General features: G+C 44.8%; 47 protein-coding genes, 1 tRNA gene and 1 pseudogene (1 of these 49 only partly in view). 22 read left to right on the top strand and 27 right to left on the bottom strand.

Annotation, left to right across the window (positions count from 1 at the left end; translation table 11 throughout):
• From QUA25_RS07130 to QUA25_RS07155, 6 genes and pseudogenes are all read left to right on the top strand, one after another.
• Positions 1-331, top strand: a pseudogene (locus QUA25_RS07130) (chromosome partitioning protein ParA); the annotation flags it as partial.
• Between the two features lie 128 nt (positions 332-459).
• Positions 460-2,532, top strand: a complete 2,073-nt coding sequence (locus tag QUA25_RS07135) for a glycosyltransferase (protein WP_333036674.1) — start codon at positions 460-462, stop codon at positions 2,530-2,532.
• A gap of 24 nt (positions 2,533-2,556) precedes the next feature.
• Positions 2,557-3,417, top strand: coding sequence for a methyltransferase domain-containing protein (locus QUA25_RS07140; RefSeq protein ID WP_333036676.1), 861 nt, complete (start codon positions 2,557-2,559; stop codon positions 3,415-3,417).
• 56 nt (positions 3,418-3,473) lie between these two features.
• Entirely contained in the window at positions 3,474-4,730 is a 1,257-nt protein-coding gene (locus QUA25_RS07145) for a glycosyltransferase family 4 protein (protein ID WP_333036679.1), read from the top strand.
• Positions 4,731-4,796: 66 nt separating this feature from the next.
• Entirely contained in the window at positions 4,797-6,050 is a 1,254-nt protein-coding gene (locus QUA25_RS07150; protein ID WP_333036682.1) for a glycosyltransferase, read from the top strand.
• Positions 6,051-6,093: 43 nt separating this feature from the next.
• A complete protein-coding gene (locus QUA25_RS07155) occupies positions 6,094-7,293 on the top strand; it encodes a glycosyltransferase (RefSeq protein WP_333036684.1) in 1,200 nt (399 codons plus the stop codon).
• A 47-nt stretch (positions 7,294-7,340) separates the two neighbouring features.
• Here the strand turns inward: QUA25_RS07155 and QUA25_RS07160 are convergent, their stop codons facing one another.
• The 5 genes from QUA25_RS07160 to QUA25_RS07180 all read right to left on the bottom strand — a co-directional run bounded on the left by QUA25_RS07160 (position 7,341) and on the right by QUA25_RS07180 (position 13,654).
• Positions 7,341-8,261, bottom strand: coding sequence for a methyltransferase domain-containing protein (locus QUA25_RS07160; RefSeq protein ID WP_333036686.1), 921 nt, complete (start codon positions 8,259-8,261; stop codon positions 7,341-7,343).
• Positions 8,262-8,354: 93 nt separating this feature from the next.
• The gene (locus QUA25_RS07165; protein WP_333036688.1) at positions 8,355-11,060 is read right to left on the bottom strand and encodes a tetratricopeptide repeat protein; all 2,706 of its coding nucleotides are present in this window, start codon (positions 11,058-11,060) and stop codon (positions 8,355-8,357) included.
• Positions 11,061-11,156: 96 nt separating this feature from the next.
• The gene (locus tag QUA25_RS07170) at positions 11,157-11,375 is read right to left on the bottom strand and encodes a hypothetical protein (RefSeq protein ID WP_333036689.1); all 219 of its coding nucleotides are present in this window, start codon (positions 11,373-11,375) and stop codon (positions 11,157-11,159) included.
• A 152-nt stretch (positions 11,376-11,527) separates the two neighbouring features.
• Positions 11,528-12,133, bottom strand: a complete 606-nt coding sequence (locus tag QUA25_RS07175) for a 50S ribosomal protein L25/general stress protein Ctc (RefSeq protein WP_333036690.1) — start codon at positions 12,131-12,133, stop codon at positions 11,528-11,530.
• 183 nt (positions 12,134-12,316) lie between these two features.
• Entirely contained in the window at positions 12,317-13,654 is a 1,338-nt protein-coding gene (locus QUA25_RS07180) for an adenylosuccinate synthase (RefSeq protein ID WP_333036692.1), read from the bottom strand.
• 255 nt (positions 13,655-13,909) lie between these two features.
• Here QUA25_RS07180 and QUA25_RS07185 point away from each other — a divergent pair, with 255 nt between their 5' ends.
• The 7 genes from QUA25_RS07185 to QUA25_RS07215 all read left to right on the top strand — a co-directional run bounded on the left by QUA25_RS07185 (position 13,910) and on the right by QUA25_RS07215 (position 23,316).
• Positions 13,910-14,947, top strand: a complete 1,038-nt coding sequence (locus QUA25_RS07185; protein WP_333036693.1) for an adenosine deaminase — start codon at positions 13,910-13,912, stop codon at positions 14,945-14,947.
• Between the two features lie 327 nt (positions 14,948-15,274).
• On the top strand, positions 15,275-16,579 hold the full coding sequence (locus QUA25_RS07190) for an aspartate aminotransferase family protein (RefSeq protein ID WP_333036696.1): 1,305 nt from the start codon (positions 15,275-15,277) through the stop codon (positions 16,577-16,579).
• 268 nt (positions 16,580-16,847) lie between these two features.
• Positions 16,848-18,326 (top strand): TldD/PmbA family protein, encoded by a 1,479-nt coding sequence (locus QUA25_RS07195; RefSeq protein ID WP_333036698.1) that lies wholly within the window; start codon positions 16,848-16,850, stop codon positions 18,324-18,326.
• A gap of 146 nt (positions 18,327-18,472) precedes the next feature.
• The gene (locus QUA25_RS07200; RefSeq protein ID WP_333036699.1) at positions 18,473-19,819 is read left to right on the top strand and encodes a TldD/PmbA family protein; all 1,347 of its coding nucleotides are present in this window, start codon (positions 18,473-18,475) and stop codon (positions 19,817-19,819) included.
• A 303-nt stretch (positions 19,820-20,122) separates the two neighbouring features.
• Positions 20,123-21,247, top strand: a complete 1,125-nt coding sequence (locus QUA25_RS07205; protein WP_333036701.1) for a THUMP domain-containing protein — start codon at positions 20,123-20,125, stop codon at positions 21,245-21,247.
• Positions 21,248-21,313: 66 nt separating this feature from the next.
• Positions 21,314-22,165 carry an adenine-specific DNA-methyltransferase gene (yhdJ, locus tag QUA25_RS07210; RefSeq protein ID WP_333036703.1) on the top strand — a complete coding sequence of 284 codons (852 nt, stop codon included), beginning with the start codon at positions 21,314-21,316 and terminating at the stop codon, positions 22,163-22,165.
• Positions 22,166-22,170: 5 nt separating this feature from the next.
• Positions 22,171-23,316, top strand: coding sequence for a restriction endonuclease (locus tag QUA25_RS07215; RefSeq protein ID WP_333036705.1), 1,146 nt, complete (start codon positions 22,171-22,173; stop codon positions 23,314-23,316).
• Positions 23,317-23,371: 55 nt separating this feature from the next.
• Here the strand turns inward: QUA25_RS07215 and hpxZ are convergent, their stop codons facing one another.
• The 3 genes from hpxZ to QUA25_RS07230 form a co-directional block, all read right to left on the bottom strand.
• On the bottom strand, positions 23,372-23,758 hold the full coding sequence (gene hpxZ, locus QUA25_RS07220; RefSeq protein WP_333036707.1) for an oxalurate catabolism protein HpxZ: 387 nt from the start codon (positions 23,756-23,758) through the stop codon (positions 23,372-23,374).
• A gap of 91 nt (positions 23,759-23,849) precedes the next feature.
• Positions 23,850-24,269 (bottom strand): peptidylprolyl isomerase, encoded by a 420-nt coding sequence (locus tag QUA25_RS07225; protein ID WP_332982885.1) that lies wholly within the window; start codon positions 24,267-24,269, stop codon positions 23,850-23,852.
• Between the two features lie 236 nt (positions 24,270-24,505).
• Positions 24,506-25,375 carry a prohibitin family protein gene (locus QUA25_RS07230; RefSeq protein ID WP_333036709.1) on the bottom strand — a complete coding sequence of 290 codons (870 nt, stop codon included), beginning with the start codon at positions 25,373-25,375 and terminating at the stop codon, positions 24,506-24,508.
• Between the two features lie 135 nt (positions 25,376-25,510).
• Here QUA25_RS07230 and QUA25_RS07235 point away from each other — a divergent pair, with 135 nt between their 5' ends.
• Both QUA25_RS07235 and QUA25_RS07240 read left to right on the top strand, forming a co-directional pair.
• Positions 25,511-26,302, top strand: coding sequence for an RNA ligase family protein (locus QUA25_RS07235; RefSeq protein ID WP_333036710.1), 792 nt, complete (start codon positions 25,511-25,513; stop codon positions 26,300-26,302).
• Positions 26,303-26,317: 15 nt separating this feature from the next.
• The gene (locus QUA25_RS07240; protein WP_333036711.1) at positions 26,318-27,472 is read left to right on the top strand and encodes an AAA family ATPase; all 1,155 of its coding nucleotides are present in this window, start codon (positions 26,318-26,320) and stop codon (positions 27,470-27,472) included.
• 86 nt (positions 27,473-27,558) lie between these two features.
• Here QUA25_RS07240 and QUA25_RS07245 read toward each other — a convergent pair whose 3' ends face one another.
• Both QUA25_RS07245 and QUA25_RS07250 read right to left on the bottom strand, forming a co-directional pair.
• Positions 27,559-27,768 (bottom strand): acetyltransferase, encoded by a 210-nt coding sequence (locus QUA25_RS07245; protein WP_333036712.1) that lies wholly within the window; start codon positions 27,766-27,768, stop codon positions 27,559-27,561.
• Between the two features lie 27 nt (positions 27,769-27,795).
• On the bottom strand, positions 27,796-28,962 hold the full coding sequence (locus QUA25_RS07250; protein WP_333036713.1) for a zinc-dependent alcohol dehydrogenase: 1,167 nt from the start codon (positions 28,960-28,962) through the stop codon (positions 27,796-27,798).
• A gap of 660 nt (positions 28,963-29,622) precedes the next feature.
• Between QUA25_RS07250 and mutS the strand changes: the two genes are divergently transcribed.
• A complete protein-coding gene (gene mutS / locus QUA25_RS07255) occupies positions 29,623-32,250 on the top strand; it encodes a DNA mismatch repair protein MutS (RefSeq protein ID WP_333036714.1) in 2,628 nt (875 codons plus the stop codon).
• Between the two features lie 172 nt (positions 32,251-32,422).
• On the opposite strand, the gene QUA25_RS07260 is transcribed toward mutS, so the two are convergent.
• From QUA25_RS07260 to QUA25_RS07330, 15 genes are all read right to left on the bottom strand, one after another.
• Positions 32,423-33,133: a hypothetical protein gene (locus tag QUA25_RS07260; protein WP_333036715.1), complete on the bottom strand. Its 711-nt coding sequence runs from the start codon at positions 33,131-33,133 to the stop codon at positions 32,423-32,425.
• Between the two features lie 29 nt (positions 33,134-33,162).
• On the bottom strand, positions 33,163-33,840 hold the full coding sequence (locus QUA25_RS07265; protein ID WP_333036718.1) for an actin-binding WH2 domain-containing protein: 678 nt from the start codon (positions 33,838-33,840) through the stop codon (positions 33,163-33,165).
• Positions 33,841-34,211: 371 nt separating this feature from the next.
• Positions 34,212-34,282, bottom strand: a tRNA-Gly gene (locus QUA25_RS07270).
• A gap of 151 nt (positions 34,283-34,433) precedes the next feature.
• Positions 34,434-36,413 carry an excinuclease ABC subunit UvrC gene (gene uvrC, locus QUA25_RS07275; protein ID WP_333036720.1) on the bottom strand — a complete coding sequence of 660 codons (1,980 nt, stop codon included), beginning with the start codon at positions 36,411-36,413 and terminating at the stop codon, positions 34,434-34,436.
• A gap of 116 nt (positions 36,414-36,529) precedes the next feature.
• Positions 36,530-37,282, bottom strand: coding sequence for an amino acid ABC transporter ATP-binding protein (locus tag QUA25_RS07280; RefSeq protein ID WP_333036722.1), 753 nt, complete (start codon positions 37,280-37,282; stop codon positions 36,530-36,532).
• A 51-nt stretch (positions 37,283-37,333) separates the two neighbouring features.
• The gene (locus tag QUA25_RS07285) at positions 37,334-38,533 is read right to left on the bottom strand and encodes an amino acid ABC transporter permease (protein ID WP_333036723.1); all 1,200 of its coding nucleotides are present in this window, start codon (positions 38,531-38,533) and stop codon (positions 37,334-37,336) included.
• 16 nt (positions 38,534-38,549) lie between these two features.
• Positions 38,550-39,149, bottom strand: coding sequence for a hypothetical protein (locus QUA25_RS07290; protein ID WP_333036725.1), 600 nt, complete (start codon positions 39,147-39,149; stop codon positions 38,550-38,552).
• Positions 39,150-39,199: 50 nt separating this feature from the next.
• Positions 39,200-40,414: an ABC transporter permease subunit gene (locus QUA25_RS07295; protein ID WP_333036727.1), complete on the bottom strand. Its 1,215-nt coding sequence runs from the start codon at positions 40,412-40,414 to the stop codon at positions 39,200-39,202.
• A 143-nt stretch (positions 40,415-40,557) separates the two neighbouring features.
• Positions 40,558-41,643, bottom strand: coding sequence for an amino acid ABC transporter substrate-binding protein (locus QUA25_RS07300; protein ID WP_333036729.1), 1,086 nt, complete (start codon positions 41,641-41,643; stop codon positions 40,558-40,560).
• 318 nt (positions 41,644-41,961) lie between these two features.
• The gene (locus QUA25_RS07305) at positions 41,962-42,189 is read right to left on the bottom strand and encodes a hypothetical protein (RefSeq protein WP_190656515.1); all 228 of its coding nucleotides are present in this window, start codon (positions 42,187-42,189) and stop codon (positions 41,962-41,964) included.
• A 315-nt stretch (positions 42,190-42,504) separates the two neighbouring features.
• Positions 42,505-47,610: a PAS domain S-box protein gene (locus QUA25_RS07310; RefSeq protein WP_333036733.1), complete on the bottom strand. Its 5,106-nt coding sequence runs from the start codon at positions 47,608-47,610 to the stop codon at positions 42,505-42,507.
• 203 nt (positions 47,611-47,813) lie between these two features.
• Positions 47,814-48,215 carry a fasciclin domain-containing protein gene (locus QUA25_RS07315; protein ID WP_006634220.1) on the bottom strand — a complete coding sequence of 134 codons (402 nt, stop codon included), beginning with the start codon at positions 48,213-48,215 and terminating at the stop codon, positions 47,814-47,816.
• 347 nt (positions 48,216-48,562) lie between these two features.
• A complete protein-coding gene (locus tag QUA25_RS07320; protein ID WP_333036734.1) occupies positions 48,563-48,952 on the bottom strand; it encodes a hypothetical protein in 390 nt (129 codons plus the stop codon).
• A 1-nt stretch (position 48,953) separates the two neighbouring features.
• Positions 48,954-49,316 (bottom strand): hypothetical protein, encoded by a 363-nt coding sequence (locus QUA25_RS07325; protein WP_333036735.1) that lies wholly within the window; start codon positions 49,314-49,316, stop codon positions 48,954-48,956.
• Between the two features lie 283 nt (positions 49,317-49,599).
• Positions 49,600-50,043, bottom strand: a complete 444-nt coding sequence (locus tag QUA25_RS07330; RefSeq protein WP_333036736.1) for an Hsp20/alpha crystallin family protein — start codon at positions 50,041-50,043, stop codon at positions 49,600-49,602.
• A 240-nt stretch (positions 50,044-50,283) separates the two neighbouring features.
• On the opposite strand from QUA25_RS07330, the gene QUA25_RS07335 reads away from it, so the two are divergent.
• Positions 50,284-50,493 carry a hypothetical protein gene (locus tag QUA25_RS07335; RefSeq protein WP_333036738.1) on the top strand — a complete coding sequence of 70 codons (210 nt, stop codon included), beginning with the start codon at positions 50,284-50,286 and terminating at the stop codon, positions 50,491-50,493.
• 45 nt (positions 50,494-50,538) lie between these two features.
• On the opposite strand, the gene QUA25_RS07340 is transcribed toward QUA25_RS07335, so the two are convergent.
• Positions 50,539-50,826, bottom strand: a complete 288-nt coding sequence (locus QUA25_RS07340; protein ID WP_333036740.1) for a hypothetical protein — start codon at positions 50,824-50,826, stop codon at positions 50,539-50,541.
• A 186-nt stretch (positions 50,827-51,012) separates the two neighbouring features.
• Between QUA25_RS07340 and QUA25_RS07345 the strand changes: the two genes are divergently transcribed.
• From QUA25_RS07345 to plsY, 4 genes are all read left to right on the top strand, one after another.
• The gene (locus tag QUA25_RS07345; RefSeq protein ID WP_333036742.1) at positions 51,013-51,807 is read left to right on the top strand and encodes an MlaE family lipid ABC transporter permease subunit; all 795 of its coding nucleotides are present in this window, start codon (positions 51,013-51,015) and stop codon (positions 51,805-51,807) included.
• A gap of 63 nt (positions 51,808-51,870) precedes the next feature.
• A complete protein-coding gene (locus tag QUA25_RS07350; protein ID WP_333036744.1) occupies positions 51,871-52,263 on the top strand; it encodes a DUF3119 family protein in 393 nt (130 codons plus the stop codon).
• A 58-nt stretch (positions 52,264-52,321) separates the two neighbouring features.
• Entirely contained in the window at positions 52,322-53,653 is a 1,332-nt protein-coding gene (locus tag QUA25_RS07355; RefSeq protein ID WP_333036746.1) for a DUF3086 domain-containing protein, read from the top strand.
• Between the two features lie 112 nt (positions 53,654-53,765).
• Positions 53,766-54,446: a glycerol-3-phosphate 1-O-acyltransferase PlsY gene (gene plsY / locus QUA25_RS07360; RefSeq protein ID WP_333036748.1), complete on the top strand. Its 681-nt coding sequence runs from the start codon at positions 53,766-53,768 to the stop codon at positions 54,444-54,446.
• 96 nt (positions 54,447-54,542) lie between these two features.
• Here the strand turns inward: plsY and QUA25_RS07365 are convergent, their stop codons facing one another.
• Positions 54,543-55,364, bottom strand: a complete 822-nt coding sequence (locus QUA25_RS07365; RefSeq protein ID WP_333036750.1) for a calcium-binding protein — start codon at positions 55,362-55,364, stop codon at positions 54,543-54,545.
• 124 nt (positions 55,365-55,488) lie between these two features.
• Here QUA25_RS07365 and QUA25_RS07370 point away from each other — a divergent pair, with 124 nt between their 5' ends.
• On the top strand, positions 55,489-57,671 hold the 5' portion of the coding sequence (locus tag QUA25_RS07370) for a bifunctional serine/threonine-protein kinase/ABC transporter substrate-binding protein (protein WP_333036751.1). The gene runs 283 nt beyond the window's last position; only the first 2,183 of its 2,466 coding nucleotides appear in the window; the start codon lies at positions 55,489-55,491; its stop codon lies beyond the right edge, outside the window.

A 57,671-nucleotide genomic window follows, 5' to 3' on the forward strand; every position in this document is an offset into this window, starting at 1 on the left:
GCGAGAATTGGAAAGATTGAAACTTCCGCCAGTCATGCACAGGCAGGCTGATGTGCAACAAAGTCAGACTCAGTACAAACTCCTGTTGTGGGAGGGATGGTACGCTTATCACAAAGGCGATCTGAACGGAATGGCTAACTTTCTCAAAGAATCTTTGAAGTGTACGCCTTTATCACCAACAGAAACTATCTTGGACTGGTTAGAAAAATTTTCCCAATTCTCTTCGGAAAAGGGAGTCCACCTCGATACCAACTCGCTAATCAATTCAGCGGAATGGAAAGAATTGATGCGGCGCAGCCTTAATGGTAAGGTGTCAGTAGCAGTACGTTAAATAAAAATAGCCAGCAATATTAACTTACTGGCTTAAAAAATGCGATCAAAAATGTCAAGTTACTAGACAATTAATTTGTCTATAAATTGATTCTTCTAAAAGCCGTTGAGGGTAGGACAATAATTGGTATGTTGAAAAATACACTGACTTCTTCTTTAGGTATTAATTTCGTAGGTCACGTGAGCGGGGAATATGGTTTGGGAGAAGGAGCAAGAGGCACTCTAAGAGGACTGGAATCGGTAGGTATCCCCTTCACAATTAATGATATTAAAGTAGATTGGCACAGGAACTTAGATGATAGCTACACAAATATTTCTCAAAATATTCAATACCCCATCAACCTGATTCATATCAATCCAGGGGATGGAATGATTGAAGGTCTGGGTTCGGAATATTTTAAGGGGCGATATAATATTGGCTACTGGGCTTGGGAATTGCCAATTTTACCCCGCGTCTGGGACTATGCTTTTGATTTATTCGATGAGATTTGGACTTATAGTAATTATACGGCTGAAACAATAGCTAGGCAGTCACCAATTCCTGTTCTCAAACTACCACCTAGTATTGCTCTACCATCAACATCTGGGGACATAAAGGCATTAGGACTACCTCAAGGAAAATTTGTTTTTCTGTTTATGTTTGATTTTCACAGTACGCTAGCACGCAAAAATACATTGGGTACTATTGAAGCCTTTAAACAAGCTTTTTCTCAATCAAACAATGAGGATGTATTGCTCGTCATAAAGTCTTCTAACGGACATTTTCATCCTCAGCAGAGAGAACAACTGAAAGAGCAAGCGGAGGACTGGCCCTCCATTCGCCTAATAGATGGGCATTTGAAGAAAGAAGAGCTTTATGGCTTGGTTAAAAGCTGTGACTGCTATGTATCGTTGCACCGTGCTGAGGGCTTTGGTTTGACAATGGCAGAAGCGATGTATTACGGCAAGCCAGTAATAGCGACAGCCTACTCATCTAATATGGAATTTATGAATGTAGGCAATAGTTTTCCTGTTAAATACGATTTAGTGACACTTGCGGAAAATTATGGCCCTTACTCGCAAGGAAATGTTTGGGCAGAACCCGACATTGATCATGCTGCGTCTTTAATGCAATATGTTTTTCAAAATTATCAGGAAGCGCAGCAAGTAGGTGCTAAAGCTGCTCAAGATATCAAATCTTTGCTGAGTCCGCAAGCTGTTGGCAACAAAATTAGAAATCGCCTTGAACAGATAATGAAAATTAGGATTACGAGAGAATTAGCGCAAGCTAAGGTTCAACTCCCTGTATTCAAGGACGAAGCTTTTTTGCAAGAAACTGAGGGTCTGAATGATGGATTATTTTTGGAAGTTGCTTATGAGACTTATCTCAAACGTAAGCCTGATAAGGAAGGGAAAAATCACCACATTCACGATTTAGGTAACGGCAGTAGGACACGGCAAGACTTGCTCACCATACTGCGACAATCACCTGAATTTGAGTCGCTGTGGAAGCTCGTAGAGAAAGAATTATTAGCTTCATCTTTGGGTTTAGAAGTAATTTCAATTCATGTACCCAAAACAGCCGGGATAACATTTGGCAAAGTTCTCCAACAGGTTTACGGTGCAGAGCAAGTTTTTTGCGAAGATGGCAAATTGCCCTTAGCCACCATCTTGGAGCAGCGTTTAATTAGACTGCAAACTCAAGTGATTCACGGTCAATTTCCAGCTAGCAGGTACAAAGAATGCTTGTTATATTCTTCTCCTAAACTAATTGCATGGCTGAGGCATCCGATTACTCGTTTAATTTCTGGGTATTGTGATTTTATTGGTAAGCCTACTGAAGCGAGTGAAAATGCTTTTCAAGAAGATGTAAAGAAGACTAAACCTGATTTAGTTGAATTTGCCGAGATGCCGGAAAATCAAAATGTTATATCTGAATACCTGCGAGGAATAGAAATCACCGATTTTTTCTTTATAGGTATCCAAGAATTTTTTCAGGATGATCTAAACAACTTGAAAGAAAGTCTAGATTGGCCAGAGTTAGAAATTGGTTGGAATAATCAAAATAAATATCAAGGGTATCATACCTATGTAAACAAGGTGTTGGGTGATAAAAACATGGTGGCTAAGCTAGCAGCTCTCAATAGTGATGATATTGAAGTTTATCAAACGGCATTAAAATTGAGACAAAAGCGGAAAGACATAACTAGAATAATCTCATAATTATTGGAGAGGCGCGGTATTATTATGAGTGAACAAAAGGCTCCGACGACTACCCTTAAGCGACAGCTAGGTATTATCAATGACGAGCCAAGCTTAACCAATCCAGTCTCGCAGATGGCCACAGAGGCCCAGTGCCGATCGGATGCCTTCTACTATTGGTGTCAGGAAACTCGTCTTCCCCATGAGCCGATATTCCATCGAAAACTGTGGGAATACGCCTATATCCTTCAGTGTCTGTCAGAGACAGGGATGATGTCACCAGGCAGGCGCGGACTCGGTTTTGGTGTCGGCAAGGAACCACTCGTAGCTGTAATGGCTGCACGAGGCTGCGAAGTGGTGGCCACAGACCTAGATTCAGAGGAAGCCACGAAGCAGGGATGGGCTGATACCGGTCAATATGCAGCCACCCTGGAGGCGCTTAACGATCGCGGCATTTGCCCCCCCCATCGCTTTTCAGCACTGGTAAAGTACCGGATAGCGGACATGAATAAAATAGCTCCAGATTTGGTCGGCTTCGATTTTGTCTATTCGTCTTGCGCTTTCGAGCACGTCGGCTCGATCGAACTGGGGCTGCAATTCGTCAAAAACAGCCTTAAGTGCCTGCGTCCGGGGGGAATAGCAGTACACACCACCGAATTCAACGTTTTTTCTAATGACGCGACGATCGACCACCAGCAGACTGTACTTTTTCGACGGCAGGACATCGACAGACTCGCAGCAGAGTTGACAAGCCAAGGACACGAAATAGTCCTCAACTACAACACTGGAAGCGGGCCATTCGATCGTCACATAGACGTACCGCCCTGGTCGGGAATACACTTAAAGCTTCAGTTAGAACAATATGTCACAACATCCTTGGGGCTGCTCATTCAAAAGGCTTCATAGATTAAATCGTTTTTCAATCCTATTCAGACATTTCTACTCAGCAAAAAGCAAGACGAATGTTAAATCATCAACTAAATAATTCTTTGGGTGTTAATTTAGCCGGTCATATAACCGGTGATTTTGGGCTAGCAGAAGCTGCTAGAGGAAATCTCCGAGCCCTAGAAGCAGCCCGAATTCCCTTTGCAGTTAAGGATCTAAACATAGATTGGCTACCTAACTCCGATACCAGCTACAAAAAGTTTTCCGATGACAATCCATATCCAATCAATATAGTCCAAACCAACCCCAATTGGGTTGAGCAAATTTTAGGCGGATACTTTTCGGGCATTGGTTCTGAATATTTCAAAGGCAAATACAATATAGGTGTCTGGTTATGGGAACTGCCCGTATTTCCCTCTGAATGGCAGTGGGCATTTGATTTATTTGATGAAATTTGGACTACCAGTAATTTTTGTGCAGAAGCATTTGCGGCTGTGTCCCAAGTTCCTGTACTCAAAATTCCTGTTAGCCTCGCTTTCCCGCAACCATTATTAACAAGAGACAACCTCAACTTACCCAAAGATAAGTTTATTTTTCTATTCATGTTTGACTTTGGCAGTTCCTTTGAACGGAAAAATCCCTTTGCCACCGTTGACGCATTTAAACGAGCTTTTGGTAAATCTAATCCAGATGTTTTACTCGTTCTCAAGTTTGCCAATGCTCATCTTTTTCCGCAACGGCGACAGGAACTAATGGATTTAGCTGAGGGTTGGTCATCTCTTCAGTTTATAGACGGACATTTGCAAAAAGAAGAGATTCATGCTTTGGTTAATAGTTGTGACTGTTATGTGTCTTTGCATCGGGCTGAGGGCTTCGGTTTAACAATGTCTGAAGCCATGTACTACGGCAAACCAGTAATCGCCACAGCCTATTCATCTAATATGGAATTTATGAATGTTGGCAATAGTTTTCCGGTTAAATACGAACTGGTGACAACAAAAGAAGATTATGGGGCTTACCCCAAAGGCAGTGTGTGGGCGGAACCAGATATCGATCATGCTGCGTCTTTGATGAAGTATGTATTTGAGAATTATCAGGAAGCTCAGAAAACAGGAAAAATAGCAGCCAAGGAAATCAGGTCTTTATTAAATCCTCAAGCTGTAGGTATAAAAATAAAAAATCGCCTTGAATTTATCAGGGCACATCTAAATCCTACCCAGTTGTCAAATCGGTTCCATGAACTTCAGACAGAAAGAGATCTATTGGCTCGTCAAGCCCAAGCTTGGAGGCAGACAGCATTACAGGTACAGAAAGAGTTAGCAAAATACTCTTAATTTCCACGAAAATAGCGCTTAATTCTCAAGCATTTATTCGAGATATTTCTTAAGTAAAAGACGAAGATGTTAAATCAAACAAGAGATTCTAATTTCGGCATCAATTTTATCGGACACCTGAGCGGTGAATATGGTCTGGGAGAAGGTTCGAGGGCCACTCTCAGAGCGATCGAAGCTGCTGGTGTTCCCTATGCACTCAAGGATATTAAGGTAGATTGGCATCGAAATTTAGATAACAGCTACACAAGTTTTTCCGAGCAAAATCCCTATCCCATTAACCTGATTCACACTCTGCCAGAACCCGTTGTTTTCAACATGGTAGATCGCGAATGCTTTAAAGGTCGATACAATATTGGCTTCTGGGCTTGGGAACTGCCGATATTTCCTCCAGGGTGGCTGTACGCTTTTTCTTTATTTGACGAGATATGGACTTATAGCAATTACTGCGCTGAAGCGATCGCACCCGTATCCCCCGTCCCTGTGATTAAGATGATGTCCAGCCTTGAATTTCCCGAACCGTCATTTGAGAGAGAAGCATTAGGATTACCCCAAGACAAATTTATTTTTTTGTTCATGTTTGACTTCCACAGTACCATAGGTCGCAAAAATCCCTTTGCTACTTTGGAGGCATTTAAGCGAGCTTTTGCTCAATCGAATGAAGATGTCTTACTGGTACTCAAGTTTTCTAATGGCAACTTTTTCCCCAAAGAACGAGACCAACTCAAAGCGCAAGCAGCAGGCTGGCCAGTTCACTTTATAGATGGGCATTTAAAGAGAGAAGAACTTCATGCTTTAGTTGCTAATTGCGACTGCTATGTTTCCCTGCACCGGGCCGAAGGTTTTGGCTTGACAATGGCGGAAGCTATGTATTACGGCAAACCCGTAATCGCGACTGGTTACTCATCTAATATGGAATTTATGAATGTCGGCAATAGTTTTCCAGTAAAATATGACATAGTGACGCTGACCGAAGATTATGGGCCTTACTTTAAAGGAAATTACTGGGCAGATCCCCATATCGATCATGCAGCATCATTAATGCAGTATGTTGTTGAAAATCCCCAAGCAGCCCAGCAAGTAGGAGCAAGAGCAGCTCAAGAAATTAAGTCTTTACTGAGTCCTCAACTTCAAGGCACGAAAATCAAAAATCGCTTGGAAATCATTAGAAACCGGATGAACCAATCTACAAACTGGTCAACCCGCATTCATCAGATGCAGCAAGAGACGGGTTTTGCCCAGTCCCAAATCGAAGTTTGGCGGCAGACAACACAGCAAATTCAATCTGAGCTAGCGCAACACCAAAGGCTTCTTAAGACTTAAAAAATTTAATTTACTGTAGATATTTCTTATTAGGAGTTCAATCATGTTCAATCACACAAATTTTAAGTTTGGAGTTAATATTATCGGTCATGTGAGTGGGGAGTTTGGTTTGGGCGGGGGTGTGCGAGGTACTATCAGAGCGATAGAAGCAGCTAACATTCCTTTCACAATCAAGGATATGAAAGAAGATTCGCAACGCAACTTAGATTATACATACAAAAATTTTTCCAGCGAGCCTTCTTATCCCATTAATATCGTCCATACCAACCCTCACGAGTCACTGTTGAACTCTATAGATCCTGCATATTTTAATGATCGCTATAATATTGGTTTTTGGATTTGGGAACTTCCGGTATTTCCTGATATTTGGATGGGAGCTTTTAATCGATTTGATGAGGTTTGGACTTACAGTAATTATACTGCTGAAACCATTTCCGATGTCTCGCCTCTTCCAGTTGTGAAATTACCGCCTAGCATTTATTTACCGCCCAACGAGTTGGGGAGAGAATCTTTAGGATTACCTAAAGAAAAATTTATTTTTCTGTTCATGTTCGACATGGGTAGCGGTTTTGAGCGAAAAAATCCTTTTGCTACCATTGAGGCGTTTAAAAACGCTTTTGGGAAGTCTGATGAAGATGTTTTACTGATTATTAAGTTTCGACCTCATCATTATTATCAAAATCAGTACGATCAACTAAAAGCAATGACAGAAGACTGGCCATCGATTCAACTTATCGAAGGGCATTTGAGCAAGGAAGAGGTTCATGGCTTAGTAGATAATTGTAACTGCTATGTATCGCTACATCGGGCTGAGGGTTTTGGTTTGACTATGGCGGAAGCAATGTATTACGGCAAGCCAGTCATAGCTACCGCTTATTCATCCAATACCGATTTTATGAATGTCGGCAATAGTTTTTTGGTGAAATACGATTTAGTGGCAACGACTGAAGCTTATGGGCTTTACCCAAAAGGTAGTATCTGGGCTGAGCCGGATATAGATCATACAGCTTCGCTCATGAAGTATGTTTTTGAAAATTATCCGCAAGCACGGCAAGTAGGAGCGAGAGCAGCTAAGGAGATTAGGTCTTTATTCAATCCAGAGGTTATTGGTCAAAAAATTAGACATCGCCTGGAATATATTATGAGGACAATAGAAGAGAAAAAGTTGTTTGAATCGCAAGCTCAAGCTTGGAAGCAAGCGGCGCTGCAAGCTCAAAGAGAATTAGATCACTCAAGGTTTTAACTGCAAAACGTTCAGACAACAAAATAGGGCTACACTTATCAACAATCCTAACTATTCTCTGGTCGCACGCAGCAGATGTAGAAACAATAAGAATTATCGGGATTATCATTGATGAGTTCGCCCTGAATAAACTCCTGATAGAAATGCTCCATACTAGAGGTAGCGAGCGATGTTGAAAGATCGATAAGTCCCTTAGTCTGAAGGATTTTAAAGTTGTGCTTCTCTATAAGCTTGCACAAATCTTCATAATAATATTCTATCTTGTGTTCGGCATGGATGTAACTATCAGGACTATGTACTTTTGTAGCTCGCCTGTTTGGGGTATCTAGTGCCAATATTCCCCCGGGTTTTAATAACTTGTAGGCTTCTGAAAGAACTTTTTCAGCCTCCTCTACAGTGACGTGTTCTATTGACTCTCCCGACCAAATTAGGTCAAAGTAATTTTTCTGAAAGCAGGTTAAGTCTGCCATGCTTCCATAGACATATTCAATCTCACAGCCTTGGTAGTTAACCTGTTGCGACCATTCCGGACCAGGAAACATCATTTTGTCGGGATGAAAGTCTAAAATGTATAGCTTTTCCGGTAGATAAGGATAGCCCAACTGTAACAAAGCGCCTCTTTCATCGGAGCCAGAATAACCTCCGATGTCTAAAATAACTTTACCAGGTGGAAGCAGTGTTCTAACCATTTCCATTCTGGCCTTGTGAAGTTTACTAAGTGGGTTTTCGCCTCCTACACCTACAAGGCGTTCTTGAAATTCATTTGATTCAATCATCTTTTGGATGACAGCAGCTCGAGACACACCTGCACTAATTTCGTCCAACCAACCTTCTAACCCATCTGGATCTGCTTCACGTTCAAAGAGCACCCAATATGCCATCCACAGATAACTCTTGTCGTTTTTAGCATGAATAGATAAAGTCTTTTGAATATTTGATTCTAGACGCTGAGCTTCTTCCGGTTTCATTTCGGTTCCTCTAATTTCGATTGACTGGTGTAGGGTAATAGTATTATTTTTCCGACATTAAAGTGCGAAATGTATACCAGATCGCAGTCAAAATTAGAAAATCTTGGGTTTTAGCTCTAAGGCGCGACGGTAACAAGCACTTGCTTCATCTATTTGCCCTTTTTTAGTCAAGACTTCGCCTAAATTATAGTGGAACCAAGAGAAATCAGGGTTCAGTTCCAGGGCGCGGCGGTAACAAGCGATCGCTCCCTCCACATCTCCTTGATGTCGCAGCATATCTCCTAAATTGTTGTGGATATACGGATCGTCAGGTTTTAACTCGATCGCGCGGCGGTAACAGTTCATCGCTTCCTCCCGCTGACCTTTTGCACTCAAAGCATCGCCTAACAATTGGTAAGGTTTATACTCATTTGGTTGAACCTCAATAGCGCGGCGGTAACAAGCGATCGCCCGCTCACTATCATTCTTTTGCGCGAATATCAACCCCAAATGCAAGTGCGCCTCACCGCATTCGGGATTTACCTGCAACGCCATCTGATAAAAGACGATCGCCCCATCCGGCCAACTGTGCCGCACCAAAGCATCCGCCAACTCAACATAAAGGTCAGCATCATTCGGCGCAATCTCCAGCGCCTTGTGATACAACTGCACGTCATCACGATTCTCCTGAATCGCCCGCCGATACAAACGCATCGCCTCCTGCAAATCCCACTGCGATCGCATCCTCAAAGCATCAGCCAACTTTTGCGAAAGCCACGGCAAATCCGCCTGAATTTCCGCAGCGCGGCGGTAAGCGGCGATCGACTCATCCCACCGTTCCAGCTTCTCAAAAGCCGTTGCCATGTTGTAATAAGTCCACGGAAAATCAGGATTTAACTCGGCCGCGCGTCGGTAAACATCGATCGCTTCCTCCCATTTTTCCCTTTCTAGCAGCGCGTCACCCAATTTGCTCTGCGACCAGAAGAAATTCGGATTAACTTCGTTAGCACGCCGGTAGGCAACAACTGCCTCATCCCAACGTTCCAAATTCACCAGCGCTTCTGCTAAATTGTTGTGCGCCCAAAAATGGTCGGGATTGAGTTCGATCGACCTTTGGTAAGCCGAAATTGCCTCATCCCACCTTCCTAGTTTAATTAGCGCGTCTGCTAAATAGTTGTGCGACCAACTGAAATCTGGATTTAATTCTGTTGCTTTCCGGTAAGACTCTACAGCTTCTTCCCACCGTTCCAACTTCAGCAACACATCCGCTAAATTGTTGTGAGACCAGCTAAAATCAGGATTTAATTCGATCGCCTTGCGGTAAGCATTTACAGCTTCTTCCCACCGTTCCAACTTAACCAGCGACTCAGCTAAATTGTTGTGCGACCAAGAAAGATCAGGATTGTTTCTAATAGCATTAGTGTAAGCATCTACCGCCGCTTCCCACTCTTCTTGACCCTTAAGAATTTCGCCCAATTCGTGATAAGCTGCACCAGCATTTGGGTTCAACTCAACCGCGCGCCGGTAACACTCAATTCCCTTATTTACCTTACCTTGCTCGATCAAAGTTCTGGCTAAATTCTCGTGTTCCTCAGCCGTTCCGGATTTTGGGTCTATCGCAAATGCTCGATACCAAGCCTCAGCCGCCTCCTCCGACTTGCCTAACTGACTTAACAGTTTCGCAAAATTGCGGAAAGCACCTGCAAAATCCGGTTTCAGGGCTATCGCCTTTTCGTAAGCTGAAACCGCTTGCTGCCACTGTTCTTGCTGGGCACATATGCTGCCGTAATTAGCGTATGCTTCGGCAAAATTTGGGTTAATTTCTATTGCTTTGACATAGCAACTTTTAGCTTCATCAATTTTGCCACCAGCTTGCAGGGCGTTGCCCAGCATTTTGTAAAGCGGTGCTTCCGGCTTAATTTGCAGCGCCTTCTTGCAAGCTGTGATCGCCTGTTCCAATTTGCCTTGAGCAAAATAGCCTTCTGCCAATATTTTGTATGCTTCTGGATCTTCTATATTAATTTTAGAATTAACTGGCTGCTGCTGCACTGGCTGCTGCACTGGCTGCTGCACTGGCTGCTTGACTGCCGTTGCTGCCGGCTGCTGCTTAACTGCACCGTTTTTCGCAGTGGCACCCGCCAAAGTTTGCTGTCCCTCGCTGCCGTTTCTCGCATGAGCTGCGTTCAGTTCAATAGCTTTGCGATAATATGCTGTCGCTTCCTCTAACTTGCCTTGTTTTTTTAGCGCTTCGCCCAAATTTTGGTAAGCAGTCGCCACATTAGGATTTAATTTTATGGCGCGATCGTAACAAGCGATCGCTTCGGGGTATTTTTCCTGCCGAAAAAAAGCGTCGCCCATATTCAAGTGTTCCCCAGGCGCTACTTTTTCCGGTTCCAAACTAAATGCTTGATACCAGCACTGCTGGGCTTCTTCCGGTTTGCTAATTTGTCCGAATACTTTTGCTAAATTCCGGTACACTCCCGCGAAATTCGGCTTAATAGCGATCGCCTTTTGATAAAATCCGATCGCCTCCTGCCATTTTTGCTGCTGCGCGCCAAGACTACCTAAATTCGCGTATACTTCCGCAAAATTCGGTTCTATTTCAATCGCTTTTGCGTACCAGTGCCGCGCCTCTTCCATCCTGCCTTGAGCTTGCAGCGCGTTGCCCAAAGTCTTGTAAGCCGGTGCAAAATTGGGGTGAATCTTCAAAGCTTGCTCGCAGGATGCGATCGCTTCTTCTATTTTTCCTTGGGATAAGTATGTTTCTCCCTGTTGGTTAAATTGCACCGCTGTTGATTCTGTATTCACTGTTGATGGCATATGGGCGGCGGCTCCAGAGGCAGGAATTAAATAAGGTAGTCTAAACGTTTCACAATTATACTCGCGTTTGACACTAAGAGTAGCGGGCTTGTTCCCCTAATTCTTAATTTTTTTGATTCCCGCTGCTGGCGAGGAACCGGGATTCTCGGCTGATTTTTTGATTTTACGGCTAAATATGTAAGAATTCAGTACGGTTTCTGGCGGATTTGCGCGCCCGTCCAGACTTTTGTACCTTCCGGTCGATCGCCCGTTTTGTAAAGCAAAGTAAACAATGCCGCTTCTTGCTTGTGGGAGGCTTTGTTGTGGACGGCGCAAGGGAGTCCACCTAAAAAATATTACAAACGGCGCAAAATCGGCGATCGAACCCAAACGAGAATAGCCTTTTTAGCAAAAAACGATCGCCCTTTTGCGAGAAAGCGATCGCCCTTTTTTGCAACCATGAGTTAACAACTATTAGCAATTACTAATTAAGCTGCTGCGGCTGCGTCTTCTTCTGCGTCTTCGGCTTCAGAACCTGCTTGAATTCCCAGCACGGTAACAACCACCTGATCTGGTTCGCCGAGAGCTACCACTCCCGCAGGCAAAACTAATTCGTGAATGTGCAGCGCATCCCCAACCTTTAAATTAGAAATATCTACATCAATTCCTTCAGGAATGCTGTCAGGTTTGCACTTAACTGCTAGTTGCGTCAGCACGGTATCCAAGATGCCGCCTTCTAACTTGACGCCGACAGCTTCGCCGACAAAATTCAGCGACACTTCAACTTCCAGGCTGTCTTGAGTTGCTACGGAGAAAAAGCTCAGGTGGTAAGGATAGCCTTTCCAAGGATGAACTTGAACTTCACGCAGCAAGGTTTTTCCGCTCCAAGAGAGGTCGGGAATGCTGAGGTCAATTAGGGTATTGTTGACTACGTGCTTTTTCAGCAGGTGTTCAACTGTTTTGGCTTTGATGGTAAGGGAAATAGATTCAGAGCCTTTGTGGCCGTAGAGGACGGCGGGAATCAATCCAGAGCGGCGGAGGGCGTTAGGTTTGCTGCCTTCTGCCCGCTTTTGACATTCTACTGCGAGTTCCATTTTATGACTTTCTGTTGATTGTTTTTACATTTTATCAAATTTATGCTACAGCGATCGAAGTTAATTAAATTCGCTGAATATTTGATAATAATTGGGAATTGGGAATTTGGCTATTCTCCGAATCTCGGTCTCTTCAACTCACCCAATCTCCCCATCAATATTTCCCAATCTAAAATCTCAAACCTAAAATGGTTTGGCGGGATGGCCGTCTGCAGAAAGCAAAGCGCGTTTCGGGCCGTGAATCGGGTCTTCTACAATAATAGTTTGGTCGCGGCTGGCACCGAGAGAAACAATTGCGATCGGCACTTCCATCAAGTCTGCCAAAAACTTTAGATAATCCAATGCTTGCGGCGGTAAATCTTCCAAATTCCGGCACTCTTCCGTAGACTGCTTCCAACCGGGAAGGGTTTCGTAAATAGGTTTGCACCGAGCAAATATCCGGGAACTTTTGGGGAAATCAACACATTTTTCGCCGTCAATTTCGTAAGCAACGCAAACTTTTATTTCTTCTAATTCATCCAAAACATCTAGTTTGGTAATTGCCAGACAGTCAAGGCCGTTGATGCGGACTGCGTAGCGGCCGATTACCGCGTCGAACCAACCGCAGCGGCGTTTTCTGCCCGTTGTAGTGCCGAATTCTGCACCTCTCTCGCCCAAAATTGCGCCTATTCCATCTACCATTTCGGTAGGGAAGGGGCCTTCTCCGACGCGGGTTGTATAAGCTTTTGCTACGCCAATTACGCGATCGATCGCTGTCGGGCCGACTCCGGTTCCCACACAAGCGCCACCAGCGATGGGATTGCTCGAAGTAACGTAAGGATAAGTGCCGTGGTCTAAGTCTAATAAAGTGCCTTGCGCGCCTTCAAACAGAATATTTTTCCGCTTGTGAATTCCCTCATAAATTTTCAGGGAACTATCTACTACGTGCGGTCGCAAACGTTCCGCATAAACTCGATATTCATCAATTACATCTTGCGGATTTAAAGGCGGCAAATTGTAGAGTTTTTCGAGAAGGACATTTTTACAATTAATCGTCCATTCCAGTTGTTCTTGCAACCCTTCCAAGTCCATTAAATCGAGCATCCGAATGCCAGTGCGTTCGGACTTGTCGGCGTAAGTAGGGCCAATTCCGCGTCCCGTCGTCCCGATTTTATAATTTCCCCGCTGCGTTTCCGATGCTACATCAATTAATCGATGATAGGGCATCGTTACGTGAGCAGTTTCCGAAATCATCAGCGAGGCCGTTGAAATATTCAGTGCCTCTAGCTGATCTAACTCTGCAATTAAAACTTTGGGGTCGATGACCGTACCGCAGCCGATAATACACTCTTTATCAGGGTAGAGAATCCCAGACGGAATTAAGTGCAGCTTGAAAGTCTGACCGTTAACTACCACGGTATGACCCGCGTTGACGCCCCCTTGGTAGCGGACAACGATATCTGCGGATTTGCTGAGCAAATCGGTAATTTTGCCTTTTCCTTCATCGCCCCACTGGGCGCCGATCACAACTACGTTAGCCAAGGGTTTCTCGCGTTCAGTTCAGGTTGACACAATCTCCGATTATCTATGAATGCGTCCCAAATGTCAATCAATTTTAAATTTTAGATTTTGGATTTGAGATTTGAGAGGCTACGCCACGGATACATCGGTTCGCAGGTCGATCGGATACGCAAATTAGTGAGAGCCGATCCACTGACGAGTCCGGGGGCAACACACCCAATTGCTTTCGGTCAAATTAATTTTTGTTACAATCGAGAAAATTGAGGCTTTTTTGCCATGACTTTACACGCTGAGTTGCACCGCCATCTGGGCGGTTCTGTCGTTCCTAGGGTGCTGTGGCGGTATTTCGATCGCCACAATGCTGAGATGGTTAATCGATTTCAAAAATACTCGGATTTTGAGGAATTTTACACTCGTCCGCGCAATACTCTCAATGAGTATTTGGAACTGCACACGCTGGTAGAAAGCGTTCAAACTGTTGAGACTTTGCCTTATTTTATCTATCGGTTGATGCGGGGCGCTTACGTGTTTGAAAATATGGCTTATTTGGAGTTGCGCTATACGCCTTATTTGCGGACTCCAGAACATTTGGAACAGTCAGAACGCATTGATTTGATGGCAGAAATTGTAAAGGTTGTGGGCAAGGCCAGTCAAATTAGCGATTGTCCGATTGTTACCAGCCAAATTTTGTGTATGCACTCGCGTTTGCCTTATGAAGTGAATCGGGCGATCGTAGATTTGGCGGCCGGGATGCGAGAATATGTTTGCGCGATCGATATAGCTGGGGGCGATGATTGTATTGGCGAGCGTTTGGAGGAGTTTGTCGGATTGTACCAGTATGCGAGGTCGATCGGCATCAAAACTACCGGCCACCTCTACGAAACTACCTCTGGCTGTTATCCCGAACTTTTGCCCTATTTGATGCGGATCGGCCACGGGATTCAAATTCCATTAAAATATCCCGAACTGCTGCCAGAAGTCGCGCGCAGGGGTCAATGCTTGGAAGTTTGCCCGACTACCTATCTCAAAACGGGGACGTTGCAGGATATGCGCGAATTGAAGGTTGTGTTCGATCGATGTTTTGAAGCTGGTGTCGATATTGCCATTTGTACCGACAACGCGGGATTGCACAACGTGCGGCTGCCTTTTGAGTACGAGAATTTGTTAACTTTGGATATCATTGATTTTCGGCAGTTGCAAGCGTGTCAAGAAGCTGCTTTCCGCCATGCTTTCGCGTGGCCCTACGGGGAGCGGCCTGTGAAAATGCTAACTGGTTTGTTGCAGCATGAGTCTGTGGGGGCGATCGTTAATTAGCTAGTTTTTGTCATTAAACATCAAGTTTTTAGGTTCCTTAAAAGCCCGGTTTTTTTATGTTAATTAATGAACCGGGTTTTTTCTCTGATATCTCTGCGGGTAGGAAAGCCATCGCCAAGATTTAGGATTGCGGCAGTGATTTTATTTCATTTGTGAATGATATTTTTTTACTAACCGCAGAGGGCGCAGAGGGCGCAGAGGAGATAGAAAAGATAGAAAGAGGGAGAGAGGTGTTTTGTAAAATTATAATAAGCGTCGGGCGATCGGCGATCGGTAGCAAGTTATAGTCTGGAGGCAGAATCATCAATATAAAAAGATAAAAAAACGATGACAAATATGGACGCTTACTGGATGCCATTCACGGCAAACCGACAGTTTAAAGCCAATCCGCGAATATTGGTTTCGGCAAAAGATATGCACTTTACAAGCGATGATAACCGCTCAATTTTAGATGGTACTGCGGGGCTGTGGTGCGTGAATGCAGGACACGCCCGCGAGACAATTGCCGAAGCAGTTAAACAGCAGGTTTTGCGTTTGGATTACTCTCCGGCTTTTCAGATGGGACATCCGGGTGCTTTTGAATTGGCGGAACGTTTGGTGAAGATGATTCCGGGCAATTTCGATCGCGTTTTCTTTACTAATTCGGGTTCGGAATCAGTAGAAACTGCTTTAAAAATTGCGATTGCTTATCACCGGGTGAAAGGTGAAGGAACTCGCCAAAGATTAATCGGTAGGGAACGCGGCTATCACGGCGTTGGTTTTGGGGGAATTTCTGTCGGCGGTATCGGTACAAACCGCAAGTTTTTTGGCAGTTTGCTCACGGGAGTCGATCATTTGCCTCACACTCACAATCTCGAACACAATGCTTTCAGCCGCAAACAACCGGAATGGGGAGCGCATTTGGCGGATGAATTGGAGCGGATTGTCGCTTTGCACGATGCGTCGAATATTGCAGCGGTAATTGTGGAACCTGTGGCTGGTTCTACAGGGGTTTTGATTCCCCCGAAAGGTTATTTGGAGCGGCTGCGGGCGATTTGCGACAAATACGGAATTCTGCTAATTTTTGATGAGGTTATTACCGGATTCGGGCGACTCGGCTCTAGTTTTGCTACGGAATATTTTGGGGTGGTTCCCGATATTGTGACGGCGGCGAAAGGGATAACTAACGGTACGGTGCCGATGGGGGCGGTGTTTGTGAAAGAAGGCATTTATGATGCTTTTATGAATGCTCCTGAAAATGCGATCGAGCTTTTTCACGGTTATACTTATTCTGGTCATCCTCTGGCTTGTGCGGCTGCTCTGGCGACCCTGGATATTTATGAGGAAGAAAGGTTATTTGAACGAGCCGATAAGATGGCTGGTTACTGGGAAGATGCGGTGCATTCTTTGAAGGGAGTGCGGCACGTAATTGATGTTCGGAATCTGGGACTGGTAGCGGGTATTGAGTTGGAATCTATTGCTGGGAAGCCTGGGAAACGGGCTTTTGATTGTTTTCTTCAGTGCTATGAAAAAGGGTTGCTAATTCGGACGACGGGTGATATTATTGCTTTGTCGCCACCGCTGATTATTGAGAAGGAACATATCGATCGCCTTGTGGAAATTTTGACAGGGGTTTTGCAGGAGATGGAGTGAGATTAAACTGAGATATTGCCCCATGATAAACAACAGGCAAGATGCCTGTTCCACAAAGAGTGAATTTATATTGTGGGGTGGGTATCCTGCCCGCCATTAAACTCACTCTTTGTACTATTTTTAAGAATAGGCAAGATGCCTGTTCCACAAAGAGTGAATTTATTGTTGGGTGGGCATCCTGCCCGCCCATAGAAGGCTTGTTGAAAATGGTTCAAAAAATTGAAAAGCGCTATAATAATTAACAACTAACGACGAATGACGAATAACTATGGTGCAATTAACTGCAAAAATCTCTGCTAACGAGTTAGCAAATTTGGCTGTAGATTTGATTCGGAAAACAGGTTGCGAGTACGGTGATGTGCGTTTTTGCAGTTATCGAAGGCAGAATCTTTACGCGCGCGATCGATCTTTAAGTCAACTGTCAGATAATGTAAGTTCCGGTTTTGGCGTGCGAGTGCTTCTAGACGGCGCTTGGGGGTTTGCCGCCAGTCACAGCAAAACGCCGGCAGAGGTTGCAAGAATAGTCGCTTTGGCTGTAGAAATCGCTAAAGGCAGCCGCTTAACTCAGAAGGAACCGGTGCGGTTAGTGCCTGTCGAAAAATATGTCGATACCTACATTACTCCCATCGCCATTGACCCTTTTTCGGTACCGGTTGCTGATAAAGCGGAACTGCTGCTAACTATCAACGAGAAGCTGCTAGCACACGGCGCACAAGGCATCAAAAAAGCTGATTCTTTTTTGCAGTCAAGCCGCGAAGACAAGGTTTTTGCTTCTACAGAAGGCTCGCTAATCGAACAAACAATCTATCGCAGCTATCCGGGTTTTAGCTGTACGGCAATTGCAGGCGGCGATGCCCAAAGTCGCAGTTACGAACGCCCGCCCCTGAATATCGGTTACGAACATATTAATCCCGATGATTTGTTGAGTCAAGTCGAAAGAGTTGCCGCCGAAGCTATTGAGAAAGTCCGCGCTCCCAAAATCGCTGCGGGTATTTGCAAATCCATGATTCTCAAGCCGACAAATTTGTATTTGACAATCCACGAATCAGTAGGACATCCAACTGAATTAGACCGGGTTTACGGCTACGAATCTAATTTTGCTGGCACCAGCTTTGCTACTACTGATAAGTTAAATAAACTGCAATATGCTGCACCTTGGGTAAATTTTAAGTGCGATCGCACTCAACCGGGCGGCCGCGGTACAATGGGTTACGATGATGAGGGCGTAAAATCACAAGATTGGTACGTTGTCAAGGATGGAATTTTAGTTGATTATCTCACTGACAGAGAGACGGCTTATCGCCTCGGACGCGGTAGCAGCAACGGTTCTGCTTACGCTGACAGTTGGTCGAGCGTGCCGATGGTGAGAATTCCCAATTTGGGATTGGAGCCGGGCCCGGATGGCGGCAGCCATACTGCTACTTTGGCAGAGATGATTGCGGATACGGAAGACGGGATTTTAATCGACGGTATGGGTAGTTATTCGATTGACCAGCAGCGGCGCAATTTTCAATTCGGCGGCGATGCTTTTTGGAAGGTGGAAAAAGGTAAAGTTGTCGGTATGTTGAAGGATGTAACTTATCAGGCGATGACTACTGATTTCTGGAATCAAATAGATGCGATCGGGCCAGCTTCGGAGCTGGTTCAATGCGGTACTCATATATGCGGAAAGGGTGAGCCGATGCAGGTTGCTCAAATGACTCACGCTTGTGTGCCGGTGCGAGTGAGGGATATTCAAATTGGGTAATAGGGCATGGGGCATGGGGCATGGGGCATGGGTTCTTAGTTATTAGTTAATTGCTAACAATGCCCAATTCCCAATGTCCAATTTGCAATGCCCAATTCGCAATGCCCAATTCGCAATGCCCAATTCGCAATGCCTAATTACCAATCATGATTGTAACAACATCGCCCGCACTTTTAAGTGAAGACCAAGCCTTATCTGTAGTAGAAAAAGCAGTCAAACTATCCAAAGCAGAGGAAGTATTTGTCAGTCTCTCTACTGGCGAGGAATCTCTTTCCCGCTTCTCGGAAAATCAAATCAGCCAAAATATTAGCAAAACTGTATTTAACCTGAGCATTACTAGCTATTTTGGCAACAAAAGCGCCTCTGCTGCTGTTACAGAATTTGATGAAGATGCGATCGCCTCTGCAGTCAAGCGATCAGAAGAATTGGCCAGAATTGCGCCGGCAGACCCCGAATGGATGCCGCTGCTGCCGCCTCAAACCTACGATTTGCGATCGCCCGCCTTCGACGCAGCAACCGCAACTGTATCGCCTCTAGCGCGGGCAGAAATGGTGCAGCAAGCGTGCGCGAGATCCTCCCAGGGGGGCGCTCATGGTTCGGGCACTTTGAGCGCTGAGGCGTCGCTGTACGCGATCGCCTCGTCAACCGGACTCCGCGCCTGCAACCAGTCTACACAGGCGGATTTCAGCTTGACTGCTCGCGTTGAAGACGGTTCTAGCTGGGCGAGGAGCACTGCTTGGAGTATCAACGAATTGCCGATCGCCGAATTAGCAGAACAAGTGCTCGATCGGGCGATCGCATCCCGTAACCCGCGCCCCATCACTCCGGGCGTTTATCCGGTAATCCTTGACGGCGCTGCTTTTGGGGGGTTGCTACCGTGGGTGATTTGGGGGCTGGATGCGAGGGCGGCGGATGAGGGACGATCGTTTATGTCGATCGCCGATGCAGAGGGAAAACCAGCGGGAAACCGCGCGGGGGAACAACTTTTCAGCCCGTTAGTGCAAGTGCAGCGCGATCCGGCTCATCCTTTGCTGCGATCGAATACTTTTTTCGGCGACGGATTGAGCAATAACTATTTGGAAATCGTCAAAGATGGCGTCCCTCAAAGTTTGTCTTATTCCCGCTACTGGGCCGCACAAAAAGGTAAAGAGGCAAAAGGTGCTTATTACCCGATTGTAATGACAGGTTCCGACCAAAGTTTAGCAGATTTAATTGCTCAAACCGAGCGAGGAATTTTTGTTAGTCGAGCTTGGTACGTGCGCTACGTTAATCCGAAAACATTGGAAGTAACGGGGATGACTCGCGACGGTACTTTTTGGATTGAGGATGGCAAAATTGCTTACCCGATTAAAAACCTGCGTTTCAATCAAGTTTTACCTGATATGTTGCGCGATGTGGATGCAGTTAGTGCGGTGAAGCGTTACGGCAGTAATGTCGTGCCCGGAGTGCGCGTGAAAGCTTTTAATTTTACGAGTATTACTGACAGTTTGTGACTTGCAAGGGTGAGGTGCGCGGAAACCCACCGGGAGGAGTCGGAATTATTCATATCTCTCTTCTCTTTATCTGCGTAAATCCGCGTCCATCCATTGTCATCTGCGGTTAATACATTCTCTTTTTTAAACCGCAGATGAGGGCAGATAAACACAGATTAACGCAGATGAATTAGAGGAATTTCGGTTGCACCGTCGGTGATTGTTGACTGTGGACTCGATTTTACAATTCCGATGGTACCGGATTTGATATAATTTAGGGCGATCGAGAAAAACCAATTCCCAATTCCCAATTACCAATTATCAATGAATCAATATTTTGCTACAGTTGCGCGCGGTTTAGAAACCATTGCCGCCCAAGAATTAGAACGTTTAGGGGCCGAGGATGTCAAGCCAGATTTTACAGGGGTTTATTTTGCGGGCGATCGCGCTTTATTGTACCGCGTCAATCTTTGGTCGAGAACGATTTTTCGAGTGCTAATGCCGATCGCCGAATTCCGGTGTTACAACTCGGATATGCTCTACCGCGAAGTGCAAAAAATCCCTTGGGACGAATACTTATATCCCGACAATACTTTAGCAGTAAACTGCACCGGCGGCAACGAAAAGTTGAACCACACTCACTTTACAGCTTTGCAGGTCAAAAATGCGATCGCCGACCAACAGCGCCTTCAATTTAACAAGCGTTCTAATGTCGATGTAGAGCATCCCGATTTGCTAATTAACATTCACATTCATCAAGATAGAGCTATTTTAAGTTTAGACAGTTCCGGCGGCAGTTTGCACCGGCGGGGATATCGGCCGGCGATGGGGCTTGCTCCCCTCAAAGAAACCCTAGCTGCGGCTTTGTTGGAGATGGCAGAATGGACGCCAGATTTGCCGTTTTTAGACCCAATGTGCGGTTCTGGAACTTTGCCTTTGGAAGCGACGTTAAAGGGCTTGAATATTGCACCGGGATTGTTTCGAGAAAAGTTTGGATTTATGAGTTGGCGGGATTTTGACGAACCTTTGTGGGATAAATTGTGGGCCGAAGCGGAAAATAGTGAGTTACCCGAACTTAAAGAGGTGATTGCAGGGTGCGATCGCGATTTCGATATGTTAACTCAAGCTCGCACGAACGCGCAGCAAGCTGGTATTTCCGGTAAGATTCAGTTTGCTCAAACCGAGTTATCTCAGTTGGAAGCACCAGCAGACAGAGGCGTTCTGATTTGCAATCCTCCCTACGGAGAGCGCCTGGGAGATGCTAGCGAATTGGGAGATTTGTACAAGATGTTGGGGGATATTTTCAAGCATCGTTTTAAAGGTTGGAATGCGTTTATTTTGACTGGAAATAAGGAGTTGGGTAAAAAGGTAGGACTCAGGACATCGCGGCGAATTCCGGTTTTTAATGGATCGATTCCGTGTACTTTGCTCAAATATGAACTGTATTAAATATTTATAGCACATATTTCACGACACTTGGCAATAGCCAATATTAATTGGAAGAGGTTAGGCTGAATGAAAATCTTTGAAATTGACGACCACCAGCTCATTTTAGGAGATGTCTTACAAGTGCTTTGCAGTAAAATCCAAGACAACTCAATCGATTTAATTTTTGCCGATCCTCCCTATAATATTGGCAAAGATTTCAATGGTTTTAAAGACAAGTGGGAATTTGAAAAGGATTATTTAGAATGGAGTTATAGTTGGTTAAATTTATGTATTAATAAGCTCAAGCATAACGGCAGTTTGTATCTGATGGCGTCAACTCAAAGTATGCCCTACTTTGATTTATATTTGCGCGATCGCTTAACAATCCTTTCTCGAATAGTTTGGTATTATGACAGTTCGGGCGTACAAGCAAAAAATTTTTACGGTTCTCTGTACGAACCAATTTTATATTGCGTCAAGGACAAACGAAATTATACCTTCAATTCCTCAGATATTCTAGTAGAGGCAAAAACCGGATCTGTTAGAAAACTAATTGACTACCGCAAGGCTACACCATCAGTATATAATTCTAAAAAAGTTCCAGGTAATGTCTGGGAGTTTCCGAGAGTGAGATATCGTATGCCTGAGTATGAGGAACATCCTACCCAAAAACCAACATCATTGTTAGAAAGAATTATCAAAGCCAGTAGTAATGAGGGCGACGTTGTACTAGATATATTTTCGGGAACTTTTACAACATCATTTGTTGCCAAGCAGCTTAACAGAAAGTCAATCGGCATAGAATTACAAGAAAAGTATCTACAAATAGGATTGCGGAGGTTGCAAATTACCCCGGATGAGAGTGAAGAGGCTCTCATGTCTGAAGTCAACTCCGGTGAAGTTTCGCCACAGCAGCTAACACTAAACTTACAGCTATAATAAAAATGGAACATGAATTTACAAAAATAATTAAGACAATTTTAGAGGAGAAGTTTGGCGACGTGGGGGATCAAATCTTGCGTGAAAGCCAGCTAATTTTATATTTGAATATCAAGACTAAATCTTCAAATAAAGGCTCAAAATCAAGAGGAAGTTTTGCCAACTTATACGCAATCTATGTTTTAGTTGAAGATTATTTGGTGAGTAAATTTGATCTGACAGGAATGTATTCAGATTATGAAGGTGCAGTTTATACAAATCTTTTTAAGAGACAGCGTGAATTACCATTCGGGCAAAAGCTTCAAAATCATGGCTTGAACCATAGGATGAATGAAGAATTTAAAAAATATTTTCCCACTTGTGAGTTCATCCCAATTTTGAGAAATCAGAAAACTAACAGGTATTGGTTTAACGAAAATTTATTAAAAGTCAAAATCAATGAGAATGAACACAATATAGCAGAAACAGTAATCCACATAATTGATGCTTACGTTGAAGCTAAGAGAGATAGCTTTGAAAAGTTTATTCAAATTTGTAAAGATGCTCAAAGATTGACAGAGGTTCAAGTCAGAGAATTTATAAAACAAATGGTAGCGCCAAATGTAGATGCTCGAATTTTCGAGATAGTCAGCTACAGTATATTAAAATACTACTACAATGACCGAGTTATTTATTGGGGTTATGCACTAGACAGCCTCCAGGAAGAAAATTTAAAGCTGTTTAAAACAGGTAGAACAAATGCTAATGATGGGGGAATTGACTTTGTAATGAAACCCCTAGGACGTTTTTTTCAGGTGACTGAAACTGTAGATGTAAATAAATATTTCCTAGACATTGATAAAATTGAAAGGTATCCGATAACATTTGTAGTTAAATCTTTAGATTCAGATATTGAAATTAAATCAAAGATTGAAGCACAAGCTCGAAAGCTGTATTCAATAAATGCTATAGTATCTCAGTACATGGAATGTATAGAAGAAATAATCAATGTTCCTATTATGATAGAAAGATTTGAACAAGCTGTTGCCAAAGGGTACTTAAGCAATATATTGAGCGAGATTATTAAGCAGAGCCGATTAGAATTTAATTATGAAGATCAGGAAGAAAGTCAGGAAATTGAATTATTAGACGTTGCTCTAGAGGATGAATGATTCAGTCATAAAGTCCGCCTGCTTTAGACAATTATTGTTTCCTTACATTTAACATCTACACCGGCAAAAAAGAAACGTGAGCGGAAACAATCTTCCACCCTTGAGGAAACTTGCGCCACATCTGACTCTGCCGCCCCAGCCGCACCACTCCATCGTAAGCACGCCGGAATTCCAGCGTCACCGCCGCCGTGTCTGCATCGAAAGTCACGACTTTGAGGTTGAACATTTCTCGATCGACATTTACAGGCGATCGTCCTTTGCGAAAAGCCCTCACCTCATCACTCCCGTACAGGTTCTCCGTCACCCCAAACCGCACGACTTCCGGCGCATCCCAGAACAAATTATCGAGAGTTTCCATATCGTTCGTACAAAGAGCTTTTTCGTATTTTAAATATAGTTCAGTTAACTCAGCCACCACAGCAGAATCATTGATAACAGTCATAAATTATAGGTTTTAAAACTATTAATTTGCACAAGTTTTGTTGGCAATAAGGACTTTATTCCTTATTGCCAACAAAACTAATTACTAAAAATTAATGCTCAATTTTGAGCGAAATAATCTTGTCACCTTGGCGGATAGCATTGACGACAGACATATCCTCAGTTTTGCCAAAAGTTGTGTGAACTCCATCTAGATGAGACTGGGGAGAATGGCAAATAAAGAATTGGCTACCACCCGTATCTTTACCTGCGTGAGCCATCGATAAAGTTCCTGCCAAATGTTTGTTGGAGTTAATTTCGCACTTGATTTTGTAGCCGGGGCCGCCTGTTCCATTGCCTTTTGGACAGCCACCTTGAATCATAAAGTTAGGAATGACTCGGTGAAAGGCCAATCCATCGTAAAAACCTTTTTCCGCCAAGTCAACAAAATTCTTCACTGTGTTAGGCGCATCCGCATCGAACAATTCCAAATTGATTGTGCCTTTGTCGGTTTCCATAATAGCGCGGGTCATGATTTCTCCTGGCTTCCTAAAATGAGTGTGTTGCCTGCGTGTTAATTGCGGACTTCGCTTTTATAACGACAGGTTTCAAACTGTCGTTATATTTTGGCTTTCAGAAGTGTAGCATATTCCCGCAACTCTCATAGGACTTATGTGCACTTTCTGAGGAAACTCGGTTTATTGCGAGATTTCTGGTTAGCAAAGCCAATATTTTCCGAGACACCGAGTTTGTTACCCTCAGTCATATTTTAATTGTTGGTCACTTGCGGGCGATCGGTTTCTTCCTGAATATCGTTCATATTAAAAATGAAAGGAACCCGACTCGAACCTGCGCCCATAACCAGCACTTTTGGCATCTGAGCCCCGCCGCTTCTCCAAGCTTCGATCGCCTCTTTTTGCAGAACTAAATTCCCGCCCTGAGCCTTCAAAGTTTCCGCCAAAAGTCTTTGAGCTTCCGCCCTACCTTGAGCGCGGTTAATGTCAGCTTGAGCCTGTTGTTCTGCTTCCTGAGCCACATAAACAGCCCTTTGCGCCCGCTGTTCAGCAACCTGTTTCTCCTCAACCGCTTTTGCAAAATCTGTGGAGAATCGAATGTTAACAACGCTCGTATCGAGTACGATTACATCATACTTTGATAGCCTTTCCTTCAGCGCAGTATCAAAGTCTCTCTTCAGTTCACTTCTTTGAGTAATAGATTGTTCGGCGGTTCTCAGTGCAGCGGCTGTTTTAAATGCTTCTTGCGTCTGAGGAGCAATAATTTTCGAGACTATATTCTCCAAAGTTCCTTGAGTTCTTCTGATCTCAACTATTCTCTCAGCATCAAGGCGAAAATTGATCGCAAAACTAGCATTTAAATCCTGAAGGTCTTTAGTAGCACTCTGGGCGGGAACTTCAAATTTTTGCACTGTTACATCGTACACATCTACCTTAGATATCAGCGGGGGTCTGAGGTGAAACCCCTCTAACAATGCTCCATCTGTGGCTTTTCCTAAAACGCTGACTACTCCTGCTTCGCCTGGATTGATGACGACAAAAGAGTTTAATGCGATGAGTAGCGCGCCTACTAATAGAATCCCAGCGATTGCTGAGGATATGCTCTGAAAACTTTGATTTTTCAACTTACACGCTCCTTTGTGCTCATTCCATTATAATGGTTAAATAGATTCCGTCGCCTCTCAAGTCTAAAATCTAAAATTACAATCTAAAATAGATGGGGTTGCCTCTGAAATCTCAAATCTAAAATGGATGGGCTGATGCTCAAAATTGTTAAATATCCTAGAACTTATCACATCGAAGGTTCGCGTTTCCAACCAGGCGATGAAGACCTCGACAGCGTGCCATTTAGCGCCCTGAGCGATCGCCCGACAGTAATTGAAGAAAAGGTAGACGGCGCTAATACAGGCATCAGCTTCGCATTAGATGGACAAATGCTGCTGCAAAGTCGCGGCCACTATCTCACCGGCGGGCCGAGGGAAAAACATTTTAACTTATTCAAACAGTGGGCTTTCAGTCTCAGGGGTGCCCTGGGAGAAGTGCTGGGAAATCGCTACATTCTTTACGGCGAATGGCTTTATGCCAAACACACTGTTTTTTATGATTTTTTGCCGCACTATTTTATGGAATACGACGTGCTGGACTTAGAAACCAGTCAATTTCTGAGTACAGAATCCCGCCAAAAATTGTTAAGCGGACTGCCGTTAGTGTCAGTTCCAGTGCTATTTTCTGGAGGGCTGAAATCCCCCAAGCAAATGATGCAGTTTATGGAAAAATCTAATTTTATTCAACCGGGACATTTGGATCGGTTGCGTTTGTACAGTCGGGAATTGGGATTAGATGAAGAACGATGTTTGAAAGAGACTGACAAGAGTGAGATTATGGAAGGTTTGTATATTAAAATAGAAGAAGACGGAATTGTCAAGGCGCGTTACAAATACGTGCGCGCCAGCTTTTTGACGGCTATTAAAAATGCCGAGGGACATTGGCTAAATCGCCCCATTATACCCAATATTCTGCGTCCCGATGTGAATTTATTTAATTTTAGTTAACCAGCAGGTGAATTTATGAATGCACTGTTATCGCCATCGGCAACTTGGACTTTTCCCTTTTGTCCCGAACCGCCTGATTGGTTTCTGGATTGGGACAGCATTCAAAATCATTTCGATTGGATTCAAAACTTAAAAGGATGTCAGCAAGACCCGATTTATCACGCCGAAGGAGACGTTTTAATTCATACCAGAATGGTCTGCGAAGCATTAATCTCATCCCCGAATTGGCGGCAATTACCCGAAAAAGAACGATCGATACTTTTTGCCGCCGCTTTGCTGCACGATGTCGCCAAACCAGCCTTTACAAAAATAGAAGCCGACGGCAGAATTAGCTCAAAAGGTCACGCCCGCCAAGGTGCGAGAATGGTCAGACAAATTTTATCTCAATTCGAGCCGCCTGTGCAGTTTGAGATTCGCGAAACAGTGGTGGCGATCGTCCAATTCGGCAGTTTACCCATCTGGCTGATCGACAAACCCAACCCACAGCAGTCTGTAATTAAAGTTAGTCAAGTTGTCCGCTGCGATTTCCTCGCACTTTTAGCCGAAGCAGACGTGCGGGGCCGACAGTGTAGTGACAGACAAGAACTGCTCGATAAAATAGAACTATTTCGGGAGTTTTGTCAAGAAAATAATTGTTTGGATTCTCCCCGACAGTTTCCATCAGCACACAGCCGATTTATCTACTTCCGCAAAGAGAACGGGAATCCCGATTACGAAGCATTTGACGATACTCGATGCGAAGTAATTTTGATGTCTGGCTTGCCAGGAAGCGGTAAAGATTATTGGATTAGGAAAAATCTCCCAGATTTGCCATTAATCTCGCTGGATGCACTGCGAAAAGAGATGAATCTCCCTCCCGACGAAACCCCTGGAAATGTGGTCACAGCCGCAAAAAAAAGAGCACGCGAATACATGAATGAGGAGCGTTATTTTGTGTGGAACGCCACGAATACTACTAAACAAATGCGGCAGCAATTAATTAATTTTTTTGCTGCTTATCAAGCGCGAATTCGCATTGTTTATTTAGAAGTACCTCTAGAAGAAACATTGCAGCGGAATCGATCGCGCACAGCAACAGTACCGGAAGCAGTCATTCGCAAATTAGCTGCGCGGCTGGATATTCCAGATATCACAGAAGCGCATCAAGTTGATCGGATCGTTAACAATTAATCTCCCTTTTTATTTCAAACTGTTAGAGCCCCGACTTCTTAAAGAAGTCGGGGCTCTGGGTATTACGTTTGGGGTTTCCTTTGATATCAATGAGTTTGATAATTTTCCTCAGTCCAACAGCGCGGCAGAGTTTCACCGGAAGGAAAGACTAAATTACTTTTTGGAAAAGTTGCTGTCTCTTGCTCTTCTTGACCAGCTTGATTTTTTCCCGGCACTTCTTGTTTTGTAGGGCTGATTAAAGCCTCTACATCGAGGATTTCAATCAAGTCGCCTGATTCTTTTTCTTGTAAAAGCATAGTTTTTCCTTGAAGGGTAAATGCGAGTTAGGGTTTGAGGACAACTTTGATGCAGTTGTCTTTTTTCTGTTTGAAAATCTCGTAAGCGTGGGGCGCTTCATCCAATTTCATTCGGTGCGTAATTACGAATGACGGGTCAATTTCGCCTTTTTGAACGCGATCGAGCAAAGGCCGCAAATAGCGGTGAACGTGCGTCTGTCCCATTTTCATGGTCAAGCCTTTGTTGAAAGCTGCACCTAAAGGCACTTTGTCAACGAAGCCGCCGTAAACGCCGGGAATTGACACTGTGCCGCCCTTGCGACACGCGAGGATCACTTGTCGCAGGGCCGTAGGTCGATCGCTCTCCAAACGCACGGCTTGCTTGGCTTTGTCGTACAAAGCGTCGAGACCGGTGCCGTGGGCTTCCATCCCCACCGCGTCGATGCAAGAGTCGGGTCCGCGTCCCCCCGTCATTTCGGTGACTGCTTCCCCGGCGTCGATTTCTTCGTAGTTGATGATTTCAGCTTTGGCCGCGGCAGCCATTTGCAAGCGTTCCGGTATGCGGTCGATCGCAATTACTCGATCGGCCCCCAGCATAAACGCGCTTCTGATCGCAAATTGTCCGACCGGCCCGCATCCCCAAACTGCTACAGTATCCCCCGGCTGAATGTCGCAGTTTTCAGCCGCCATGTAACCGGTAGGAAAGATATCGGTGAGGAACAATACTTGTTCGTCAGAAAGTCCGTCGGGAATTTTTAAAGGGCCGACATCTGCAAACGGAACTCGCGCGTATTCTGCTTGTCCGCCTGCATAGCCACCCGTTAAATGCGAGTAGCCAAACAGTCCCGCCGGCGAATGACCGAACATTTTTTCAGCCAGCCCAGCATTGGGGTTGGAGTTGTCGCACAGCGACCACAAATCGCGGTTGCAAAAGAAGCAACTGCCGCAAGAAATAGTAAAAGGAATTACGACGCGATCGCCCTTTTTTAAGTTCTTGACTTCGCTGCCGAGTTCGACTACTTCCCCCATGAATTCGTGCCCCATGATGTCGCCCGATTGCATTGTCGGGATGAAGCCATCGTAGAGGTGCAAATCAGAGCCGCAGATTGCTGTAGACGTGATTTTAACTATCGCATCGCGCGGATTGATAATTGTTGGGTCTGGTACATTATCAACGCGCACATCATTTGCTCCGTGCCAGCAAAGAGCTTTCATTATTTTTTTCCTCTAGTTAACTACTAGCTAGCAAATTTTTGATTCTAAATCTTACCTTTACTAAGCCGATAAATTACTCGCTTGGATGTTTTTAATTTTAAGCATATAAAATATATATTCTCTCTATCCGAGGTATAATTTATAAATCTATCTTCCGGCTGTTTTCAATACCAAAAATGTAAAGTTTATGCCCCTAAAGTGCGGGAAATTTCACATTATTCTGTTAACCGCCAACAGTTATAGCAACCGCGCCCGACGGTTAGGACATTCTTAATTGCTAAAATCCTTAGAAAAGATTGCAACTTCGGTCTTCGCTCAACATCTGCAAGAACAGCTAATAACGAGATGGATGAGGTTGTTTTTGTCGATCGGCGATCGCTTTCATCTCACAAAAAATAAATTTCTCACTTAACCTCACTAAAGCCGATGTCTTGGCTCACTTTAGATAAAGAGCGCCCGAAAACTTCTCAAGTAAAAGCGGGTTGATCGATTATTAAGTAGGGTGCATGACTTTTGTATCGCTCCATACTCCACCTGAATCTGGAGAATCACGCACCCTGCTTAAGGATGATTAATAGTCAAATATTGTATCATTAGTTATAACTAAAAGCCGAGCTTGCGGTAAAGTTGTTAAAGATTAAAATTTATCGATCGCCTTTTATGCCTTACACTGCATCTACCCCAACAGATCCCAATCAACCCAACATCCGCAATGCCGACCACCGCTTACTAGAATTCACCAAGCTAACTCCGATGATGCAGCGGTATGTGGAAGTGAAAGAACAGTATCCCCACGCACTTTTATTATTTCGAGTCGGAGATTTCTTTGAGTGTTTTTTCCAAGATGCAGTTACTATTTCGCAGGAATTAGAACTTGTTTGTACTAGCAAAGAAAGCGGCAAGGAAATCGGCCGAGTGCCGATGACAGGAGTACCGCACCACGCTCTAGACCGCTACACGTCAATGTTAGTAGAAAAAGGCTATGCTGTGGTAGTTTGCGACCAAGTGGAAGATGCCTCGATTGCTGCTAAAGAAGGCCGCCAAGTCAAGCGAGAAATTACCCGCATTCTCACTCCCGGAACTTTGACTGATGACGGAATGCTCAAACCCAGGCAAAATAATTTTTTAGCAGCAATTGTGATAGCGGGGGAACATTGGGGATTGGCTTATACAGATATTTCTACGGGAGAATTCGTCACTACCCAAGCAGATACTTTAGAACAATTAACCCTAGAATTGCTGCGCTTGCAGCCTTCGGAAGTCTTGGTACCGACTAATGCGCCGGATTTGGTGACTATGTTGAGGCCCGGAGAGAAATCCGAGCATTTGCCCGATTGTTTGCCGAATTCGTTTTGCTATTCTTTGCGATCGCAAATTCCGTTTACTTTGCCCGAAGCAAAACAGAGAATCCTGCAAAAATTCAAAGTGCGATCGCTTGAAGGTATGGGATGCAGCCATTTGCCCCTCGCAGTGCGCGCCGCCGGCGGTTTGTTGCAATATCTCGAAGAAACTCAAAAGGAAAAAGCAGTTTCTTTGCAAAGATTGCACACTTACACTCTCACCGATTTTCTCATACTCGACTACCAAACCCGCCGCAATCTCGAAATTACTCAAACCGTGAGAGATGGGGTTTTTCATGGTTCGCTGCTGTGGGCGATAGATAAAACCAGCACCGCAATGGGAGGCCGCGCTTTGCGCCGCTGGGTGCTGCAACCTTTGCTCAACATTAAAGGCATTTGCGCCCGACATGACACGATTCAAGAATTAGTAGAAAATAACGGTCTGCGCCAAGATTTTCAGCAGTTGCTGCGCCAAATTTACGACATCGAAAGACTGACAGGCCGCGCCGGTTCTGGAACAGCTAGCGCGCGGGATTTGGTCGCTTTAGCTGATTCTCTGGGAAAACTGCCGGAATTAGCCTCGATCGCAGCCCAAGGACGATCGCCCTATTTGAAAGCGCTGCAAAATGTACCGCCAATTCTAGAAGAATTAGCAAGTAAAATTCACGCTCATTTAGTTGATGAACCGCCGATTCATTTAAAAGAAGGAGGTTTGATTCGACCGGGAATCAATGCCATCCTAGATGAAATGCGCCACACTGCATCAGCCGACCAAGAATGGATTGCAAATTTAGAAGCAACTGAGAGAAAACGGACGGGAATTTCTAATTTAAAAGTAGGCTACAATAAAGCTTTTGGCTATTACATCAGCATTACCAAATCGAAAGTAGACCAAGTGCCGAAGGACTACACCCGCAAGCAAACTCTCACCAATGAAGAACGCTACAGCACTGAAGAATTAAAAGAAAGGGAAGTGCGAATTCTGACAGCGCGGGAAGATTTAAATCAATTGGAATACGATATTTTTGCTCAAGTGCGATCCGAGGTAGGAGAACACGCCGAAATTATTCGCAACGTTTCCCGCGCCGTGGCGGCGGTCGATGTTTTGTGCGGTTTGTCCGAAGTAGCAGTTTACCAAAATTACTGCCGCCCGACTATGACAGAAAGCCGGGAAATTAAAATTATTGAAGGTTGTCATCCTGTGGTGGAAAAGTCTTTGCCGCCGGGATTTTTTGTACCTAATTCTGCTTTTTTGGGTCGGGAAGACTCGCTAAACCGCCCAGATTTAATTATTTTAACCGGGCCGAATGCTAGCGGGAAAAGCTGCTACTTGCGGCAGGTGGGTTTGATCCAGTTAATGGCGCAGATGGGCAGTTTTGTGCCGGCAAAAGCTGCGAGTTTGGGAATTTGCGATCGCATTTTTACCCGCGTCGGTGCAGTAGACGATTTGGCAACGGGTCAATCTACGTTTATGGTGGAAATGAACGAAACTGCAAATATTCTCAATCACGCCACGCCACAATCATTAGTTTTGTTAGATGAAATTGGCAGGGGAACGGCGACGTTTGACGGCCTTTCTATTGCTTGGTCTGTGGCCGAATATTTAGCAACTGAGATTCGGGCGCGGACAATTTTTGCGACTCACTATCACGAGTTAAATGAGTTAGCTTCTATTTTAGATAATGTCGCCAATTATCAGGTGACAGTCAAAGAATTGCCGGATCAAATCGTATTTTTGCACCAAGTTCAGCCGGGAGGTGCTGACAAATCTTACGGAATTGAAGCGGGCAGATTAGCTGGTTTACCGCCGTCGGTGATTGACAGGGCGAGACAGGTGATGAAGCAGATTGAGAAACATAGCAAAATTGCGATCGGGCTGCGGAAAGGTGTTAAAAAAAATGGTAAAAAAGAGTCAGAGGGCGAACAGTTGGATATTTTTGAAGATTAAAGTTTAAGGTCTGTAAAAAAGTTTGTAGATGTGTAGTGTGCGTCCGAGCGTCCAAACCTGTTACAATCGAAAGGATCGATGTCTGACGCACCCTACAACTGCGACACTTGCCTCTGCCTTAAAAGCTTAGATTTAAAGACTAAAGTCCTTACTACAAACCTGCAATTCAAATTCACTTTCCATTTTGCAATTTTCTTACCTCTTTGTGCACGCTCATCCCAATTTCCAAAGCCTCATTCAGCAACCGCCCGTATTCAGTCGCCCGATCGCTCACATCCAGCGCCATCAAAGCAGCCAAATTACTTTCAATATTAGTAAATAACTCGTAACGGCGGCCGATAAATTTCTGATTTTCCCTGAGAATCCTCTCTGTTTTCAAAGCACAGACTAAACTTTCTCTAGTAATTTTTAATGCTTCAATTGCATCTCCTCGGTTAATTAAACTTGCTTGTAAATTGCCAGCATCCGTTAGGCGATCGATAATATCTAAAGCCTGAATTACCTCATGATACTTCTCAACTTCATCTAGCAGACCCGCCAGCGTTGCCAGAGGCTTGGCCTTAACCCATTTATAGGCATTCCAAGCAACAGTAATCGCCAGCGACAAACTCAAAGTTATTTGTAAAAGCCGGACAAATATTTCAGCATCGCTAAATAAACCAACATTATGTTTATTAGCCAGTAAAGCAACAGGCAGCGAAACAACTAATGTCAGGCAAAATATTAGCAACTCATTCAACAAAAGAGAGAACAGCTTTTTCCCGTCCCGGAGTGCAGCAGGTCGGTAAAAATCCGCTGCAAAACCGTCGCTCAAAGCTATTCCGCTCAAATCTTCCAACTCCTTCTCAGAAATTTTTAACTGTTCCAAATCCGCTTGTATCACTCTTCAAAATCTCCTTAAATTGGGATTAATTACGATCCTCCCAGAGACATAATTGATTGCCACAGACTCATATAAAAATTGCTGTCTCGGTCTCGGAACAGTTGAAAAGCTTGTCCCGGTGCCCCAAAAAACGGTCTTAGCGTCCATCCCAATTGACTGCCAACAAACGCATAAAGTCCCAACCAGAAGCGCAAAATATTTAACCTGATGTCTTTGCCTTCCGCATCTTGTTCTGAAAGAAAGTGCATTCCTTGATAAATGAAATTTACTCCCAAAAAGCCTGTGATTGCCATGATAGCAACATTCAGCACCAGATAAAAATTGTAATTGGTACTGCTTATGAGGAAAAACAAACTCACAGGTGCAAATCCAAACAGCAAAACGCTAATCATCGCCATCGCTGTCATCAACAATGTCAAATACTGCTCAAAAGTACGTTTTGAACCAAACATGACATTAAAAAAGTAAAGTGTGGGAAAGCAGATAATCAGCGTCAGCAAGTAAAGTGCTGGCAACTTAATTGCTGAAACCAGACATTGCATCCACGTACTAGATGCACCTAATATCGCTCCGTAAATGGCAAAAAATACTGTACTAGAAATCAACAAACCGAAAATTTTAGATTTGAGCTTTACACCTTGGCGAATTTCTTCAAGAAATTGTTGCCGTTCCCGTAGCAAATACATTACTACTGAAAAATATTTCACGGGCTCTCCTTGTGACTGATGCGACTCCGAATCAGTCATAACTCAAGCTGAGTTCGATCGGCAATCTTGCCAAATCAGGGCACTCTATGTTAACTAATTATTCTTGCAGATACAGGGCTTACACAGAACCTAATTATGTAGGGTGCTCTTGGGTCGCGCACCTTACCGCTATTAACTATCGGCTGGATATTTCTAGTCAAATTCTAGTCACATTGTCTCCACATTGTATCCAAAAAGGTCATTTGATAGTCATTTGATAGTCATTTCCTAGTCATTTGATAGTCACTTTGACCGCCGAATCAGCCGTATTCTGGGCAATAAAAAACCTCAAACCGTTGATTTCTCGTTGGTTTGAGGTTTTTGTAGGCGCAAGCGGGCAGCGGGAATCGAACCCGCATAGTTAGCTTGGAAGGCTAAAGTTTTACCACTAAACTATGCCCGCGCACAGAAACTAAACATACCACAAGTCTCTGGGGATTGCAATAGGTCTGTGCAAAAATTTTGAATACCTCCCTCACAGTGGCTGAATCGGGACTTGCCGCCCGATCGCCCCCTCGCCCCAAAAATCCCCGTCTCCCATGCTGCGTAAGACTTTACGGATGGAAATAATCGTAAATTTGCTGCGCCAGACGCGGGCCAATCCCAGAAACTTCTGCCAACTGTTCGGGAGTCGCTAAACGGAGGTAGTCGATCGACCGAAAATGTGCTAACAATTGTTTTTGTCGGTGGTGTCCCAATCCGGGAATTTCATCAAGGCGCGATCGCTTCATTCTCTCGCTTCTTCGATCCCGGTGAAAACTCACAGCAAATCTGTGCGCCTCATCGCGCACCCGGCGCAATAATTGTACCCCAGGCTGCTCAGAATTAGTTTGCAGCGGCAAAGATTCCCCCGGCAAAAATATCTCCTCTCGCTGCTTTGCCAAACTGACAACGCGCAACTCTTCTAGCAAATTCATCTCTCGCAAAACAGCCACAACTGCCGACAGTTGACCTTTGCCACCATCTATCATGATTAAGTCGGGTTTGTCGGAAATAGTATGAGAAACCGAGGATAAATTGCTGATTTCTGCCGGTTCTTCTAAATCGCTAAATCCATCTTCTATCTGGCGTGTTTCTTCTTCCTTCAATCCTCGGAATCGACGACCGATAACTTCTGCTAAACTAGCAAAATCATCAGAATGACCCGATTTAATTTCAGGATTTTTAATTTTGTAATGGCGGTAGTGTTGATTGGCGGGCAAACCGTCAATAAATACGACGCGGGAAGCTACGGCATCAGAACCTTGAATGTGAGAAATATCGTAACCTTCAATGCGGCGAGGAACTTCTGGCAAATCGAGAATTTCTGCTAAATCTTGCATTGCTTGAGAATTGCGATCGCTCAATCTTTGCATTCTCGCCAATTCATACTCAGCATTGCGTTCCACCATCTCAATCAACTCAGCCTTAGTTTGCCGCTGCGGCGTCAAAATCGTAACTTTACGCCCCTTACGGTTGCTCAACCAATCGGCTAATATTTCCGCTTCTGGCAATTCGTACTGCACTGAAATTTCGCTGGGAATTTCTACGGATTCGACATTTTGATAGTGTTCTTCCAACACCCGCTGTAAAATCGCTCCGGCCTCTACCCCCCCCGATTGTAGGGGCGGTGCCCCCGTGCCCGCCCTGGGTTGGGGAGGTATTTCCGCCATAAATCCCAATCTTCCGACCAATTGACCGGCGCGAATTTGAAACAATTGAACGCAAGCGTGTTGACTATCGGCCGCAAGTGCGATCGCATCCCTGGAAACCGTATCGTCGGGCAAAGACACTTTTTGACCCGCACTCAAAGACTGCAAACCCTTAATTTGGTCCCGAATGCGCGCCGCCGTTTCAAAGTTTAAATCTTCTGCTGCCTCTTCCATTTGGGGCTGCAAAATATCGAGCAATTCCTCAGTCCTTCCCTGGAAAATCATCGCTACTTTTTGGATGATTTTTCTATATTCTTCCGGCGAAGTTAACCCTTGACAAACTCCAACGCAGCGCCCGATGTCGTAGTTCAAACAGGGACGGTCTTTAAACAGCGGTTGAGGGCGCTGCCGCAGCGGGAAAATTCGCTTAATTAAATGTAGCGTACTCCGCAGCGCCCCTGTATCGACGTAAGGGCCGTAATAGCGGTCTTTGGCACTACCTGCGCGGCGTTTGCGGGTGATAAAAATGCGCGGGTATTCCTCCGACCAAGTTATGCACAAATAAGGATATTTTTTATCATCTTTGAGGAGGACATTAAAGTAAGGTTGGTGCTGTTTTACGAGGTTTGCTTCTAATGCTAAAGCTTCCGCTTCTGTGTCGGTGGCGATGAATTCAATTTCGCGCACTTGCTGCACCATCATCGCGATGCGGGGACTAAGATTTTGGCTTTCGCGGAAGTAGGAACGGACGCGGTTTCGGAGTTTTTTGGATTTGCCGATGTAAAGGATGCGATCGCTCTCATCACGCATTAAATATACACCAGGAACCGCCGGAATTTCTTTGAGGCGACTTTCTAGGCGTTCCGACTCTTTAACTAACGGCAGAGTTTTTGTGGATGGCATTGCAAGCTATCTCAGCAAAATAGAGACTGATTGTACACTCTTTTATTTTACCTTAATTCGGTCGATTTTGACTGCTGCGACCGTCGCAAAACCCACGGATTAAACTGGAAAATCAGTTACAGTATCTGAGATAAAAACTTGCGGGTGCGTTCTTCCTTCGGGTTCTGAAAAAACTCTTCTGGTTGGGCTTCTTCCACTAAAACACCGCCATCCATCAATACAATGCGATCGGCAACTTCGCGCGCAAACCCGACTTCGTGAGTCACCACTACCATTGTAATTCCAGTTTGAGCCAAATTTCGCATTACATCTAACACTTCGCGCACCATCTCCGGGTCTAATGCTGATGTCGGTTCATCAAACAGCATGATTTTAGGCTGCATGGCTAGAGAACGTGCAATAGCGACCCGCTGCTGCTGTCCTCCAGACAACTGTCCGGGATATTTTTTTGCTTGTTCCAAAATTCCCACTCTTTCTAACAGTTGCATTGCCACTTCTTCGGCTTTTTTCTTGGGCCAGCGGCGCACCCATACTGGCGCTAGCATGACGTTTTGCAAGACTGATAAGTGGGGAAACAGGTTGAATTGCTGAAACACCATTCCTACTTCGCGGCGAATTGTCTCGATGTTGCGTAAGTCGTGGGAAAGTTCGATTCCGTCGATCGTAATTTTACCTTGTTGGTATTCTTCTAAGGCGTTGAATGTGCGAATAAACGTCGATTTTCCCGAACCAGAGGGCCCCATCACGACCACGACTTCACCTCGGTTTACGGTCATGCTGACACCTCGCAGTACGTGAAATTGTCCGTACCATTTGTGGACGTTTTCTGCTACGATTACTTGTTCTGGGGCTGTTAGTTGAGTTTCCATAATTTTTTATTTTTTAACCGCAGATGAACGCAGATGAACGCAGATATTTTTTTACCTTTCGCCTACTCCTAATGTTCGCTCTATTTTGCGGCTGGCTAGGGACATTGAGTAGCAAAATATCCAATAAATGATGCCGACGAATATGTAAACTTCGGCGTACCTGCCAATATAGGATGGATTTGCTAAAACTGCGCGGGATATTCCGATTAATTCTAACATTCCGAATAGAGATAGCAGGGATGTATCCATGAATAATCCGATGAATTGACCGCCGATCGCCGGAATGACAATTCGCAGTGCTTGAGGCAGTACAATGAGAATTGTAAGCAGGGGTGTATTGAGTCCGATCGACCTCGCTGCTTCTATTTGTCCCCTGGGCACGGCCTGCAAGCCACCGCGCACGTTTTCCGCCAAGTATGCCGCACTAAATAACGTTAATCCAGCAATCGCTCTAATCACTCTATCCAATTTTGGATATTCGGGCGGCAAGAAGAGTTGCAGCATTACTTGACCTAAAAACAAAATGCCAATTAATGGTAAACCGCGAATAATTTCAATGTATAGTGTTGATAACAGTCTTACAACTGGCAAAGAACTTTGTCGGCCGAGTGCTAGCAATACTCCCAAAGGAAAGGAAAGCACAATACTAATAACTGCTAAAAACAGCGTCAATACTAAACCGCCCCAATCATTTGTTGACACTTCGCTCAAACCCAACCCGCCTTTAATTAACCACAAAACTATTGGGAAGGAAAGAACCCAGATTGCAGGCATCCAGTCCATGATTTTTGGGTGAATTTGCCTGCCGATGACATAGCTGGCGGCGGCTGCGATAATAATTCCTAAGAGGTAGAGGCGAGATGTTAGGTCGATCGGCGAAATGACCGCACCCACAACCGCAGCACCGAGTATAATTAGTAAAGGCGGATTCCAAAGACGTTCTTGTCGCTGAATGTTTCCCCAAGTTAATCCTCCCAAGAAGGCAATTATGGCAGTTACTATCCACAGCCGCCAGTACGATTCACGGGGAAATCTCCCGGCGAAAAATAGTGGCAAGTTAGCTTCTAACACGCGCCACTGAGCTTTTGTTGTTGCCCAAACGATAATTCCTTTAATAGTTTGGAAGGCGATAATTAGGCAAACTACCGTCAGAATGCTGTTGTACCAGGTACTAAATAAATTTTTGCGCGCCCAATTCCAAGGGGTAGGCGATTCGGTGGCTGGGGGCGGTAATACAGGTATTGTTTCCATCAGTTTTTAGTTATTATTAATTTCTAATACTGTTCGCTAAGATTCCTAAAATTTTATTCACATCTCTCAAGTAATATTCACCTAAATCAATTTCAATAATTTGTTCTTGCAACTTCAGGAATTTCCAGATACTACCTGTAGTAACACTCCCATAAATCGCAGGAATTTGGTTGCCTTCACGTTCATTAAATATTCTAGCAGCCAACATTTCTGCTACGCACTGTCCCAATCCGCCATTAATATTTTCCTTCTTGGCTTCTACAATGATGATTATTGGCGCTCTAACAATTAGTAATTCGGGGGAATGACTGATTAGAAAGTCGCAACTTCCATTTAATCCTTTTTCAACATCTACTGTAAAGTCTATTCCAGAAAATAAACTAATTTCCAAATTTAACTGTTTTCTAAGCTCGATCAAAATCGGTGCAATAATCATTTCAGAGCGAGCTTTTTCAGTGTTGCTGCTCAATGCTAACGGTACATTATCTTTGAGGATTTCTGCCAGTAACTTACTCGGCTCTAATTCTGAGACAGCAGCGAACATATCAATTTTATCGGAAATCGTTAAATCAAAATTTTTAGTTACTCTATCTAAGCTAAAGTCACTGTATGCCATTTAACGCGCTCTCCTTTGATCACCCTTAAAATATATTAAAGTTAAACTATTTATCTTTCCTTGATTTGTACGGTTTTATTGTACCAATTCATGAATAGAGAAACTATCAAACTAATTGTTAGGTATGTTACCATGATAATTAACATTGCTTCGATCGCCCGACCAGTCTGATTCAAGGTCGGAGAGCCCACCACAAAATAAACGTCGGGATAAGCAACCGCAACCGCTAAACTCGAATTCTTAGCTAAATTCAGATACTGACTGGTTAAAGGGGGCACAATCACCCGCAAAGCTTGCGGCAAAATTACCATCCGCATCATGGTTCCAGACTTCAACCCCAAAGACTTTCCCGCTTCCCACTGGCCTTTCGATACTGACTGAATTCCGGCCCGCACAATTTCTGCAATGTAACTGCCAGTATACAAGCTGATTCCTGTCACCAAGGCGGCAAATTCTGGAGTTAATTTTAATCCTCCTTCGAGTTGCAATTCTGGCGTCAAGCGCGGAACATCTAGGCGAAAAGGCAGATTTTTGGTAATAATCCAAGCTAAGATTGCACTCAGCCCGATCGCACCTAGAGCCCAAAACAACTGTCTTCCCGGCTTAGCTTCTTCCAACATCACCCGCGCCCGCCAAATCCACAGCCCCGCCGCCGCCAAAACTCCGACTGTTAGCAAAATCAACCAAATCTCAAAACCCGGCAAAGCCATCGGCGTTGGTACAGCAATGCCGCGATTTGTCAAGTAAATCGGCCCCCTCATCTGCTGATTGTCTTCGACTTTTGGCAGAGAAATGAAAACTGCAAAATACCAGAAAAATAATTGCAGCAATAACGGCGTATTTCGCAAAATTTCTACGTACAAACCCGCCAAATTCCGCAGCAACCAATTGTCGGAAAGGCGCGCAATTCCTACCGTCAAACCCGCAACTGTTGCAAAAATAATGCCGATAGCCATCACCCGCAGCGAGTTGATTAAACCGACAATATAAGCTTGCCTGTAACTGTTGGCGGGACTGTAGGGGATTACACTTTCACCTATATCAAAAGATGCTTGGGAATTGAGAAAATCAAATCCAAAGGCAATCCCCAGTTGCGAGTAATTGGCACTGAGATTGTCCCAGAGAATGGCGATCACAACTATTACTAAAATTAGGGCGATCGCCTGTCCGGCTATTTTCCAGAAGCGATCGTCCCGCAGCAGTTTTGATATATCTTTAAAATTGGGAAATTTCTGCGATTTGCCCGGTTGAGGTTCTGGATTCATAACTATTTAATGTAGATCGAACTATATCGGCACTTAGGCACTAATACCAAAGAAACCGGGTTTTTTAATCGGTAAAGGGCTAAACGTGTATTTGCGTAAAAAACCCGGTTTCTCAGAGGAAGTTCGTGTAAGTCCTGATGAAATTAGCGGAACGGGGGCGAATAAAGCAAACCGCCATCTTTCCAGAGTCTGTTTTGACCCCGTTCTAACTTGAGTGTACTTTTGGGGCCGAGGTTGCGATCGTACATTTCCCCGTAATTGCCCACTTTCTTAACAACGCGGACGGCGTAGTCGTTCGGGAGTCCGAAACCTTTACCTAAATCTCCTTCTTTTCCTAGCAAACGTTTGACGTTTGGGTCTGTAGTGCTTGCCACAATTTGGTCTACATTTCCTGAATTAATTCCCAAATCTTCAGCTTCAATCGCCGCAAAAACGATCCATCTCACCGCATCAGCCCATTTAGGATCGCCGCTTTTCACCGCTGGGGCTAACGGTTCTTTTGACATCACGATCGGCAAAACAACATTATTCTCGGAATTCGGCAGAGTTGTCCGCTTAGAAACAAGTTGCGATCGATCGGCAGTAACACCTTGACAGCGACCTTCTTGATAGGTAGCAAAGGTAGAATTCACATCTTCAAACACGACAGGAGTGTATTTAACTCCTAATCTTCGCATTTGGTCGGACAAATTTTGTTCCGTGCTCGTACCTGTCTGCACGCAGATAGATTTGCCCGCAAAATCTTTTAAACTTTTGATGCCGCTGTCTTTTTTGACCATGATGCTTTGAGAGTCATAAAAGATCACCGGGGCAAATTCCATTCCGGTAGTGCTGTCGCGACTCGCGGTATAGGTGGTATTTCGGCTGAGAATGTCGATTTCTCCCGCCTGCAAAACTGTAAATCTATCTTTAGCGTTGAGCTTTCGGTACTCGACTTTTTCCGGGTCGTCAAATATTGCCGCCGCGACAGCCCTGCACACATCCACATCCAGTCCCGAATATTTGCCTTTTTCGTCTACAAAGCTAAAACCAGGCAGTTCGCCACTGACGCCACAAATCAGTTTGCCGCGGCTGACAATTGTATCTATCCGGCTGGAACCTTGTTGCGAGTTGCCGCCTGTTGCAGTTGTGGCTGTTGTTTGTCCGGTTTGTGCCGATCGATCCCTACAAGACGCCAACGGTGTCAAAAACAACACACTTGCTAGTAGCAGAAATCCCCATTTACGCATAGATTTTAATAGAACGCTTTCCTGACAATCCTACCTTGTAGCTGTCAGAACTGTGGCGATCGGCGATCTACACAGCCTCCGGTTTCAAATTAGCCGTTCTGCATCCGGTGCTGCACTGCAGCAACTGCACCGACTACCCGCCTGTTTTTTTTTGAGCAAACTGGGAGCCCAGAGTTGGAAACCCGGTTTCCGGCTGGAGGTCTGGTCGTCAAACCTAAGATTTATCCTTGAAACCCGGTTTCTTTTCTGCTATTTCTGCCCAGCGCAAGGGCTCATCGCCCTTCCCTGGAATATTTATCCGATTTTGATTGAATCCGCTCACAGTAGCTCTGGTGCGAGCCGCTGCTCAGCTAAATCGCGGATTAGGGAAAGCCGAGACTGGATGTATTCGTCCAACACATCTGCTTCTTTGCCATTAAGCGCAGAGTTCGTTTTTAACTGCTTTAGCAGCCACTGTACCAAGGTCGCATCGTCTAAATTGACTAACAGAGTAGCTTGGGTGGTCTCAATTAATGACCAGAGTTGGCGTAACATGACTGGAGTCATAAAACCTCGTTGAGCGTAAATACGCACTTAATGGGCGGGGATAGCGAAAAGCGGGTCTTGGTGTCTCAAGCCGATAGACGAAAAGCACCCTTATGTCGATCGGCTTAATGATTATTTTATATTTGACCACATTAACTTAATACAGTAGTGTCATAAGTTACAACACACAAGATGTTATAAGAGTTCCCAATTCCTTCACATTGAGATAAATATCTTGATAAAAGATTAAAAATCTTTACAAGCGAGCGATCGCGGGGCTGCCAAGAGCCGTCCGCGATCGGGCTGGAGAGCCCGGTTCAAAACAAAATTGATTCATTACTCACTAGCCACCAACTTTTCAACCCCCGCCAGAATTATTTCTAATTCAGCGATGATTCTTGTAGCCCCCTCCAAATCATTAGATTCAGCCCGACTTTGAAGCTGATCTGCCATGTTGGGCATTAACCGCACGGCCGCCGTAGCGCTGACACCTTTAATTTGATGAGCGTGGCGGGCGAGTGTCTCCATATCTCCCGAAGCAATCGCCTCCTTAGCAGCTTCTAAATAACTACCAGTATCCACCACAAAAGCTTGCAGTATTTCCCGCTCAAACTCTAAATCAGCGCCCGAAATTTCGTGCAGACGTGCCATATCGACTAGCGATTCGATATCTGGCTCAGAATTTTGAAGTTCCTCGCCCTTAAACTTGGGAGTTTCAATTTTTAGCTTGGCGGACCAATTTTCTAGTACCGATTTTAACTTTTCAATCGCAATAGGTTTGCTAATATAATCGTCCATGCCCGCCGCCAGACACTTTTCCCGATCGCCCTTCAAAGCATTCGCCGTCATCGCAATCACCACCGTCTTTTGATGCGGCTGCATCTTCCCAGCAGCAACATCTGCCGCTTCTAGGCGGCGCAATTGCAGCGTTGCTTCGTAACCGTCCAAAACCGGCATCTGACAGTCCATCAACACAATGTCATACTTTTTCAGAGCAACCATAGATACCGCCTCTGCACCGTTATTGGCCACATCCGCCGCGCATCCCAAAACTCTGAGTTGATTCAGACCAACTTTTTGATTGATTGGAGTATCTTCAACTAACAAAATCTTTAAACTTGCTAAGTCCCGGTTGTCAATAGCTGAGGCTCGATGGGACGTTGAATTTGGCAGCGGCTCATCAATCAGCGTCATCGGGGCGATCGCATTCGCCAAGCAATCAAATAGTCGGTGAGCTTTCACAGGTTTAGTTAAATACCCGCTAAAACCGCTATCTACCAAGCGTTTCGCCTCTGCAAGCTGAGTCATTGAAGTCAGCACCACCCACTTTGTCTGCTGCATTGCAGGCTCAGAAATCCTCAAGCGTTCGAGACTCCCCGCCACCATTTCCGGCAACTGAATATCAACCAAAACGATATCGTAAGGAGAATTAAGGCTGACAGCTTTGTACATAGATGCGATCGTCATCCAACCGTTCTCAACCTCCTCAACCTCCATTCCCCACAAAACAGCCATTCTCACTAGCACTTTTCGCACTGTCGGCTTGTCGCTGGCAACTAACATTTTTCGCCCGGCCAGCACCGTTTCAAAATTCACTTCGCACGCTGTCCCGACAGCAGTTAAATTTTCATTAACTGTCGGCACAGTAAACCAAAAAGTCGAGCCTTGGCCAGGGGTACTTTCCACACCTATTTGCCCACCCATTAACTCCACCAACTCCTTAGAAATAGCCAGCCCCAAACCTGTGCCACCGTATTTTCTTGTCGTAGAGGCATCAACTTGAGTAAAAGATTGAAACAGCTTTTTTTTGTCTTCGGGAGCAATCCCAATCCCTGTATCTGTGACTTTAAACAGCAGGAGCATAGAGTTATTGTTTTCTGTTTTTAACGCTCCGATATTTTCTAAAATATTCTGATTGTCGCTGGCTGCCAATAACCCAGAATTACTAGCATTAGCTACCTCAATTACAACTTCTCCTGCTTCTGTAAACTTAATAGCATTGTTGATCAAATTAGTGAGTATTTGCCGCAACCGCGCTGCATCACCTTTAATTTGCACCGGCACGTCGCTGTCAATCAGCGCCACCACTTCTATACCTTTTTCTTGTGCGGGAGTAGCCAACAAATCCAGCACTTCATTCATACAGATACTCAGGTTAAATTCTAGTATTTCTAAGCGCATTTCTCCTGCTTCCAGTTTGGATAGATCCAAAATATCATTAATGATGGAGAGTAAATTTTGACCGCTGAGTTTCAGCGTCTGTACAAAATCAAGCTGTTCGGGAGTAAGATTCGTTTTCAGCAGCAATTCAGTCATCCCCATCACTCCATTCATCGGAGTACGGATTTCGTGACTCATATTTGCTAAAAATAACGACTTCATTCGAGACGCTTCTAGGGCTGCTTCTCGGGCCTGCTGTGCTTGTTCAAAAAGAGTAGATTGCTGAATGGCGATCGCCAACTGCACGCTCAACCTTCCCAGCAAATCCATCTCAGAATCAGTCCAAACACGCGGAGCGCTACACTGATGGGCAATCAGCAATCCCCACAACCGATTTTGACTCGTTTCCAAACTCCTTCCCGGCAGTTCAATTCGATTTTCCGGCGAATATTCTGCTGCCAACCCCTGACTTTCATCGCCTATAAAAATTGGTACAACTAAATTAGCCCTTACCTGCAAACTAGCAAGTAAATCTCGGTGTTCCTCGCTCAAATTGGCAGTATAAATATCTGCCATTGATTGAATTGTTTCTGCACTGTACAGCCATACATAACTTTCCCCAAAGGATGTTCTTTGAACTTTTCTGCCCAGCAGGGGCATCCAATCATCCCCTACAGATTCCACAACAACCAGCGCTGTTTCCTCGGACTCAAAACGATAAATTACCGTGCGGTCAGTTGCCAGCAACTGTCGCACTTCGTGTACAGCAGTGCTCAGAGTTTGAGTCAGGTTGAGAGACTGGCGGACTCGCTGGGCGATCGCCGAAACCAGCCGTTCTTGTTCTGCTTGTTCGCGCAGCATTCTCTCAGCTTGCTTGCGTTCGGTGACATCGCGAATTACCGCAGCAAAGCACAGCGGTTCGGTGGTTTGAGGGTGCTTGACCAGAAAAGCATTCATCACAACATCAATGGGTTGTCCGTTGCCCAAGTGCTGCATTTGACCTTCGCCTTGCCACTGACCATGACTGATAATTGTTGGTAAAATCTCTTGACTGAATTTCTGTTGAAAATAAGGCCCAATATAATCCCATATCTCCGTATAAAGCACTGCCGAAAGATTCTCTACACCCACCAGTTTTCGTCCGGCTTCGTTGACAAACAGTGTTTTGCCTTTCAGGGTAGCCATACCGATAAAATCGCTGCTGTTTTCAATCAGCGACACAAATTTTTGCCGTTCTTCTTCTCCTTTTTTGCGTTCGGTAATGTCGCGCTTGACGCAGACATGACAAATTACATCGTCGGCGTTGTTAATCACAGAGTATGCTGCAACGTCGATCGCCAGCGTCTGACCTTTTTTAGTGCAGTTAGTAATTTCGCCCCGAAAACTTCCTGTTTTCGCTAAACTTTGGGCAATTGCCGAAAAGCGCTCCCCCGCAAGCAGCGGCGAAGCTTCTGCTTCTAATTCCGCGTCTGTGTATTCTAAAAGCGTTTGGTGAGCAAGATTTTGTTCGAGGAAAAACCCGTCAGCATCGATAATGACGATCGCATCATTGGAGTTTAAAAATATTTCTCGGTAAAGCTTTAGTTTTTCCTCCGCTCGCTTGCGTTCGGTTATGTCTCTTTTGACATTTACGTAGCAAACTACATCCCCAGCATCATTTAAAACCGCAAAAGCCGAAACCTCCACCTCAACTGTTCCTGCTTGCATAGCCTTAATACAGGTCATTTCGCCTCGGTAGCTCCCTGTTTCCGCCAAGCTTTGCAGCACAGACATAAATGCCTGTTCTCCCATGTGAGTGGCAGGCGTTTTTCCCCACAATTTTGACGCGCTGTGACCCAGCAAAGCCGTGTGAGCTTGATTTGTTTCTAAGTAATAGCCTTCGGGGTCTAGTATCGCGATCGCATCGTTGGATTTCAAAAAGATTTGTTGATAAAGTTGCAGCTTCCGTTCAGCTTGTTTCCGGCCGCTAATATCCGTGAACAAGCCGTAGTAAACAATCTCCCCCGATGCTTGAAATTCTGGCTGGGAAGCTCCTTGCACCCATTTAAGTTTTCCTGACGGAGTGACAATTCTTCCTTCCCACCGCCAAGGCTGCAAATTTTCAGCAGAAAGCGTCACCGAGTTGAGAAAATCATCTCGATCTTCGGGATGAATCATGTCAACAATTACATTAAAATCCTGCTGAGCAGCCTCTGGTTCTATTTCATACAATTCTCGGCAGCCCGCACTCACAAACGAGAAGGCCATCGAGCCATCTGGATGCAAGTCAATTTGATATACCGTACCGGGTACGCTAGCAGTAATTTTTTGCAGTTTGGCTTGGCTTTGATTCCTGGCTTCATCTGTGGCCTGCAATTGACCAATCTCTCTAGAAAAACCCAAAACCCCAAATATATTACCCTCTACATCGCACAGCGGCACTTTTTGCGTATCAAAGACGTGCTGTTTGCCATTTTCAAAGACGATCGCCTGGTAGGGATTACGAACCCTCTCCCCAGCCAGCACAGCTCGATCTTCCTCGCGGATGCCCCTAATTGAGTTGTTGCGATCGCCAAATACTAATTCGGCTGAAAAACCTAATTCAATATCATCTTTGCCGATAATTTCCTCAACATTTTTCCCCAAATATTCAGCAAAACTTTGATTGACAAAAATGTATCTAAAGTTTCTATCTTTCGCAAACACTCTGTCCGGAGCCTCGTCCATTACAGCCCGCAACAATAGTTCTTGACTTTCCGAATCCAGAGCAAAATTATTTTGAAATCTATCCTTGGCACTGGTCGTTTGACGTGCTAAAGTTACTAACTGTTTTGCACAAATTTGAGCTACAGTGTGGAGCAAACAAAGGTGTTCCAAATTAAAAGCAGTTGCTTGCTCTGCACCAACGAAAAATACTCCCAACAATTCTTCACTTTCATCCAGGTTGGCTGGTGCCATCAAGACCGACTGAAACTGAGCAATTGGTGGCGGAGTGATGTTGTGCGTCCAGTCCCGATTGCCAGCAAGCCATTCAGCGCGAGCAGCTTGCAAGCGCCCTTCCATTTCGGCTTTGGTGCTAGCACTTAACGGCTGTAAGTGTTCCAGATATATTTGATCGTCCGGTAGCGTCAAAATTGCGATCGCCTGTGTGGGAATGAGGCGATCGAGATGTGCCAGACACGCAGACCAAATTTCCTCAACACTGAGAGCGGCTTGAACTTTTGCAGTAAGTTCATTGAGAACTTGCAGTTCCAAGGTACGCTGGCGGACTTTTGCTTTGAGGCTGGCGGCTAGGATTTGCATAGTGCTCACCAAACTGGTTTGCTTATATTATAATTATTGATTTTTAAACTTTTTCAAACAATCATCTTAAAATACATCCGCCGAAAAAACAACTTTTTTATATTGAAATTACCTTCAACCGATAAAAAAAAAGCGTGCGATCGGGAGCAAAGCGGCACCGCAAAGCACCTGCTTGGCTCCCGCAGCGAGATTAGACGGCGAAATTATCCCATTAAAATTACGTTATCGATCACATGGATCACACCGTTATCAGCTTCGATATCCGCAGCGACAACTGTAGCATTTTTCACCTCAAAACCGTCAGAACAATCAATTTTAATCGGCGAACCTTCCAAGGAAGTAACAAAACCGAGTTTTGCCAAATCAGCTTTCATAAACTTGCCGGAGACGACGTGAAACATCAAAATCCTAGTGAGTTGGGGAACGTTCTGCACTAGGGTTGTGATTGTTCCTGGCGGCAATTTCGCAAAAGCATCGTCAGTGGGTGCAAAGACAGTAAAAGGGCCCGGACTTTTGAGCGCGTCTACTAAATTAGCTACTTGCACGGCTGTTACGAGGGTTTGGAACGAACCCGCACCTACGGCAATATCAACAATATCAGGCATTATGTTTTACCTCATCTGGGAAAAAAGTTCTATTAAGTATCGTAAACTGAGGCGGGCAACAATACCTACTGTCTTTTTTGAAAAATTGGTAATGATTTTGTAGTAAGGAGTTCAATCCTCAGATTTTTGATGAGGACTTCAGCCCTCACTACAAACCTAATAATATAGAACTTACGCATGGGGGTCCAGAAACCGGGTTTTTTACGATAATACTTCGTAAAAACCCGAATATTAGGTAAAAAAACAAGTTTTGATGAGTCGGAGTGCGTAAGTCCTGTAATAGTTATTTTACCAGATATAATATTACTAACCGCTTGGCAATTTAACGGCGCGGTGCTTTTCAATTGTTACAAGACTGCTGGCGATTGTGATACCAAAACCTCTGTTTTAAAATCTGCTACTTCAGTATTTAGGTTTTCTCCCTTTTGTATGCTAAAACTGCCGTACACAATTGAAATTTCAAAAATATCCGTATGAATTAAAGCTGGTTTCCGGTGCGCGTCTTCACCCAAATGAAAACCAATCAAATCAGCTAATGGTTCATTTACTTCCTCTTCATCATGCACCTCCCACATAATTTCTCTGCAGTCTTGAAAAACTAAAGAGTAAGGCAATCGATCGCCTGTAGGATCGTAAATACATTCCAGTAATACTTCATTCCCCCACAAAGACACATGGACATTTTTCACGAGGGATGTAAGTCCACCTAAATTAAGCAAGTTGTAGTCATCAGGCATATTAATTACTCACTTTTTCTCCAGTAATGTGCGTATCAGGAATCTGATTGCCAAATTCATCGCGTGTTTGGAGTACGCTACCATCTTTGTCAAGACGCAAACCCCAGTTTATTCTTCTACCATCTGAGCCATATCGCGGTGCTGGCAGGCGAACAACTTCACTATTAGTGCGGATTATGACTTTTGACCTGTCAGAAAATTTGTATTCAACATAATTTCCTGAAGAACTTTTTACCTTAGCACCCAGTCCGCGCAAAAAGTCATCGACTTCTTGGCGAGTCATCCCAGTTAAGTCTCCAAACTCAGATGCAATTCCATTTCCTCCCACTCCCTGACTCGGCACGCAAGTCTCCTCACCAACCATTGCCTCTTCGAGTTTAGCACAGTTACCGAATCGGAAAAAGGAAGTTCGGCAACGGATTCGCTTTCAGAAGAGGTAACGGATGTAACGGATAAATGGATGGAAGAAGGAAGAAGGAAGAAGGATAAAGGATAAAGGAAGAATCATTCCTAAAATTCGCAATGGCCAATGCTTTTCGACCCAATTTTCAATTCCCAATGACCAATTATCAATTCCCAAAACAAATAGGGGGTGCTTTGCGCCCCCCTACTCATTAACTAAAACTAACTAAAGTAGGAAACAATTATTAGCCGCCGATTTGCACTTTCACCACGCGGTTCTTTTCTGCTTCCGCTTTGGGCAAATTCAGGTGCAAAACTCCATTTTTGTACTCAGCTTCTACGCTGTCATTTTGAACCCGTGCGGGTAGGGGAATTACCCGGCGGAACGAACCGTAGCGGAACTCAGAGCGAGTCATGCCTTTATCTTCACTCTTAGTTTCCAGACGGCGTTCGCCACTGATAGCAACAGCTTCTGCGGTTACTTGTACGTCCAAATCCTTAGCTTCCATGCCCGGAACTTCTAATTTAAGGTGGATGGCTTCGGGAGTTTCATCGAGTTCGGCGGGGGGTACAAAAGCAACACCGTTAGATGCGCGATCGGTGGCCGGTGTCAAGCTATCAAACAACCGATTCATTTCTCGTTGCAAGGAGTCCATTTCCCGCAAAGGTTCCCAACGAATAAGTGCCATAACTAATACCTCGACTATCTGAAGTTTTTAGGGTTGAGAAACACTTGACTCAACCTGTATTTAATATATTCCAGCTCCAGAAACTGGGGGATTCGGTTTTCCGCAAAAAGGTCGATCGCATTACCGAACATTTGCGAGCAATAATGTTGAGGGAGTCGGTTGGAGAGTTGAGATTTGAGATTGACTCCACAGATGAATCTGGAAGTTTGACCAAGAGTCTAAAATTTCAAGTATCCGTTTTTGGGCGAAGTCAGCCGATTTGAGGTTGGAGAGTTGAGATTTGAGATTGACTCCACACATGACTCGGGAAATTTTAACTTTGGTCTAAAATTTTTGGCTCTCCACCACTCCTGTCTGCTAGCAACTATCCGTTTGTGGGCGAAGTCATTGCAGGTGGCGGTATTCGATCGCATCGGAACCCAACAATTTGAGATTTTAGATTTAATTTAGAATTCCCAACCTAAAATCTTAAATTCGACATATAACGAAACAAAATTAACTCCACCGCGAATGCTGATAAGAAGCGTAGGTATCAAACAAAGCACCCACTAAACCAAAAGTTAGACCAATGACGAAAAAGCCCTGGAGGGGACAGCCGCTGCCGAAAGTAGCTAAGAACTGCAAAATCATGTCTTCTCCAGAACGACCAACTCCTTGGAGAGCAGGCACGAAGCCGATCAGCAAAAAGCTAGTCAATCCCGCGCCGATTAACAATACGGGAGCGACAAAGCTCAACAGGCTGGTCAGCAGTACAGAGCGAAGAAAATTGGGAAAAATGCTCATAAGAGTCAGTAAATTCAGCTAAACTGCCGAAAGGTGCAAGCAAACAAAACTTGTCCTTTTCTACGATAGGCAGCGATCGCCCTCAGTGGCCAGTTCTGTCAGAAATCTTAAATGTTATAGAAAAAACTTGTTTAAGATTTGTAGATAGATTTCATTTTTTGCAGTTGTTCTACACTCGAAATCCCCTTGAGCACCACTACATCTTCGAGCCTCAGTTTGTGGAGTCAGCGGTTGCTGGCAGCAATTTTATTGGGCGGCCAAGTCATGCTGCACTTGCTGAAGGGCAAAATTCACCGTCGCAACACCATCGACCAAATGGCAGCAGTCGGCCCAGAATCTCTGCTGATTGCTTTGCTGACTGCGGGTTTTGTCGGCATGGTATTTACTATTCAGGTAGCGAGGGAGTTTATTAACCTCGGTGCCGGCAATGTCGTCGGTGGCGTTTTGGCTTTGTCTTTGACTCGCGAACTCGGCCCCGTCTTAACAGCCGTCATCGTGACGGGACGGGTAGGTTCGGCTTTTGCAGCGGAAATCGGCACGATGCAGGTAACAGAACAGATAGATGCCCTGCTGATGCTCAGAACAGACCCGATCGACTATTTAGTAATTCCCCGCGTCCTGGCTTGCTGCTTGATGCTGCCAATTTTAACGATCATGTGTCTCGTCACCGGCATTATCGGCGGACTGCTGATTGCTACCACAATGTACGGCATCTCTCAAAGCGTGTTTTTAGAATCAGTCCGCAATTTCCTGAGTCTGTGGGATATTTGCAGCGCGGCAATTAAGGCTTTTGTATTCGGTGGCTTGATTGCTGTAATCGGCACTAGCTGGGGTTTGACCACCACCGGCGGGGCAAAAGGCGTCGGTCAATCGACTACTACGGCGGTGGTGACGGCTTTACTGGCTATTTTTATTGTGAACTTTTTCCTGACTTGGCTGATGTTTCAGGGGACGGGCTCTAGCGTACTCAAAGGCTTGTAAGCTAGGAAACAGATAAAATATGAATAATTGGCAACATTAGTTTACTACCCTTGATTTAAACCCGTGAATACCACTGCCTCTTCGACTGCGCCGACAAGTACGATCGAACTCGCTCCGAGTTATGCGATTCCCTTAGTCTTGGTACTGGCCGCCCTACCGCTGCTGTTCGTGCAAAAGTGGGCAAGTTTGCCACTTTCGCTGTTCGGCTTGTTTCTGATGTACCAAACCGCCACCCTCCGGCTGCAATTCACCCCAACCGATTTGGACATTTATCGATCGTCCAACTTAATCCGCCGCTTTCCTTACCGAGAATGGCAAAATTGGCGGATATTTTGGCCCGCTGTGCCGATTTTGTTCTATTTCAAAGAAATTAACAGCATTCACTTTCTGCCGGTTCTGTTCGATCGTAAAATGCTACAGACCTGCTTAGAACAGCGCTGTCCCCGTCAAGACTAAAAAAGTTGTTAATTTTTAATTTTTAACTTTTCCGTGCCCACGCCGAACAAAATTTCCCATGAATTCAGACGAATCTCCAACCCAAGAACCGCAACCACAACCAGACGCGCCCACCGCTGACGGCGAAGTCAATTTACCCGTGAATGAGACGGAGTACCAACTTCCATCTCAAACACCGGATTTGTCTATCGAGCTTCAGGAGTCCGCCGCCCAACTCCCGGGCGAAACAGACCTGCCGCTGGGCGAGGAAGATGCCGAAATCGCCCAATTCGTGGACCCAGCAGGCGCAATCGCCCAAATTCCGCCCAACACCGACTATCGCGAATCAGAAAGTCCGATCGCTCAAATCGAGCCTCCAACAGACTCCCAGCCAACAGCAACCGCAGAAACGGTAACGCACATCCCAGAAAATGTTACCGAACAGTTGGCAGAGAGAGTCAAAGAATTGCAGCAGCAAGAACAAGCTTTGACAGAAAAAATTGCAGCCTTGGAAGCCGACAAAGCCAATGCTATAGAAGCGTTGGGCCAGGCTCAAGCATCGATCGGGCGTTTGGTACAAGACGGCTTGATTCAATTAGATCAGCGCAAACAAGCGCTACAAATCGAAGTAGAAAAACTCGAACGCCGGCGCGATCGAATTCAGAAGGAAATGCGAACCACTTTTGCCGGCGTTTCCCAAGATTTAGCAATTCGAGTCCAGGGTTTCAAAGACTATTTAGTAGGCAGTTTGCAGGATTTGGCCGCCACCGCCGAACTCTTAGATTTGACCCCACCGATGCAAGAGACACCCAAGCAAATTCCTGCTGAGGAGTCTCAATCCTCAGCACCGGTAAATCCCAAATTTGCCGAACAGGGATTTCAAGAACAAGCCAAACAAATTCGCCGCACCCTCGATCAATATCGCACTGTCCCCGACTACTACGGCCCGCCTTGGCAACTCCGTCGCACTTTTGAACCCATCCACGCGGAACGAGTTTCTAACTGGTTTTTCACCCAAGGAGGAAGGGGTGCTTTGCGAACTATGGGCTCGCGCTTGCAAAATATCTTGATTACTTCGACAATTATTTCTGTACTCAGAAGCGTCTACGGTGGACGGGTGCGGACTTTGGTGCTCGCCAACAGTCCCGAACGTTTGGGAGAGTGGCGCCGGGGTTTGCAGGACTGTTTGGGCATTACTCGCAGCGATTTTGGCCCGGAAAGGGGGATTATTATGTTTGAGTCGGCGGAAGCTTTGGCTCAAAAAGCCGATCGACTGGTGAAAGATGGCAAATTGCCGCTAATTGTCATTGATGAAACTGAGGATTTAATTAGTTTGTCAATCCTGCAATTTCCGCTATGGCTGGCCTTTGCTGCCGATCCGCAAACTTTGATGGCTGCTAAGGATTTTTAATTGGTAATTGGTAATTGGTAATTGGTAATTGCTAATGAGTAATTGCTAATTGCTAATTATGCTAGGGGAAAGGTTGCAAAATTTAAAAGTACACGAAATCTCAAATTAAAAAATGGCTAGCTGGATAATTTTAAATGGCGCATTGCTAATAGCAGCTTATCTGCTGGGATCGATTCCTACTGGTTACGCCTTGGGGAAATGGATGCTAGGAATTGATATTCGAGAGGTTGGTTCGGGTTCGACTGGTGCGACTAACGTACTGAGGACTTTGGGTAAGTGGCCGGGGTTGGGGGTGTTGCTGGTTGACGTGTTGAAGGGGGTAAGTGCGATCGTCCTAATCCGCTACATTTACTCGCTCGATTTTACCAGCCAGCTAGCAACCGCCGCAGGTTTAGAAAATACTGAAACAGTCATCCCTTGGATGGCAACTTTGGCGGGTTTCTCTGCTGTTTTGGGCCACAGCAAATCTATTTGGCTGGGGTTTACCGGCGGTAAATCTGTGGCTACGAGTTTGGGAGTTTTGCTTGGTTTGTACTGGCCTGTTGGTTTGGGAACTTTCGGAATTTTTGGAATCGTGTTTGCGGTGTCGCGAATTGTTTCTTTAAGTTCGATTATCGGGGCAATTAGCGTGGCTGGATTGATGTTTGCTTTACATCAGCCGCTAGCTTATGTATTGTTTGGCCTTGCGGGCGGCGTATTTGTAATTGTGCGGCATCGCAGCAATATTCAGCGGCTTTTGAACGGTACTGAACCGAGGATTGGAGAGAAATTGGAAACAGCAGCTAGCGATTGATCGGTAGTATTGTTGTACGGCTGGTTGCAGATTACTATTTCTCTGTCCAATCTCCAATTAAGCTTTTATAGCAGGCATGGCAGCGCATTATACAGCTCAGAATCCCTGAACAGGGATAATGGTGTTTAGAATGCTGTTTTGCAGTTGCACAGGCGTTACACCCTCAACAAAACCGATTGCATCTCCTGAATTCCTGACTTTGATCAGAGTCCCGGAACTCACTATCGATACGGGTTTTAATAGCTGTGATTGCTCTGGCGTGACAACAGAACCCGCAACTTGCGGAAATTCTAGCTGTACCGTAATTGGCACATTTGTCAAGTTTTCCAACACTATATCATTCACAGTTAAACCGCCTGCTAATCCAATTTTATCGAAAGGTTGTCTGAAACCTACAATGAGATCGGCATTATTGACATCTCTAACTCCGGATTCTGCTTGAAGGACGTACAAGTTGCTGCCCCCGATTTTGAGTGAACTACTATCACCCAAACCTGCTAAAAAGTCGCGACCCAAGCCTCCCACCAAAGTGTCATTTCCGCTACCGCTGACTAAAAAATCATTGCCTTTACCTCCCAATAAAATATCATTGCCACTCTCACCAAAAAGTAAATCTCCATCTTGACCTCCGTTTAGAGAGTCATTGCCTTCAGTTCCATATATTGCGTCTTTCCCTCTTCCCCCAAGTAAAGAATCGTTGCCAAAATTCCCTCTGATAATATCTTCCCCTTCATTGCCATAAACCAAATCGCTAGCTGTTGAGCCTATGACTGTATCGTCACCTCCAAGCATCCATACTCCCGAGGGGAAATTAGTTACACCTCCGAATCGGGAATTAGCGACGGATAACTCAACAGATTCAGATGTATTGTCGCCAACTAAGCGAGGCACTCCTGATGGGTCTCTTTGTAAAGCCATAAAATATTTTGTTCCTAAAATCTCAGATGCCAAGATTATTAAATAAGCCAATCTCAAAATCAATTCATATATTCATAACTTTGAGTTCATAAAAGTCATAACTTTGAGTTCATAAAAGTCATATTTGTGGTACGCTCGACACCAACGAGTGCAGCGAGTTAAGGGGATGGAACAATTTAGGTGTCTGAATCCAGGGGATATTCTGCGCGATCGCTACCGAATTATCGCTAAATTAGGTGAGGGAGGGTTTGCTAAAACCTATACGGCTAACGACGCTTTGGGCAGCCCCGATAATCCTCTGTGCGTCGTCAAGGAAATTCCCCCTCCTGAATCTAACGATGAGCGGCTGTTGGAGGAAGCACAGCACCAATTTGAAAAAGAAGCTAAAACCCTGAAGTATCTCGATAAGTGTCCGCAGATTCCCAAGTTAATCGATCGCTTTCAAGAACAGGGAAAATTTTACTTAATTCAAGAATACATCGAAGGAAATCCGCTCAACAAAGAACTTGCATCTCTCAGGCAGTTTCAGGAGTCAGAAGTTATTGATTTATTGCAAGATATTTTGTCAGTTTTAGATTGCGTCCACTCTCAAGGTATTATTCACCGCGATCTGAAACCGTCAAACTTAATCCGGCGCCAGCTTGACGGCAAAATTGTGTTAATTGACTTTGGGGCAGTAAAAGCGATCGGCACTTTGGCGATCGAGAACGGTCAAATAACTCAAACTCGCGTCATCGGTACAGACGGTTATATGCCAGCCGAACAGTGGAAAAATCAACCAAGATTTAACAGCGATATCTATGCTGCGGGAATCATCGGCATTCAAGCGATCGCAGGGTTAGATATTGAAGACTTTTTTCATGATAAAAAAACTGGGGAACTCGTCTGGCACTACTCAACTGACGATCGCCCGATGGTACAAATTAGCGACAAGCTGAAAAAAGTTTTAAATAAGATGGTGCGCTACCACTTTAACGATCGCTACCAATCTGTTGCTGAAGTGTTGCAGGATTTGATCTCGCTAACAGCGTTGCACTCACCTGCCCCCCCTTCACAACAACCTCTGCTGCCGAAGCCTAAACGCCAATGGCAAGATACATTGAGAGTCTGCTTGCCGATCGCGATCGCAGGATGCCTCGGGCTAGCAGCATTTTTAATACACAAAATTTTTACACCTCAAACTTGTCCTTTAATCCAGGGAGATGCTGTGAGTTGTGGCGAGGAAATCCTGATAAAAACATCGAGTTCTCGCTTAAAACAACGGGGAATTAATGATTTTTTTACTACTAACTATCAATCAGCATTTAATTTATTTAAACAATCGTGGAACGAAGACGAACGCAAAGATCCAGAAACTTTAATTTACCTGAATAATGCCCTTTTGAAGGCGAAAAAAGCTGATTATTACACCATTGCAGTTGCCGTTCCCATCAGCAACACCGAAGGAGGTACTGTCAATTCTGATTTGGCTAAAGAAATGCTGCGCGGCATAGCCCACGCCCAAACAGAAGTCAATCTAGGACTTTTTAATTCCGAGCGCAATAACGACTTTCCAGGTCAAGATTTTTTACCAGGTAAAGACATTAATGGCAAGGGTATTAGAGTCATTATCGCTGACGATGCCAATCTGAAAGCAGAGGCACAAGCTAGGGCCTCTTCACTCGTCAAGCAAACCGAGATTTTGGGTGTCGTCGGTCACTATACTAGCAAGATGACTGTGCATACAGTCGATATTTATGACAAAGATCACTTGGTCTTAATTTCGCCTGGGAGTACAACTGAACAATTAACAGAAAAACCTCGGAAGTTTTTCTTTCGCACTGTCCCTAGAAATCAAATTACTGCTGAAGCTTTCAAAAAGTATCTGAGTGAAAAGGCAGGTCAGAAAAAAGCGGTGGGTTTCTACTGTCCTGAGATTCAAGCTACTTCTTCATTGTGGGAAGAATTCAGAAAACAGTTTAGACAAGCAGGAGGAAATATTTTTAGCATCACTGAATTCGATTTGTGTAAGAAAAATTTCAATGTTGAACTAGCATTACAAGAAGTCGAACGCAGTGATAAAACAGCGATCGTCTTAACTACGAGTCATGTCCCGGATGCAGTCAAAAATGCAATGGCACTTATTAAAGCCAATGGCGATCGCAATTGGGTAGTGGGAACCGGGGGAATCTATAGCCAGAAAACCTTAGAAACCGCTTCCCAGTTACCGTCTTTTGAGAAACTGGTGACATCATCCTCTTGGCATCCTTTAACTGCTCCCAACCGCACATTTGCCGATAATGCTCGAAAGCTTTGGGGAGGAAACGT

It is taken from the genome of Microcoleus sp. Pol17C6 (assembly GCF_036701145.1).
Taxonomy (GTDB): Bacteria; Cyanobacteriota; Cyanobacteriia; order Cyanobacteriales; family Microcoleaceae; genus Microcoleus.

Excerpts from the sequence above, each read along its gene's own strand:
- QUA25_RS07135 (WP_333036674.1), top strand. The coding sequence starts at position 460 with ATGTTGAAAAATACACTGACTTCTTCTTTAGGTATTAATTTCGTAGGT.
- QUA25_RS07140 (WP_333036676.1), top strand. The coding sequence starts at position 2,557 with ATGAGTGAACAAAAGGCTCCGACGACTACCCTTAAGCGACAGCTAGGT.
- QUA25_RS07145 (WP_333036679.1), top strand. The coding sequence starts at position 3,474 with ATGTTAAATCATCAACTAAATAATTCTTTGGGTGTTAATTTAGCCGGT.
- QUA25_RS07150 (WP_333036682.1), top strand. The coding sequence starts at position 4,797 with ATGTTAAATCAAACAAGAGATTCTAATTTCGGCATCAATTTTATCGGA.
- QUA25_RS07155 (WP_333036684.1), top strand. The coding sequence starts at position 6,094 with ATGTTCAATCACACAAATTTTAAGTTTGGAGTTAATATTATCGGTCAT.
- QUA25_RS07160 (WP_333036686.1), bottom strand. The coding sequence starts at position 8,261 with ATGAAACCGGAAGAAGCTCAGCGTCTAGAATCAAATATTCAAAAGACT.
- QUA25_RS07165 (WP_333036688.1), bottom strand. The coding sequence starts at position 11,060 with ATGCCATCAACAGTGAATACAGAATCAACAGCGGTGCAATTTAACCAA.
- QUA25_RS07175 (WP_333036690.1), bottom strand. The coding sequence starts at position 12,133 with ATGGAACTCGCAGTAGAATGTCAAAAGCGGGCAGAAGGCAGCAAACCT.
- QUA25_RS07185 (WP_333036693.1), top strand. The coding sequence starts at position 13,910 with ATGACTTTACACGCTGAGTTGCACCGCCATCTGGGCGGTTCTGTCGTT.
- QUA25_RS07190 (WP_333036696.1), top strand. The coding sequence starts at position 15,275 with ATGACAAATATGGACGCTTACTGGATGCCATTCACGGCAAACCGACAG.
- QUA25_RS07195 (WP_333036698.1), top strand. The coding sequence starts at position 16,848 with ATGGTGCAATTAACTGCAAAAATCTCTGCTAACGAGTTAGCAAATTTG.
- QUA25_RS07200 (WP_333036699.1), top strand. The coding sequence starts at position 18,473 with ATGATTGTAACAACATCGCCCGCACTTTTAAGTGAAGACCAAGCCTTA.
- QUA25_RS07205 (WP_333036701.1), top strand. The coding sequence starts at position 20,123 with ATGAATCAATATTTTGCTACAGTTGCGCGCGGTTTAGAAACCATTGCC.
- yhdJ (WP_333036703.1), top strand. The coding sequence starts at position 21,314 with ATGAAAATCTTTGAAATTGACGACCACCAGCTCATTTTAGGAGATGTC.
- QUA25_RS07215 (WP_333036705.1), top strand. The coding sequence starts at position 22,171 with ATGGAACATGAATTTACAAAAATAATTAAGACAATTTTAGAGGAGAAG.
- hpxZ (WP_333036707.1), bottom strand. The coding sequence starts at position 23,758 with ATGACTGTTATCAATGATTCTGCTGTGGTGGCTGAGTTAACTGAACTA.
- QUA25_RS07225 (WP_332982885.1), bottom strand. The coding sequence starts at position 24,269 with ATGACCCGCGCTATTATGGAAACCGACAAAGGCACAATCAATTTGGAA.
- QUA25_RS07235 (WP_333036710.1), top strand. The coding sequence starts at position 25,511 with ATGCTCAAAATTGTTAAATATCCTAGAACTTATCACATCGAAGGTTCG.
- QUA25_RS07240 (WP_333036711.1), top strand. The coding sequence starts at position 26,318 with ATGAATGCACTGTTATCGCCATCGGCAACTTGGACTTTTCCCTTTTGT.
- QUA25_RS07245 (WP_333036712.1), bottom strand. The coding sequence starts at position 27,768 with ATGCTTTTACAAGAAAAAGAATCAGGCGACTTGATTGAAATCCTCGAT.
- QUA25_RS07250 (WP_333036713.1), bottom strand. The coding sequence starts at position 28,962 with ATGAAAGCTCTTTGCTGGCACGGAGCAAATGATGTGCGCGTTGATAAT.
- mutS (WP_333036714.1), top strand. The coding sequence starts at position 29,623 with ATGCCTTACACTGCATCTACCCCAACAGATCCCAATCAACCCAACATC.
- uvrC (WP_333036720.1), bottom strand. The coding sequence starts at position 36,413 with ATGCCATCCACAAAAACTCTGCCGTTAGTTAAAGAGTCGGAACGCCTA.
- QUA25_RS07280 (WP_333036722.1), bottom strand. The coding sequence starts at position 37,282 with ATGGAAACTCAACTAACAGCCCCAGAACAAGTAATCGTAGCAGAAAAC.
- QUA25_RS07285 (WP_333036723.1), bottom strand. The coding sequence starts at position 38,533 with ATGGAAACAATACCTGTATTACCGCCCCCAGCCACCGAATCGCCTACC.
- QUA25_RS07290 (WP_333036725.1), bottom strand. The coding sequence starts at position 39,149 with ATGGCATACAGTGACTTTAGCTTAGATAGAGTAACTAAAAATTTTGAT.
- QUA25_RS07295 (WP_333036727.1), bottom strand. The coding sequence starts at position 40,414 with ATGAATCCAGAACCTCAACCGGGCAAATCGCAGAAATTTCCCAATTTT.
- QUA25_RS07300 (WP_333036729.1), bottom strand. The coding sequence starts at position 41,643 with ATGCGTAAATGGGGATTTCTGCTACTAGCAAGTGTGTTGTTTTTGACA.
- QUA25_RS07305 (WP_190656515.1), bottom strand. The coding sequence starts at position 42,189 with ATGACTCCAGTCATGTTACGCCAACTCTGGTCATTAATTGAGACCACC.
- QUA25_RS07310 (WP_333036733.1), bottom strand. The coding sequence starts at position 47,610 with ATGCAAATCCTAGCCGCCAGCCTCAAAGCAAAAGTCCGCCAGCGTACC.
- QUA25_RS07315 (WP_006634220.1), bottom strand. The coding sequence starts at position 48,215 with ATGCCTGATATTGTTGATATTGCCGTAGGTGCGGGTTCGTTCCAAACC.
- QUA25_RS07320 (WP_333036734.1), bottom strand. The coding sequence starts at position 48,952 with ATGCCTGATGACTACAACTTGCTTAATTTAGGTGGACTTACATCCCTC.
- QUA25_RS07325 (WP_333036735.1), bottom strand. The coding sequence starts at position 49,316 with ATGGTTGGTGAGGAGACTTGCGTGCCGAGTCAGGGAGTGGGAGGAAAT.
- QUA25_RS07330 (WP_333036736.1), bottom strand. The coding sequence starts at position 50,043 with ATGGCACTTATTCGTTGGGAACCTTTGCGGGAAATGGACTCCTTGCAA.
- QUA25_RS07340 (WP_333036740.1), bottom strand. The coding sequence starts at position 50,826 with ATGAGCATTTTTCCCAATTTTCTTCGCTCTGTACTGCTGACCAGCCTG.
- QUA25_RS07355 (WP_333036746.1), top strand. The coding sequence starts at position 52,322 with ATGAATTCAGACGAATCTCCAACCCAAGAACCGCAACCACAACCAGAC.
- plsY (WP_333036748.1), top strand. The coding sequence starts at position 53,766 with ATGGCTAGCTGGATAATTTTAAATGGCGCATTGCTAATAGCAGCTTAT.
- QUA25_RS07365 (WP_333036750.1), bottom strand. The coding sequence starts at position 55,364 with ATGGCTTTACAAAGAGACCCATCAGGAGTGCCTCGCTTAGTTGGCGAC.